53 protein-coding genes and 3 pseudogenes (1 of these 56 cut by a window edge) are annotated in these 55521 nt (G+C 66.2%); 34 read left to right on the forward strand and 22 right to left on the reverse strand.

What is annotated here, in order from left to right; all coding sequences use genetic code 11:
- Window positions 1-344 (forward strand): annotated as a pseudogene (locus tag XcuCFBP2542_RS06840) (hypothetical protein) (it extends 67 nt beyond the left edge of the window).
- A 234-nt stretch (window positions 345-578) separates the two neighbouring features.
- Here the strand turns inward: XcuCFBP2542_RS06840 and XcuCFBP2542_RS06845 are convergent.
- Window positions 579-1058 (reverse strand): Lrp/AsnC ligand binding domain-containing protein, encoded by a 480-nt coding sequence (locus tag XcuCFBP2542_RS06845; protein ID WP_104602851.1) that lies wholly within the window; start codon window positions 1056-1058, stop codon window positions 579-581.
- Between the two features lie 147 nt (window positions 1059-1205).
- Between XcuCFBP2542_RS06845 and XcuCFBP2542_RS06850 the strand changes: the two genes are divergently transcribed.
- On the forward strand, window positions 1206-2495 hold the full coding sequence (locus XcuCFBP2542_RS06850) for a D-amino acid dehydrogenase (protein WP_104602852.1): 1290 nt from the start codon (window positions 1206-1208) through the stop codon (window positions 2493-2495).
- Window positions 2495-3595: an alanine racemase gene (gene alr / locus XcuCFBP2542_RS06855; RefSeq protein WP_104602853.1), complete on the forward strand. Its 1101-nt coding sequence runs from the start codon at window positions 2495-2497 to the stop codon at window positions 3593-3595. The genes XcuCFBP2542_RS06850 and alr overlap by 1 nt, the downstream gene beginning before the upstream one ends.
- 148 nt (window positions 3596-3743) lie before the next feature.
- Here alr and XcuCFBP2542_RS06860 read toward each other — a convergent pair whose 3' ends face one another.
- Entirely contained in the window at window positions 3744-4325 is a 582-nt protein-coding gene (locus XcuCFBP2542_RS06860) for a DUF3016 domain-containing protein (protein WP_104602854.1), read from the reverse strand.
- A gap of 259 nt (window positions 4326-4584) precedes the next feature.
- On the opposite strand from XcuCFBP2542_RS06860, the gene XcuCFBP2542_RS06865 reads away from it, so the two are divergent.
- From XcuCFBP2542_RS06865 to XcuCFBP2542_RS06880, 4 genes are all read left to right on the forward strand, one after another.
- Window positions 4585-5031, forward strand: a complete 447-nt coding sequence (locus tag XcuCFBP2542_RS06865; RefSeq protein WP_167526960.1) for a hypothetical protein — start codon at window positions 4585-4587, stop codon at window positions 5029-5031.
- Window positions 5018-5308, forward strand: a complete 291-nt coding sequence (locus XcuCFBP2542_RS06870) for a hypothetical protein (RefSeq protein ID WP_104602856.1) — start codon at window positions 5018-5020, stop codon at window positions 5306-5308. The genes XcuCFBP2542_RS06865 and XcuCFBP2542_RS06870 overlap by 14 nt, the downstream gene beginning before the upstream one ends.
- Before the next feature lie 146 nt (window positions 5309-5454).
- The gene (locus XcuCFBP2542_RS06875) at window positions 5455-7488 is read left to right on the forward strand and encodes a PAS domain-containing hybrid sensor histidine kinase/response regulator (protein WP_104602857.1); all 2034 of its coding nucleotides are present in this window, start codon (window positions 5455-5457) and stop codon (window positions 7486-7488) included.
- Between the two features lie 206 nt (window positions 7489-7694).
- The gene (locus XcuCFBP2542_RS06880; protein WP_104602858.1) at window positions 7695-9032 is read left to right on the forward strand and encodes a PQQ-dependent sugar dehydrogenase; all 1338 of its coding nucleotides are present in this window, start codon (window positions 7695-7697) and stop codon (window positions 9030-9032) included.
- Between the two features lie 72 nt (window positions 9033-9104).
- On the opposite strand, the gene XcuCFBP2542_RS06885 is transcribed toward XcuCFBP2542_RS06880, so the two are convergent.
- Complete coding sequence (locus tag XcuCFBP2542_RS06885; RefSeq protein ID WP_104602859.1) at window positions 9105-9365, reverse strand: hypothetical protein; 261 nt, start codon at window positions 9363-9365, stop codon at window positions 9105-9107.
- A 145-nt stretch (window positions 9366-9510) separates the two neighbouring features.
- On the opposite strand from XcuCFBP2542_RS06885, the gene XcuCFBP2542_RS06890 reads away from it, so the two are divergent.
- Both XcuCFBP2542_RS06890 and XcuCFBP2542_RS06895 read left to right on the forward strand, forming a co-directional pair.
- Window positions 9511-10578 (forward strand): class I SAM-dependent methyltransferase, encoded by a 1068-nt coding sequence (locus tag XcuCFBP2542_RS06890; protein ID WP_104602860.1) that lies wholly within the window; start codon window positions 9511-9513, stop codon window positions 10576-10578.
- On the forward strand, window positions 10575-11288 hold the full coding sequence (locus tag XcuCFBP2542_RS06895; RefSeq protein ID WP_104602861.1) for a pseudouridine synthase: 714 nt from the start codon (window positions 10575-10577) through the stop codon (window positions 11286-11288). Before XcuCFBP2542_RS06890 ends, XcuCFBP2542_RS06895 begins: the two co-directional genes overlap by 4 nt.
- Before the next feature lie 185 nt (window positions 11289-11473).
- Here the strand turns inward: XcuCFBP2542_RS06895 and XcuCFBP2542_RS06900 are convergent, their stop codons facing one another.
- The 6 genes from XcuCFBP2542_RS06900 to XcuCFBP2542_RS06925 form a co-directional block, all read right to left on the reverse strand.
- The gene (locus XcuCFBP2542_RS06900; protein WP_104602862.1) at window positions 11474-12280 is read right to left on the reverse strand and encodes an SDR family oxidoreductase; all 807 of its coding nucleotides are present in this window, start codon (window positions 12278-12280) and stop codon (window positions 11474-11476) included.
- Window positions 12281-12452: 172 nt separating this feature from the next.
- A complete protein-coding gene (locus XcuCFBP2542_RS06905) occupies window positions 12453-13013 on the reverse strand; it encodes a DUF1415 domain-containing protein (protein WP_104602863.1) in 561 nt (186 codons plus the stop codon).
- 169 nt (window positions 13014-13182) lie between these two features.
- Window positions 13183-13992: an alpha/beta hydrolase gene (locus XcuCFBP2542_RS06910; protein ID WP_104602864.1), complete on the reverse strand. Its 810-nt coding sequence runs from the start codon at window positions 13990-13992 to the stop codon at window positions 13183-13185.
- Window positions 13976-15709: an ATP-binding response regulator gene (locus XcuCFBP2542_RS06915; RefSeq protein WP_104602865.1), complete on the reverse strand. Its 1734-nt coding sequence runs from the start codon at window positions 15707-15709 to the stop codon at window positions 13976-13978. The genes XcuCFBP2542_RS06910 and XcuCFBP2542_RS06915 overlap by 17 nt, the downstream gene beginning before the upstream one ends.
- Entirely contained in the window at window positions 15702-16175 is a 474-nt protein-coding gene (locus XcuCFBP2542_RS06920; RefSeq protein ID WP_104602866.1) for a hypothetical protein, read from the reverse strand. Before XcuCFBP2542_RS06920 ends, XcuCFBP2542_RS06915 begins: the two co-directional genes overlap by 8 nt.
- Window positions 16176-16275: 100 nt before the next feature.
- Window positions 16276-16761 carry a YajQ family cyclic di-GMP-binding protein gene (locus XcuCFBP2542_RS06925; protein ID WP_104602867.1) on the reverse strand — a complete coding sequence of 162 codons (486 nt, stop codon included), beginning with the start codon at window positions 16759-16761 and terminating at the stop codon, window positions 16276-16278.
- A gap of 106 nt (window positions 16762-16867) precedes the next feature.
- Between XcuCFBP2542_RS06925 and XcuCFBP2542_RS06930 the strand changes: the two genes are divergently transcribed.
- The 5 genes from XcuCFBP2542_RS06930 to XcuCFBP2542_RS06950 all read left to right on the forward strand — a co-directional run bounded on the left by XcuCFBP2542_RS06930 (window position 16868) and on the right by XcuCFBP2542_RS06950 (window position 21374).
- The gene (locus tag XcuCFBP2542_RS06930; protein ID WP_104602868.1) at window positions 16868-17764 is read left to right on the forward strand and encodes a DMT family transporter; all 897 of its coding nucleotides are present in this window, start codon (window positions 16868-16870) and stop codon (window positions 17762-17764) included.
- A 125-nt stretch (window positions 17765-17889) separates the two neighbouring features.
- Window positions 17890-18897, forward strand: a complete 1008-nt coding sequence (locus XcuCFBP2542_RS06935) for a methionine ABC transporter ATP-binding protein (protein ID WP_104602869.1) — start codon at window positions 17890-17892, stop codon at window positions 18895-18897.
- Entirely contained in the window at window positions 18894-19589 is a 696-nt protein-coding gene (locus XcuCFBP2542_RS06940) for a methionine ABC transporter permease (protein WP_104602870.1), read from the forward strand. Before XcuCFBP2542_RS06935 ends, XcuCFBP2542_RS06940 begins: the two co-directional genes overlap by 4 nt.
- A 203-nt stretch (window positions 19590-19792) precedes the next feature.
- Window positions 19793-20596, forward strand: a complete 804-nt coding sequence (locus tag XcuCFBP2542_RS06945) for a MetQ/NlpA family ABC transporter substrate-binding protein (RefSeq protein ID WP_104602871.1) — start codon at window positions 19793-19795, stop codon at window positions 20594-20596.
- Window positions 20597-20816: 220 nt separating this feature from the next.
- Window positions 20817-21374 (forward strand): CcdC protein domain-containing protein, encoded by a 558-nt coding sequence (locus tag XcuCFBP2542_RS06950; protein WP_104602872.1) that lies wholly within the window; start codon window positions 20817-20819, stop codon window positions 21372-21374.
- 135 nt (window positions 21375-21509) lie between these two features.
- Here XcuCFBP2542_RS06950 and XcuCFBP2542_RS06955 read toward each other — a convergent pair whose 3' ends face one another.
- Window positions 21510-22181 carry an OmpW/AlkL family protein gene (locus XcuCFBP2542_RS06955; RefSeq protein WP_104602873.1) on the reverse strand — a complete coding sequence of 224 codons (672 nt, stop codon included), beginning with the start codon at window positions 22179-22181 and terminating at the stop codon, window positions 21510-21512.
- Between the two features lie 50 nt (window positions 22182-22231).
- Window positions 22232-22501, reverse strand: coding sequence for a hypothetical protein (locus XcuCFBP2542_RS19980; protein WP_249027622.1), 270 nt, complete (start codon window positions 22499-22501; stop codon window positions 22232-22234).
- On the opposite strand from XcuCFBP2542_RS19980, the gene XcuCFBP2542_RS06960 reads away from it, so the two are divergent.
- The 5 genes and pseudogenes from XcuCFBP2542_RS06960 to lpdA all read left to right on the forward strand — a co-directional run bounded on the left by XcuCFBP2542_RS06960 (window position 22421) and on the right by lpdA (window position 27577).
- Window positions 22421-22885 (forward strand): DNA-deoxyinosine glycosylase, encoded by a 465-nt coding sequence (locus XcuCFBP2542_RS06960; protein WP_249027621.1) that lies wholly within the window; start codon window positions 22421-22423, stop codon window positions 22883-22885. The two genes, XcuCFBP2542_RS19980 and XcuCFBP2542_RS06960, sit on opposite strands and share 81 nt — an antisense overlap.
- Window positions 22881-23192, forward strand: a pseudogene (locus tag XcuCFBP2542_RS06965) (DUF2884 family protein); the annotation flags it as partial. The gene XcuCFBP2542_RS06960 and the pseudogene XcuCFBP2542_RS06965, both read left to right, overlap by 5 nt.
- Window positions 23193-23320: 128 nt before the next feature.
- Complete coding sequence (locus tag XcuCFBP2542_RS06970; RefSeq protein WP_104602876.1) at window positions 23321-25084, forward strand: dihydrolipoyllysine-residue acetyltransferase; 1764 nt, start codon at window positions 23321-23323, stop codon at window positions 25082-25084.
- On the forward strand, window positions 25081-25728 hold the full coding sequence (locus tag XcuCFBP2542_RS06975) for a hypothetical protein (RefSeq protein WP_104602877.1): 648 nt from the start codon (window positions 25081-25083) through the stop codon (window positions 25726-25728). The genes XcuCFBP2542_RS06970 and XcuCFBP2542_RS06975 overlap by 4 nt, the downstream gene beginning before the upstream one ends.
- Window positions 25729-25744: 16 nt before the next feature.
- Window positions 25745-27577: a dihydrolipoyl dehydrogenase gene (gene lpdA, locus XcuCFBP2542_RS06980; RefSeq protein ID WP_104602878.1), complete on the forward strand. Its 1833-nt coding sequence runs from the start codon at window positions 25745-25747 to the stop codon at window positions 27575-27577.
- A gap of 182 nt (window positions 27578-27759) precedes the next feature.
- Here the strand turns inward: lpdA and XcuCFBP2542_RS06985 are convergent, their stop codons facing one another.
- Complete coding sequence (locus XcuCFBP2542_RS06985) at window positions 27760-28572, reverse strand: hypothetical protein (protein WP_167526959.1); 813 nt, start codon at window positions 28570-28572, stop codon at window positions 27760-27762.
- Window positions 28573-29204: 632 nt separating this feature from the next.
- On the opposite strand from XcuCFBP2542_RS06985, the gene XcuCFBP2542_RS06990 reads away from it, so the two are divergent.
- The 10 genes from XcuCFBP2542_RS06990 to XcuCFBP2542_RS07035 all read left to right on the forward strand — a co-directional run bounded on the left by XcuCFBP2542_RS06990 (window position 29205) and on the right by XcuCFBP2542_RS07035 (window position 37417).
- Window positions 29205-29570, forward strand: coding sequence for a hypothetical protein (locus tag XcuCFBP2542_RS06990; RefSeq protein ID WP_104602879.1), 366 nt, complete (start codon window positions 29205-29207; stop codon window positions 29568-29570).
- Between the two features lie 25 nt (window positions 29571-29595).
- The gene (gene atpB / locus XcuCFBP2542_RS06995; RefSeq protein WP_104602880.1) at window positions 29596-30396 is read left to right on the forward strand and encodes a F0F1 ATP synthase subunit A; all 801 of its coding nucleotides are present in this window, start codon (window positions 29596-29598) and stop codon (window positions 30394-30396) included.
- Between the two features lie 72 nt (window positions 30397-30468).
- Window positions 30469-30771 carry a F0F1 ATP synthase subunit C gene (gene atpE, locus XcuCFBP2542_RS07000; RefSeq protein WP_002814105.1) on the forward strand — a complete coding sequence of 101 codons (303 nt, stop codon included), beginning with the start codon at window positions 30469-30471 and terminating at the stop codon, window positions 30769-30771.
- A gap of 113 nt (window positions 30772-30884) precedes the next feature.
- On the forward strand, window positions 30885-31355 hold the full coding sequence (locus XcuCFBP2542_RS07005) for a F0F1 ATP synthase subunit B (RefSeq protein ID WP_003483999.1): 471 nt from the start codon (window positions 30885-30887) through the stop codon (window positions 31353-31355).
- 3 nt (window positions 31356-31358) lie between these two features.
- On the forward strand, window positions 31359-31886 hold the full coding sequence (locus XcuCFBP2542_RS07010; protein ID WP_104602881.1) for a F0F1 ATP synthase subunit delta: 528 nt from the start codon (window positions 31359-31361) through the stop codon (window positions 31884-31886).
- A 47-nt stretch (window positions 31887-31933) separates the two neighbouring features.
- Window positions 31934-33481 (forward strand): F0F1 ATP synthase subunit alpha, encoded by a 1548-nt coding sequence (atpA, locus tag XcuCFBP2542_RS07015; RefSeq protein WP_104602882.1) that lies wholly within the window; start codon window positions 31934-31936, stop codon window positions 33479-33481.
- 112 nt (window positions 33482-33593) lie between these two features.
- Window positions 33594-34457 (forward strand): F0F1 ATP synthase subunit gamma, encoded by an 864-nt coding sequence (atpG, locus tag XcuCFBP2542_RS07020; protein ID WP_104602883.1) that lies wholly within the window; start codon window positions 33594-33596, stop codon window positions 34455-34457.
- A gap of 125 nt (window positions 34458-34582) precedes the next feature.
- Complete coding sequence (gene atpD / locus XcuCFBP2542_RS07025; RefSeq protein ID WP_104602884.1) at window positions 34583-35989, forward strand: F0F1 ATP synthase subunit beta; 1407 nt, start codon at window positions 34583-34585, stop codon at window positions 35987-35989.
- 168 nt (window positions 35990-36157) lie between these two features.
- Entirely contained in the window at window positions 36158-36580 is a 423-nt protein-coding gene (locus XcuCFBP2542_RS07030) for a F0F1 ATP synthase subunit epsilon (RefSeq protein WP_104602885.1), read from the forward strand.
- Between the two features lie 231 nt (window positions 36581-36811).
- On the forward strand, window positions 36812-37417 hold the full coding sequence (locus XcuCFBP2542_RS07035; RefSeq protein WP_104602886.1) for a chorismate mutase: 606 nt from the start codon (window positions 36812-36814) through the stop codon (window positions 37415-37417).
- Window positions 37418-37567: 150 nt separating this feature from the next.
- Here XcuCFBP2542_RS07035 and XcuCFBP2542_RS07040 read toward each other — a convergent pair whose 3' ends face one another.
- Window positions 37568-37951: a GtrA family protein gene (locus tag XcuCFBP2542_RS07040; protein ID WP_167526958.1), complete on the reverse strand. Its 384-nt coding sequence runs from the start codon at window positions 37949-37951 to the stop codon at window positions 37568-37570.
- Between the two features lie 146 nt (window positions 37952-38097).
- On the opposite strand from XcuCFBP2542_RS07040, the gene glmU reads away from it, so the two are divergent.
- The gene (glmU, locus tag XcuCFBP2542_RS07045) at window positions 38098-39462 is read left to right on the forward strand and encodes a bifunctional UDP-N-acetylglucosamine diphosphorylase/glucosamine-1-phosphate N-acetyltransferase GlmU (protein ID WP_104602888.1); all 1365 of its coding nucleotides are present in this window, start codon (window positions 38098-38100) and stop codon (window positions 39460-39462) included.
- Window positions 39463-39553: 91 nt separating this feature from the next.
- On the opposite strand, the pseudogene XcuCFBP2542_RS07050 reads toward glmU, so the two are convergent.
- The 7 genes and pseudogenes from XcuCFBP2542_RS07050 to XcuCFBP2542_RS07080 all read right to left on the reverse strand — a co-directional run bounded on the left by XcuCFBP2542_RS07050 (window position 39554) and on the right by XcuCFBP2542_RS07080 (window position 47464).
- A pseudogene (locus XcuCFBP2542_RS07050) lies at window positions 39554-40915 on the reverse strand (sensor histidine kinase).
- Between the two features lie 8 nt (window positions 40916-40923).
- Window positions 40924-42267 carry a sigma-54-dependent transcriptional regulator gene (locus tag XcuCFBP2542_RS07055; RefSeq protein WP_104602889.1) on the reverse strand — a complete coding sequence of 448 codons (1344 nt, stop codon included), beginning with the start codon at window positions 42265-42267 and terminating at the stop codon, window positions 40924-40926.
- Window positions 42268-42302: 35 nt separating this feature from the next.
- Window positions 42303-42806, reverse strand: a complete 504-nt coding sequence (locus XcuCFBP2542_RS07060; RefSeq protein WP_104602890.1) for a nuclear transport factor 2 family protein — start codon at window positions 42804-42806, stop codon at window positions 42303-42305.
- A gap of 33 nt (window positions 42807-42839) precedes the next feature.
- Window positions 42840-44066: an ABC transporter permease gene (locus XcuCFBP2542_RS07065; RefSeq protein ID WP_104602891.1), complete on the reverse strand. Its 1227-nt coding sequence runs from the start codon at window positions 44064-44066 to the stop codon at window positions 42840-42842.
- Between the two features lie 55 nt (window positions 44067-44121).
- Window positions 44122-45423, reverse strand: a complete 1302-nt coding sequence (locus XcuCFBP2542_RS07070) for an ABC transporter permease (protein WP_104602892.1) — start codon at window positions 45421-45423, stop codon at window positions 44122-44124.
- Between the two features lie 11 nt (window positions 45424-45434).
- Window positions 45435-46154, reverse strand: coding sequence for an ABC transporter ATP-binding protein (locus XcuCFBP2542_RS07075; protein ID WP_104602893.1), 720 nt, complete (start codon window positions 46152-46154; stop codon window positions 45435-45437).
- A 38-nt stretch (window positions 46155-46192) separates the two neighbouring features.
- Window positions 46193-47464 (reverse strand): efflux RND transporter periplasmic adaptor subunit, encoded by a 1272-nt coding sequence (locus tag XcuCFBP2542_RS07080; RefSeq protein WP_104602894.1) that lies wholly within the window; start codon window positions 47462-47464, stop codon window positions 46193-46195.
- Between the two features lie 207 nt (window positions 47465-47671).
- Between XcuCFBP2542_RS07080 and glmS the strand changes: the two genes are divergently transcribed.
- From glmS to XcuCFBP2542_RS07100, 4 genes are all read left to right on the forward strand, one after another.
- Complete coding sequence (gene glmS / locus XcuCFBP2542_RS07085) at window positions 47672-49501, forward strand: glutamine--fructose-6-phosphate transaminase (isomerizing) (protein WP_104602895.1); 1830 nt, start codon at window positions 47672-47674, stop codon at window positions 49499-49501.
- Window positions 49502-49613: 112 nt separating this feature from the next.
- The gene (locus XcuCFBP2542_RS07090) at window positions 49614-50696 is read left to right on the forward strand and encodes a PD-(D/E)XK nuclease domain-containing protein (RefSeq protein WP_104602896.1); all 1083 of its coding nucleotides are present in this window, start codon (window positions 49614-49616) and stop codon (window positions 50694-50696) included.
- A 117-nt stretch (window positions 50697-50813) separates the two neighbouring features.
- Complete coding sequence (locus tag XcuCFBP2542_RS07095; protein ID WP_104602897.1) at window positions 50814-51287, forward strand: hypothetical protein; 474 nt, start codon at window positions 50814-50816, stop codon at window positions 51285-51287.
- A 231-nt stretch (window positions 51288-51518) separates the two neighbouring features.
- On the forward strand, window positions 51519-52661 hold the full coding sequence (locus XcuCFBP2542_RS07100; protein WP_104602898.1) for a hypothetical protein: 1143 nt from the start codon (window positions 51519-51521) through the stop codon (window positions 52659-52661).
- 87 nt (window positions 52662-52748) lie between these two features.
- On the opposite strand, the gene XcuCFBP2542_RS07105 is transcribed toward XcuCFBP2542_RS07100, so the two are convergent.
- Both XcuCFBP2542_RS07105 and XcuCFBP2542_RS07110 read right to left on the reverse strand, forming a co-directional pair.
- A complete protein-coding gene (locus XcuCFBP2542_RS07105) occupies window positions 52749-54635 on the reverse strand; it encodes a peptidoglycan-binding protein (RefSeq protein ID WP_104602913.1) in 1887 nt (628 codons plus the stop codon).
- Between the two features lie 107 nt (window positions 54636-54742).
- Window positions 54743-55501 carry a hypothetical protein gene (locus tag XcuCFBP2542_RS07110; protein WP_104602914.1) on the reverse strand — a complete coding sequence of 253 codons (759 nt, stop codon included), beginning with the start codon at window positions 55499-55501 and terminating at the stop codon, window positions 54743-54745.
- Between the last annotated feature and the right edge of the window lie 20 nt (window positions 55502-55521).

The raw sequence follows: 55521 nt of genomic DNA on the forward strand, positions 1-55521 counted from the left end.
AGGCGCAATCGGCCACCACCACGCGCGCGTCCAATCCCCTGCAACCGGTCACCGCGCCGACGCAGCCTGTGCAGGTGCCATCGTAACTGGGGCAACGCCCGGCCGCACCGACCATTCCGACGCAACTGGGGCAACGCCCGACCACGCCGACCCTTCCGACCCGGGGGGCGGCCTCGCCTGCCACCACCCAGGGGATGCCGGCCATGGCGCCGATGGTCTACGACCGCACTGGCCGCCTGTTGCCCGGCATGCAACCGGCCGGTCCCAACCGGGTGCTGGACACCCGGACCGGGCGGTATTACGACGCAGTGCCTGCCGGCGACGGGCTGCGGATCGTGCGTTGACGGCGGGCGCCCCGCGTCGCCGGCCGCGGCAGGTGGGCAGGGCGCCGCAGGTGGCCGTCCTGGCGGTGGCTACCGGCAGCAGCACAGGCCCGTGTGGGCGCTCCGCTCGGCGCCAGGCCGGCCTGCCCGGCCATCGCGTGCCGGTTGCCGGATGAGGCAATGCCCAGGCGCAGCCGGTCTGGCGCGTCGCCTGGCCGCCGTTTCCGGGCCTGCCCTGGCCGGCCGGACGGCCGCTCAATCGGCGATGGGCAACGTCAGGGTCTCCTTGACCTCTTCCATCACGATGTAGCTCTTGGATTCGCGCACATGCGGCAAGGTCAGCAAGGTGCTGCCGAGCAGCTTGCGGTAGGAGGCCATCTCGCTGATGCGCGCCTTGAGCAGGTAGTCGAAATCGCCGGAGACCAGATGGCATTCCAGCACGTTGGGCAGCTTTAGGGCCGCGCGGCGGAATTCCTCGAAGATGTCGCCGGATTTGTAGGCCAGGCTGATCTCCACGAACACCAGCAGGCTGGCCTTGAGGTAGTGCGGGTCCAGCCGTGCGTAGTAGCCGGTGATGGCGCTGTCGCGCTCCAGCCGGCGCACGCGCTCGGTGCAGGGGGTGGTCGACAGCCCCACCCGCTCGCCGAGTTCGGTGAACGAAATCCGCCCCTCCTGCTGCAGGATGCGCAGGATCTTGCGGTCGATCTTGTCCAGCTCGCGCGTGCGGGTGGCCATGGGCTTTGTCTCCACAAGGTTTGGCAGGAAGTTTCACTGCAATGGCGAGTCGATTCCAGTAATCGCACTGCCTGGATCGCAATATACTGCGTCTAACTGTCTCCCGCAGCGCCTGGTTGTGGGGGAATACCCTTTCAGGAGAGCGACATGCGGGTGCTCATTCTCGGTAGCGGCGTCATCGGCACCACCAGCGCGTGGTATCTGGCCCAGGCCGGCTGCGAGGTCACCGTCATCGACCGCCAACCGGCGGCGGCGCTGGAGACCAGCTACGCCAATGCCGGCCAGCTGTCGTTCGGCTACACCTCGCCGTGGGCCGCCCCCGGCGTGCCCGGCAAGGCAGTGAAGTGGCTATTCGAACAGCACGCGCCGCTGTCGATCCGCCCCACCCGCGACCTGCGCCAGCTGGCGTGGCTGAGCCAGATGCTGCGCAACTGCACCGCCGAGCGTTATGCGGTGAACAAGGCGCGCATGGTGCGCATGTCCGACTACAGCCGCGACTGCCTCAATGCCTTGCGTGCCGACACCGGCATCCAATTCGAAGGCCGCCAGCTCGGCACCACCCAGCTGTTCCGCACCCAGCAGCAGCTGGACGCCGCCGCGCAGGACATCGAGATATTGGCCCAGTACGGCGTGCCGTACGAACTGCTGGGCCCGGCGCAGATCGCCCAGTACGAACCCGGCCTGGCCGGCGGCGGTGCGCAGATGGCCGGTGCCCTGCGCCTGCCCGAAGACCAGACCGGCGACTGCCGGCTGTTCACCCAGCGCCTGGCCGAACTGGCCGCGCAGGCCGGGGTGCAGTTCCGTTACGGGCAGCAGATCGAGCGGCTGCAGCACGCTGGCGGCGAGATCACCGGCGTGCAGATCGATGGCCGCAGCGAGACCGCCGACCGCTACGTGCTGGCGCTGGGCAGCTATTCGGCCGACATGCTGTTGTCGCTGGGCCTGCACTTGCCGGTGTATCCGCTGAAGGGGTACTCGCTGACGATTCCGATCCGCGATGCGCAGCGCGCGCCGACCTCCACGGTGCTGGACGAAAGCTACAAGATCGCGCTGACCCGCTTCGACGACCGCATCCGCGTCGGCGGCATGGCCGAGGTGGCCGGCTTCGACCTGTCGCTGAATCCGCGTCGCCGCGCCACGCTGGAAATGGTGGTCAACGACCTGTATCCCGGCGGCGGTGATCTGGCCCAGGCCGAGTTCTGGACCGGCCTGCGCCCGGCCACGCCGGACGGCACCCCGGTGGTGGGCGCCACCCCGTTCGCCAACCTGTTCCTCAACACCGGCCACGGCACGCTGGGCTGGACCATGGCCTGCGGCTCCGGGCGCTACCTGGCCGATCTGATGCAGGGCCGTACGCACGAGATCGATACCGAAGGGCTGGACGTGTTCCGCTACCTGTCGCCGCGCACTGCGCGCCCGCAGCGGGAGGCCGCGTAGTGCGTCCTGCGCAAGCGTTGATCGACCTGGACGCGTTGCGTCACAACTATCGGCTGGCCAAGCAACTGGGCGGCAGCAAGGCGCTGGCGGTGGTGAAGGCCGATGCCTACGGGCACGGTGCGGTGCGCTGCGCGCAGGCACTGGAGCCGGAAGCCGACGGCTTTGCGGTGGCCTGCATCGAAGAAGCGCTGGAACTGCGCCAGGCCGGCATCCGTGCGCCGATCCTGCTGCTGGAAGGCTTTTTCGAACAGGACGAGCTGCGCCTGATCGCCGAGCACGACCTGTGGACGGTGGTGTCCACCTCGCAGCAGGTGCGCGCGCTGGCCGGGTTCCAGAGCCCGCGGCCGCTGCGCATCTGGTTGAAGCTGGACAGCGGCATGCACCGGCTTGGCCTGTCGCCGGAGGATTTCCGCGCCGCCTGGCTGCGTTTGCGCGGGCTGCCGCAGATCGCCTCGGTGGTGTTGATGACCCACCTGGCGCGCGCCGACGAACTGGAGTGCAGCCGCACCGACGAACAGGCGGTGGCCTTCGCGCTCACCGCTGGCGGCATGCGTGCGGAAACCAGCATTCGCAATTCGCCCGGCCTGCTCGGCTGGCCGGCGTTGCGCAACGACTGGTCGCGCCCGGGCCTGATGCTGTACGGCGCCAATCCATTTCCGCACGACACCGAAAATACCGTGCAACTGCGCCCGGTGATGACGTTGCGCTCGCGGATCATCTCGGTGCGCGAGCTGCCGGCCGGCGAACCGGTGGGCTACGGCGCCCGCTTCGTGGCGCAGCGGCCCACCCGCGTGGGCGTGGTGGCGATGGGCTATGCCGACGGTTACCCGCAGTTCGCGCCCAATGGCACCCCGGTGCTGGTGGACGGCCAGGTCTGCCCGCTGATCGGGCGGGTTTCCATGGACATGCTCACGGTGGATCTGACCGACCATCCGCAGGCGGATATCGGCACGCCGGTGCAGCTGTGGGGCGATGCACCACGGCCCGGCGCGTTGGCGGCGCACTGCAATGTCAGCGCATATCAGCTGCTGTGTGGTCTGAAGCGGGTGCCGAGGGTGTATGTGGGCGAAGCGGCGTCGGGCGAGGTTGCAGCGCGGTAGGTGTATCGCTCTTGTCCCGTACCCTCACCCCAACCCTCGCTCCACACCTCGGCCCGCGCCTGCGGCGCAGGCGCTCCAGGGCACACGCGTCTGTGGCGCGCACGCTGTGCGCTCCCGCCCCGAGGGAAGAGGGGCTTTACGCGGCAGCTCACAACCCGGCAGTCCTGCGATCCCCGCGAAACTGCTTGCGCACCCAGTCGTCGATCATCGCCTTCTCGAACCGCAGCGGATCGCTGTCGGTCAGGCGCGGGCCACTCATCAGGAAGGCGGCGTCCACCAGCTTGCGTTCGCCCTGGTCGATCACCCGTCCATTGGCATCGGTCAAGGTGTAGTGGAAGCTCAGGCGTGGCGGATAAATTTCCCTGACCACGCGCACGTCCTGCATGCGTGGGCCGTGCCAGGGCTCGTACTGGCCCGCACGGCGGATATCGGTGATGGTCACGCTCAGGTGCTGGCCCGCCGGCAGCCGGCGTGCGGCACTTCGCCGGAAATGTGTTGCCAGCTGCGTCACCCAGTCACCGCGTTGCGCTTCCCAGCGGTTGCCGCTGAAGCGCATCTCGGAGAATTGGGCAGGGTCTGCCCAGCGCACGTCCACCCGGCCGTCGCTGCTCAATGCGCGCGGCGCCTGCGGGTCGGTGACGGAGCGGGCGCCGGTCTGCGCGCCGGCACCTGCGGCGGCGAGTAGACCAACCAGCAACAGGACATGGGCGGCGACATGGGACGTTTTCATGCAAGGCCTCCAAGCTGGTACACCGCGTACCGTGACGATTGCAGTGTGGGGATGCAATGCGTTGCTCGCAACGCGTGGCGTGGTTCCGGCCGGCGCGGCGTTGCCGTGCGGTTAATGGCCGGCGCCGTGCGCGAGCGTTCACACCCGTGACGGCGAGTTCACCGCGCCTGCGCTCGCGCTTCACGGTCAGGCCAGGAAGATCGCCAACATGGACACCCACCCCCACCGCACAAAATCCGTCGGCTCGCCGCCTGGCCACATGCCGGCAGATGTCCGTCTACAGTTCATCGATTGGGCAAAACAGCACGGGCACAACCCGGTCACCGGCGCGGCGGCCTTTGTCGCCTTGCAGAGTGAGGTGGATCTGGACCTGGCCACCCGGCCACTGCAACTGGCTCCCGACGCGGACGCGCGCACCGCGCTGCGCGACCACCTGGCGGCACTCGGCCGTCAGGTCGATGTCGCAGTGCAGTTTCCGCCGGTCTATGCGTATTCCAGCGCGACCGGGGTGGACTACCGCTATTCGTTGATGCTGGTGATTGCCGAAGATTGCGTGGAGTGGACCGGGCGGGTCTGGCAGGGCCTGGATTACCAGGGCATGCTGACCGGGCGCGGCCAAGGGCCGCGTGCCAACTACACCCAACTGGCGCGAATGGCGCTGGAAAATGAGCTTGATCAGGAGCGACCGCGCTATGTCCAGGCATGAACTGGAATTGGACCTGCCGTTGGGCGCGCAGGTGACCCCGCCCGACGACGCATTCAGCCAGCGCTGTCGCAGCGAATGCGCCGAGCTGGGTCTGAGCCGGGTACGGGTGCTGCTGCTGGATGCCGACTACGCGCGATCCACCGCCTGGCGCGAGGAAGCCCAGCGCTGGATGGACGAACAGCTGCGCCGCGAGGGTGAGTGGGTATTTCGCGGCGTGGTGGGCGGCATCGTGCTGCTGGCAGCCTGCATCGCGCTGGCGGCGGCAACGTTGTGGTGAAACCGCGCAGGCTTGCAGCGTTGGTGCTGGTCCGGGAATGCCTGCGGCCGGTCAGGGCGCATGTGTGACCTCGGCCGCCAGCGTGTGCACCCGCTGACGACATCGGCCGTGGTTTGATCTTTCCGTCATCCGCTCCGGCAGCACCCGTGGTCCCCGACTTGAGCACCCCTAGCCTTAGCCCCGAGCTGGCCGTCGCGTTGCCGGCCGCCAGTGGTCAATCCTGCCTCGACCCGGGGGTGTATCACGAGATCTTCCACAATATCGATGCCGGCTTTTGCGTCATCGACCTGGTGTTCGAAGGCGATCGCGCGGTTGACTACCTGATCCGCACCACCAACGCGGCGTTCGAGCGCTACACCGGGCTGGAGAACGCGGTCGACGTCTCCATTCGGAACCTGCTCCCCGACCATGAGCAGGAATGGTTCGACAGGTACGGGCAGGTCGCCCGTACCGGCAACCGCATTCATTTCGAGATGCAGGCCAAGGCGCTGCGACGTTGGTATTCGGTGGATGCATTCCGGGTGGGCCGCACGGAGCAGGCACGGGTGGCGGTGTTGTTCATGGACATCACCGAGCGTAAGCGCGTGGAGCGCGAGCTAGCCGAAAGCGAGGCACGCTTCAGCGCGTTGGCCGATGGCCTGCCGATGCCGGTCTGGGTGCTGGATGCGCAGGGCGTGGTGCGCTTCGTCAACAGCGCCTATGGCGAATTCTTCGGCCTGGACATTTCCAGCGGCACGGTGTCGGCGTGGAGCGACCTGTTGCATCCGGACGACCTGCCGATCTTCCAGTTCGAATTGTCGGCCGCGCTGGAAGAACAACGCGGCCTGCGCGCTCTGGTGCGCGCGCGCCGCCACGATGGCCAGTGGCGCTGGATCGAGATGACCGCCACGCCGCGCTATTCGGCCGATGGGCGCTTCATCGGCCTGGCCGGCAGCAGCCCGGACGTGACCGAGCAGCGCGAGATCGAACTGGCCCGCGAGCAATTGCTTGAATCCGAGCGCAGCGCACGCAACGAAGCCGAGAGCATGGCCCGGCTGAAGGACGAATTCCTGGCGACCCTGTCGCACGAGTTGCGCACCCCGCTGACCACCATCCTGGGCTGGAGCGAGTTGCTGCTGCAGCGGGTCGAGGAAGGGCATCCCAACTACAAGGGTTTGTCGGTGATCGCCAGCAGCGCACGCGCGCAGAAGCGGCTGATCTCGGACATGCTCGATCTCAGCAGCATGTTGCTGGGCAAGGTGCAACTGGAAGTCGAGTCGCTGGATCTGGTGGAGCAGGTGCGCGAAGCGCTCACGACCCAGGAACTGGCTGTCCAGGGCAAAGACCAGGTGCTGCAACTGCATGCGCCGTCCACACCGTGCCTGGTGCTGGGCGATGCCACGCGGCTGCAGCAGGTGCTGTGGAACCTGCTCTCCAATGCGATCAAGTTCACCCCGGCGCATGGCCGTATCGATGTCAGCATCGAGCGCGACGACGGCCATCTGCGGGTGGCGGTGCGCGATTCCGGCGACGGCATCGCTGCCGAATTCCTGCCGCATCTGTTCGGCCGCTTCCGGCAGGCCGATGGCACCACCACGCGCCAGCACGGCGGCCTGGGCCTGGGGCTGGCAATCGTGCAACAGCTGGTGGAAATGCATGGCGGCCAGGTCAGTGCCAGCAGCGGCGGCCGCGGCAAGGGCGCCATCTTCACCGTGCGCCTGCCCGAACATGCGCCCGACCAGGGCAAACGCCCGCGACGCGAGCTGCGTCGTCGCCTGATGTCCGAGCAGATCGTCGAAGCGCGCGCGCTCAACGGCCTGCGCCTGCTGGCGGTGGAGGATCAGCCGGACATGCTCGATTACCTGCGCCGCCTGCTCGAAGAGCAGGGTGCCGAGGTGGTCACTGCCGGCAGCGCCACCGATGCGCTGGCGTTGATCGATCATCACGGCCACGCGCGCTTCGATGCGATGCTCACCGACATCGGCATGCCGGGCATGGATGGTTACGGGTTGATCCGTACCGTGCGCGACAACCTGGGGCTGGATGCGCATGCGCTGCCGGCGGTGGCGGTGACCGCGCTGGCGCGCGATGACGACCGCAAGCGCGCGCTGGAATCGGGATTCCAGGAACATCTGGCCAAGCCGTATAGCGTGGCGCAGCTGGTGACCGCGGTGCGCGCGGCGCGCGAACGGCTGGAGTGATGCCGGCACGGCTTGGGCACCGCGTGGACTGATGGCGACGGGCGCACGGATCGCGGGTGGTTGCCGCCCCGTTCACGGTCACTGGTCTGGCGGGGAGCGCCCGATACGTCAAAGCGAGCCGGGCCGGTATTGACGAGGCGTTTACTTCTCTGCGCGCGGTTGTCGGCATGATGGTCCGCTGCCGCAACTGTTCAGGATCCGCCGCAATGACTGCATCACTGTGCTCGTTCGTCCGTTGGCCGTTGCCGCTGCTGGCTGTGGCCGTCCTTGCCGGTTGCGGCGATACCGCCACCTTGGCCATCGAACAGGGCACCGGCCCAAACCCGCAATTGCCCGAGCCGGTAAAGCGGCTGATTCCCACGGTCAAGATTGCGCCGGTCAAGCGCTGGGCCGCCGATGCCAAGCCGACGGCGGCTGCCGATCTGCAGGTCAATGCCTTCGCGCGCGACCTGGACCACCCGCGCTGGCTGTATGTGCTGCCCAATGGCGATGTGCTGGTGGCCGAAACCGCCGGGCCACCCAAGCCCGAGAATGCCGACGAGGGCGGTGGACTGCGCAAGAAGGTGCAGGGCGTGGTGATGAAGAAGGCCGGCGCGGTGGTGCCCAGTGCCAACCGCATCACCTTGCTGCGCGATGCCGATGGCGATGGCGTGGCCGAAGTGCGGACCCAGTTCATCAGCGGCCTGTATTCGCCGTTCGGCATGGCGCTGGTCGGCGACCGCTTCTACGTGGCCAACGCCGATGCGCTGGTGAGCTTCCCCTACAAGCCCGGCGACACGCATATCACCGCCAAGCCGACCTTCGTAGCCAACCTGCCCGGCGGGCTGAACCACCATTGGACCAAGTCGTTGCTGGCCAGTCCCGATGGCAGCAAGCTGTACGTGGGCGTGGGATCCAACAGCAACGTGGCCGAACACGGCATGGAGGCCGAACTCAATCGCGCCGCCATCCTGGAGATCGACCCGGCTACCGGCAGCAGTCGCGTATTTGCCAGCGGCTTGCGCAATCCGGTTGGTACCGCCTGGGAGCCGCAGCGCAAGACGCTGTGGACCGTGGTCAACGAGCGCGACGAGATCGGCAGCGATCTGGTACCCGACTACCTGACCTCGGTGCGCGATGGCGGCTTCTATGGCTGGCCGTACAGTTATTACGGGCAGCATGTGGACGAGCGAGTGGAGCCGCAGAATGCCGAACTGGTGGCCAGGGCGATCAAACCGGACTACGCGCTGGGTCCGCACACCGCCTCACTGGGCCTGGTCTTCGCTGCCGGTACGCTGCTGCCGGAGCGCTTTCGCCAGGGCGCCTTCATCGGCCAGCATGGTTCGTGGAACCGCGACCCGCCGAGTGGCTACAAGGTGCTGTTCGTCCCCTTCATCGACGGCAAGCCCAGCGGGACACCGATCACCGTGCTGGATGGTTTCCTGGATGCCGAAGGCAATGCGCAAGGGCGTCCGGTGGGCGTAGCACTCGACAATGCCGGTGCGCTACTGGTGGCCGACGATGTTGGCAATGTGATCTGGCGGGCGACGCCCAAGCCGCGTTGAGCATGCCGCGCGCGCTGGCAGAACGCATGCCATGCGCGCGGTGCATGGGCGCCAGTTCGTTGGCACATGCGCTCAGCGCGGCAACTCCGGTGACGCACTGAAACGCCGCGCGTAGCCACGTTCCTCGGTGATACGCACGATGTCGTCATCGGCCATTTCCGGGGCGCCGTATACCGCGTAGGCCAGGCTGCCATCGGCACGCTCGCCCACCTGGTGCAGGCGGTAGCGAGGCCGGCCGGCGCCGGTGTTTTCGGGGTAATGCATCGGCGGCGGAGCGTCGTCCAGGTCCATTTCGCTGTTATCGACAACTCCACCTACGAACAATGCACGCATCGTGTCTCTCCACTGTGGGCGTGCCTGCAGCCTAGGTGGGCAGATGTTGCGTGGGCATCAATAGTCCGTATACACATTGGAAGGGCAACTGGGCCGACGGCGCCGGTCCCTTACAATGGCGGCCTGTTCCCGACCCGATGATCCAATGGCTGGCCCGCACGATGCTCCGCTTCAAGCCCTGTTCCTGCCGTTCGCCCAGGGCGCGCTGCCATGGCCGCAAGGTCCGGTGCTGTTCCTGCGTGCCCGCGATGGCGTGGTGCTGCGCGAGCATGCCACCGCCGACACGCTGATCTGCGAACAGAGTTTTCGCCCGTTCGCGCAGGCGCTGGAGCACAGCGGCTGGCAGGTGCGTGAAGAGCGCCAGATCGAGGCCGACAGCACCCGCTATGCGCTGGTGCTGGTATTGCCGCCGCGTCAGCGCGACGAAGCGCGCGCGCTGTTCGCGCGGGCGGTGGCGTTGACCGCACCCGGCGGACGCATGGTGGCCTGCCAGTCCAACAACGAGGGCGCGCGCTCCGGCGAGGCCGATCTGCGCCAGCTCTGCGGCCTGGCCGGCAGCCTGACCAAGTATCACTGCCGCAGCTACTGGACCGCACCGCTGCCGGCCGCCACCGATGTCGCGTTGCAGGCGCGCTGGGCCGCGCTGGATGCTCCGCGCAAGATCGTCGACGGGCGTTTCATCAGCCGCCCGGGCGTGTTCGCCTGGGATCGCATCGATCCGGCATCGGCGCTGCTGGTCGAGCATCTGCCGCCCACGCTGGCCGGGCATGGCGCCGACCTGGGAGCGGGCTTCGGTTACCTGTCGGCCGAAGTGCTGGCGCGTTGCCCCAAGGTCACCGCATTGGACCTGTACGAAGCGGAGGCGCGCGCGCTGGATCTGGCACGGCGCAACCTGCAGGACAGCCCGCACTCGGCGCAGCGGCACTATCACTGGCGCGACGTCACTGCCGGGCTGGCGGCCCAGTACGATTTCATCGTCAGCAACCCGCCGTTCCACACACCGTCGCGCGCCGATCGCCCCGACATCGGGCAGCGCTTCATCGCCGTGGCCGCGCAGGCGCTGCGTCCGGGAGGGCAGTTGTTGCTGGTGGCCAACCGGCATCTGCCCTACGAACAGATCCTCAACGAGAGCTTCGGCCAGGTGCGCGTGGCCGCCGAGCGCGACGGCTTCAAGCTGATCGCCGCCACCTGCGGCCGTGGAGCGCGCGCATGAAGCTGGTCAAGCACATCGCCAACCTGGGCTATGGCAGCCGCAAGCAGGTTACCCAGCTGTTCCGCCAGGGCGCCATCACCGACGCGCAGGGCGAGGTGCTGTATGCCGACGATCAGGTGGAGCATGACGCCATCCGCATCGATGGCGAACCGCTGGATCCGCCGCCGGGTTTCAGTCTGCTGTTGCACAAGCCCGGCGGCTACACCTGTTCGACCAAGGACACCGGCCGGCTGATCTATGAGCTGTTGCCGCCGCGCTTCCGCCTGCGCGCACCGGTGCTGGCGCCGGTTGGCCGGCTGGACCGCGAGACCAGCGGCATGCTGCTGATGACCGACGACGGCGCGCTGCTGCACCGGATCATTTCGCCCAGATCCGCACTCGACAAGGTGTACGAAATCACCCTGGCCGAGGACCTGCGTGGCGACGAAGCGGCGCTGTTTTCCAGTGGCACGTTGCTGCTCGAAGGCGAGACCAAGCCGTTGCTGCCAGCCGAACTGGAGGTGCTTGGACCACGCCAGGCGAGCCTGACCCTGCACGAAGGCCGCTACCACCAGGTGCGGCGCATGTTTGCGGCCGTCGGCAACCATGTGGTGACGTTGCATCGCAGCCGCATCGGCGGCTTGTCGCTGGAGACGCTGCCGTCCGGGCAATGGCGCGCGCTGCAGGCGGCCGACCTGCAGGTGCTGTTCGGCCGCGAAGCCACCGCATGACCGAGCACGCGACCAACAAAGCCCCTCTCCCGGCGGGAGAGGGGTTGGGGTGAGGGTACGACGCAACCGACACCCATCACTCTTCGCATGAACAACACCCGGCGCACATCGAAGGATTGCCTGGCCAACCGCACCCATATCGGTTCCGAACGCGCGCGAAGGCATCCGCACGCGAGCGCATGTCCTCACACGTACTGCATCTTGCGCGACATGCCGCCGTCGACGACGAAATCCTGCCCGGTGACAAACCCGGACAGCCGCGGCGACAGCAGATACACCGCCAGCTGCGCGATATCTTCCGGTGTCCCCACACGCCCGACCGGATGCTGCGCATGGTCGCGTCGCGATAGCTTGGGTGCGCGCCGGCGCTGCGGTGCACGCCAGGCATCGGTACTGATCCATCCCGGGCTGATGCTGTTGACGCGTACCTGCGGGCCTTCGCTCAGCGCCAGCGCATGGGTAAAGGCCACCAGCCCGCCTTTCGCGGCCGCATAGGCTTCGCTATGCGGCTCCGACTGCCAGGCGCGGGTGGAGGCGATGTTGACGATCGCGCCGCCACCATCGGCCTGGGTCAACGCAGGCAAGGCCTGTTTGCTGCACAGAAATGCCGCGTGCAGGCTGGAGAGGCGGGCATTCCACTGGTCCCATTCCAGCTGCGGCAAGGGCGCGATGTGCGGGTCGGCTACACCGGCGTTATTGACCAGGCCATCGAGTCTGCCGAAGCGCTTGAGCGTGGTGGCGATCAAGCGCGCAGCCTGCGCCTGGCGCGCGGCATCGCACCGCACGAAGGCACTGCGTCGCGGCAGTGCCCAGTCCTGCAGACAGGCGTTGCCGGCATCGCTTTCGAGATCGCCGATCACCACGGTGCCGCCCGCACCCAGGACGGCCTGCGCAATGCCGCGCCCGATGCCTTGCGCACCACCGGTGACGACGATCACGCGGTCCTGCAAGGGGGAGGGGTTCCATGCGGAAACGCCGGGAGTCAGGGCCATGGCACGCGCAGGTTTCTAGGGGATGCGGCACTGTAGCGCCCAGGCTGTCAGCGTCGCAGCAACATTGCGTACGTGTGCACGCAGGTGTTGCCTGCGCTCGGCCTGCGCTGCAACTGTCGCCGAACACTCATGCGCGTGGTCGATCGCTGCGGCACGCCAGCGCGTCGAACGCTCAGTGCTCGGCACCGTTCAGGACGCGTTCCCAGCCACTGTGGCCCAGGCGTTCCAGCGTCTGGATATTGCGTTCGACAATGACGTCCGGGTCCGGGAACGCGGCCACTGCACGCTCCACGCTGTCTTCGCGCAGCAGGTGCAGGGTGGGGAAGGGCGAGCGGTTGGTGAAGTTGGCCACATCCCCCGGCGCAGCGCCGGCGAACTGGTAATCGGGGTGGAAGCTGGCCACCTGCAGCACGCCTTGCAGATCCAGCGCGCCCACTGCGGCATCGGCGTTGTCGAGGAAGTCGTTGTAGTCCAGGAAGTCGGTCAGTACGTCCGGATGCACGATCAGCGTGGTGTCGATCCGCTCGGCCGGGGTGTCGCGCAGCAGCACCAGTTCTTCGACCAGTTGCTCCAGCAGCGCTTCGGGCGTGCTGGCATCGCTGAGCACCAGGCGCACCTGTTCCTTGACGTAGACCGCCTTGGCGAACGGGCACAGGTTGAGCCCGATCACCGCGCGCTCGATCCAGCTGCGGGTGGCGGCCAGGGGGTCGGGCAGGGCGGGCGTGGTGGTCATCGTGGCGGCGGCGTGATGGCGCGCCAGTGTATGCGATCGCTGCCGGCAGGGCCGCCGATGCCACTGTTGCGGTGTTGTCGGTGACGCAACGCAGGGCGTCGGCTGCGCGGCAGCGCCGCTGCAGGGCGCACGGTCAGTTGCGGTGGTTGGCCGTGCCCGCTGCGTCGGTTTACAGCTGCGTGCGCAGGAATTGCACCGATGCGTGCGCTACTTGCTCGGCCATCGGGGATTTGTGCGGCGAGCCGATGGCATGCGCGCCGCTGGCGAAGGCGATGGCCTGCTTGCGCGCTGGCGGCGTGCCCAGTGCGTCGAACATGCTCAGCATCGCCGGCACCGAGGAGATCGGGTCTTCGTCGCCGTTGGGCGCGCGGTAATAGCCCAGCATGACCGGGCAGCGCACCTGCGGCCACGGCGGAGAGGCTGCAAACAGGTCGAGCAGGCCACGCAGCGTGCGAAAGCCATCCGGGTGCAGGGTGTCCGACCAGAATGCCTGGACGGCCTCGTTGCGCGGGTAGGGGTCGGTCACCGGCGCCTGCGCCTCGCACAGCCGATCCAGCAAGCCGGCATTGACAGGCCGGATGCCGGGCGACCATGCCACCACCGCCGCCACCTGCGCGCGGCACTGTGCGGCCAGCCACAGCGCCAGCGTGCCACCCAGTGACGACCCGACAATGGCCACGCGTTCCGCCATGCGCTGCGCCTGGGCCAGCGCCTGCAGCGCGGAGGCCTGCATCACGGCCGGGGTGAGTCCGGCCATGGCATCGGCGGCGTGTTGTCCATGACCCGGCCAGCGGTGCACGTAGCCATTGGCGTCCAGCGCATCGGCCATCCGTTCGGGTAGCGCGCCGGCCTCGCCAGGGCTTGCGGAAAACCCATGCAGGTACAGCAACGCCAGGTCGCTGCGTACCGGCGCTGCGGTGCGCCAGTGACAGCGCGCCGCATTGCCTGGTTTCAGCCCTGGGCTAGCGTTTCCCGGCATGCTGGGCAAGCAGCGCGAGCAGTTCGTACGCGTTGATCGGCTTGGACAGATAGCCTGCCGCACCGATTGCCGCGGCCTTGCGCATCGAATCGCTGCGGGTGTCGGCGGTCAGCACGATGATCGGCGGCAACGTGCCGATCGCATCGCCTGCCTGTCCCAGCGCATCCCAGCCGGAGGTGCCGGGCATGTGCAGGTCGAGGAAGATGATGTCTGGCGCGGCGCGGGCGATGCGCTCCACCGCGTCGCTGCCATCGGCATGAAAGCTCACCCGGTGCCCTGCGCGGGTCAGCAGGTTGCCGATCACCAGGCGGTTGGTGTCCATGTCCTCGAACACCAGGCAGTGCAGCGGCGGTACCGTGCGTGCGTGCTCTGCCAGCGCATCGCGCAAATCGCGCGTGCGGCTGCTGTTGGCCGCAGCGGCCGGCAGCTCGAAGATCCAGCGGAAGATGCTGCCGCCGGCCGGGTTGTCGTTCACCGTCAAACTGCCGCCCATCGCATCGGACACCGACAAGGCGATGTACAGGCCAAGCCCGACACCGCCCTCGGCACGGCTGAAGCCGGTGCTGAGCTGGGTGAACGGGGTGAAGATGTAGGCCTTCCTGTCGTCGGGCACGCCGATGCCGGTATCGGTGACGGTCGCCTCGACCAGCCAGCGTTCGTCGGCCAGGGTTGCCTCGATCAACAGCTCCACTGCGCCGCCGGCCGGGGTGAACTTGATCGCATTGACCACCAGGTTGGTGATGACCTGTTCGATGCGGCCTTCGTCGCCCAGCAGGTAGGGCGTCTGCGCCGCCTGCATGCGCACGCTCAGCGATACCCCCTTGGTGGAGGCGGCGCTCGCGCAGACCGCTTTGACGGTGGTCAGCACGTCCAGCATGTTCAATGGCTTGCTCTGCAGTTGCAGGTGCCCGCCGTCGATGCCGGCCACGTCCAGGACTTCGTTGACGCGGTGGCGCAGGGCGGCGGCATTGACCGTCACCGCCTGAATCAGGTCGCGCTGTTCGGCCGACAGGGTATCGGTATCGATCAGCTGGGCGCAGTTGATGACGGCGTTCAACGGCGTGCGCAGCTCGTGGTTCATCGTGCTGATGAAGCGGCTCTGCGCATCGCGAGAAGCGAGCGCCTGCAAGGTCACTTCCTGCATGGCGATGACGATGCGCGACACCAGCAGCGGCAACACCAGGCTCAGCGCCACGGCGTAGACGAAATACGCCGGCCGCGACAGCCAGTAGCCCGCCGGTGCGGTCACCAGCATCAGCACGAAGGTACTGACCAGGACCGGGACGGTGGCGCGTTGCCCGTAGCGCGCCACTGCGGCGATGGTGATGAACGGCAGGAACGCATTCAACGACATCAACAGGATGAAGGCCAGCGAGGTCTGAAGGCCGATGAACAGCAGGCTCATCGCAAAGCCCGCCGCATCCAGCCATTCTCCCTGCGGCACACGCTTGCGCCGCACCAGTACCATCCAGGCCAAGGCGATGATCCACAAGGTCACCGCGGTCGGGAACACCGCGTGCGCATCCTTGACCAGCACCGGCTGCGGCCCGTACAGCCAGCCAAGACACCACAGCATCACCACGGTCTGTACGACCACGCGGCCGACGCAAGCGCGGTACTCCAGGAACGACTCCAGCAGCCGCACCAGCCGGTCGCTGCGCAATTGCCTGGCCGCAGGGATCAACCCAGGCGCTGCGCGGTGGGAAGGACTAGGCATGAGGTTTCGCGTCGTCGAGAGGAAGGCTGAGCCGGTACTGCCTGACCAGTAGACCGGCGGCAGTGGCTACCGCAGTGAAGCGGGGCACAAGCGCGTCACTCAAGGCGTCGTGCTCCACCTCGTCGCGCAGTTGGTCGCAGGCCTTGAGCAATTGCGGTGAGCCGGTCAGCGAGAGGGTGTTCTTCAGCGAGTGGATCTGTTCCAGCGCCTGCGCCTTGCTGGTGGTGGCATCGCCCAGCGTGCACTGTGCGATGGCGCGGTCGATCTCCGCCGCGAAAGCATCGGCGAAGGCGGCCGCCTCGCCCGGGTCCAGGCCGGCCATGCAGTGCAGCGTCGATCCGGTTGCAATCTGCGGCTGCGCGTTCGCCTGCTGCGTTGCTGCCGTGGTGCCCGGCGCACGCGCGCCTGCCTGCCGCACGGCGTGCAGACGTAGACGATGCAACAGGCTGGCGAGCAGGGCGCGCATTGCGGGCCGCTACACCCGCAGCCCGGTGCACGGCATGCACGCAGCTGGCCGTGGCACCACCGGGTCGATCACCGCACACGCTGCCATCGCAGGATTGCACTCAATCGCGGAAGTTGTCGAACTGCAGCGGCAGCTCGAAATCGGCCTTCTTCAACAAGGCGATCGCATCCTGCGGGTCGTCGCGCTTCTTGCCGGTCACGCGCAGCTTGTCGCCGTTGATCTGCGCTTCCACCTTGAGCTTGGCCTCCTTGAGCTTGGCCACCAGCTGCTTGGCCTGCTTCTGCTCGATGCCCTGCTTGACGGTGACCTTCTGCCGCGCGCCGGCCAGGTTGGTTTCCACCTCGCCGAACTCCAGGCAGCGCACGTCGACGCCACGCGCCAGCAGCCGCGCGCGCAGGATGTCGGTCATCTGCTTGAGCTGGAAGTCGCTGGGAGCGGACTGGTTGATCGTCTTGCCGTCTTCCAGCGCGAACCTGGCCTCGACGCCCTTGAAGTCGAAACGCGTGTCCAGTTCACGATTGGCCTGGTCCACCGCATTGGTCAATTCGTGCTTGTCGACTTCGGACACGACGTCGAAGGAAGGCATGCAAGGCTCCTGTTATCTGGGGATGGCGGCCATTCTAGGCCATCGGGCCAGGCTGCTTGCATCCACGCATTGGCGGCGTTCGCTTTGCGGCGGCGATAATGGTCTTATGCCCACCACCCATTCTCCGCTCCCCGCCATCGCCTGGATGGTGGCCGCCGTGGCCTGCTTCTCGCTGATGGACGCGGGCATGAAGCTGCTGTCGGCGCATTATCCACCGCTGCAGGTGACCCTGCTGCGTGGCGCCGCCTCGTTGCCGTTCGTGCTGGTGTGGGTGCTGGCCACCGCCGGGCCGCGCTCCATCGTGCCGGTGCGCTGGGGGTTGCATCTGCTACGCGGGATGCTGGGCATGGTGATGATCGGCTGCTTCGTCTATGGGCTGAAGCGGATGCCGCTGTCCACCGCCTACACGCTGTATTTCGTGGCGCCCTTGCTGGTGGCGGCCTTGTCGGTGCCGCTGCTGGGCGAGCAGGTCGGGCCGCGCCGCTGGACCGCGATTGGCATCGGCCTGGTCGGTGTGATCGTGGTGCTGCGCCCGGGCGTGGACGGGCTGATCTCGCTGCCCGGCCTGATGGTGTTGCTGGCAGCCACGGCCTACGCGATAGCCGCGATCACGGTGAGCCTGTTGACCCGCACCGACACCCCGCAGGCGATGGTGGTGTGGTTTCTGCTGTTCATGGCGATCGGTGCCGGCTTGCTGGCCATTCCCGGATGGGTGCCGCTGCAGGGCAGCCACGGCTGGCTGATCGCCGGCATGGGCCTGGCGGGTGCGCTGGGCCAGATCGCGCTGACCCAGGCCTTCCTGCGCGGCGAGGCCTCGATGATCGCCCCGCTGGAGTACAGCGGCCTGGTCTGGGTGATCGGCTGGGACTGGCTGCTGTGGCAGACCCTGCCCGATGGCTGGACCTGGACCGGCGCCGGCATCATCGTCGCCAGCGGGCTGTATTTGCTGCGCCGGGAGCGCATCCGCAAGGCGGACAGGCCGTTGCCGCTTGAACGGCCGTGATTCGAGATTCGGCATTGGGGATTCGTCAAAGCAGGCTGCCTTTGCGAATCCCCAATCCCCAATCCCGACTCCCGGCAGCGAACATTGACTGGTAGGCTTCACGACCCCCCAACCGGCCACGCGCGGTGATCCAGTTTCAGCGCCTGCACAAGTCCTACTCCGTTGACGGTCGTCAGATCGTGGCGCTGCACCCGCTCGATCTGCGGATCGGTGCCGGGGAGGTGTTCGGCATCATCGGCCATTCCGGTGCCGGCAAGTCCACGCTGATCCGGCTCATCAATCGGCTCGAAGAGCCCAGCGGCGGGCGCCTGCTGATCGGAGAGGACGACGTCACCGCGTTGGACAGCCAGGGCCTGCGCGCGCTGCGCCGGCGCATTGGCATGATCTTCCAGCATTTCAACCTGCTGTCTTCGCGCACCGTGGCCGGCAACGTGGCCTTCCCGTTGGAGCTGGCCGGCACCGCGCGTGCGCAGATCGATGCGCGGGTGGCCGAACTGCTGGCCCGGGTCGGGCTGCAGGATCAGGCCAACAAGTATCCGGCGCAACTGTCCGGTGGGCAGAAGCAGCGCGTGGGCATCGCGCGCGCGCTGGCCACCCGGCCGCAGATCCTGTTGTGCGACGAGGCCACCAGCGCGCTGGACCCGCAGACCACCGCCTCGGTGCTGCAGCTGCTGGCGCAGATCAACCGCGAGCTGGGCCTGACCATCGTGCTGATTACCCACGAAATGGACGTGATCCGCCGCGTCTGCGACCGCGTGGCCGTGCTGGATGCCGGCAAGCTGGTGGAAACCGGCCCGGTCACCGAGGTCTTCCTGCACCCCAAGCACGCCACCACCCGGCGCTTCGTGTCCGAAGCCGAACATGTGGACGAATCCGAACTGCATCGCGATTTCGCCGCCGTCGGCGGGCGTATCGTGCGGCTGACCTTCCTGGGCAATGGCACCTACGAGCCGGTGCTGGGCCGCATCGCCCGCGAGACCGGGGTGGACTACAACATCCTGTCCGGGCGCGTGGACCGCATCAAGGACACCCCGTACGGCCAGCTCATAGTCGCCTTGACCGGTGGCGACCAGAACGCGGCGCTGGCCGGCTTCGTGGCGGCCGGCGTGCAGGTAGAGGATCTGCGCGCATGACGTCGATACTTGCCGCCGCCGGCGGTTTCTTCCGCAACCTCGATGCCGCCAAGTGGGGCGACATCGGCCAGGCCACCCTGGACACCTTGCTGATGCTGGCCGGCGCGCTGCCGCTGACCTTGCTGATCGGCCTGCCGCTGGGCGTGGCGCTGTTCCTGTGCGGCGCTCCGCAGCTGCGCCGGCGCCCGCTGCTGTACGGCGCGCTGGCGCTGGCGATCAATCTGCTGCGCTCGGTGCCCTTCATCATCCTGATGATCGCGATGATTCCACTGACGCTGATGCTGATGGGCACCTCGCTCGGCGTGCGTGGCGCGATCCTGCCGCTGGTGGTGGGCGCCGCACCGTTCTATGCGCGGCTGGTGGAAACCGCGTTGCGCGAGGTCGATCGCGGCATCATCGAAGCCAGCCAGGCGATGGGCGCCACCACTGGCCAGTTGGTGCTGCGGGTGCTGCTGCCCGAAGCGCGGCCGGGCCTGATCGCCGGCGCCACCGTGACCACCATCGCGCTGATCGGCTTCACGGCCATGGGCGGGGCGATCGGCTCCGGCGGGCTGGGCGATGTGGCCTACCGCGAGGGCTATATGCGCTCGCACGCCGATGTCGCCTTGATCACCGTGATCGCGCTACTGGTGCTGGTGCAACTGCTGCAGATGCTGGGCGACCGGCTGGTGGCGCACTACAGCCGGCGCTGAGCCGGTTGTGGCGCAAGGCGCATTCGGCCGCGCAGCCGCGCGCTGGCCGCCGCCGTCGCCTCCAGGAAGTGCCGCGTGCGTGTTCGGGCTGCGCCAGCGGTGCGCGTCATGGCTTGCCCCCGAGCCGCTGGATCGCCGTGGCTGCGGTCTGCTAGCTTTGACGTCAGCGGCTTGCCGCACTCCTTCCCCCCACGGACCCCCACATGAGCACTCTTGCGTTTCGTTCCCTTCTGGCCGCCGCCACGCTGGCGCTGGCATCCTGCGGCGGCAGCGCCGGCGGCGGCAGTGGCGACACCCTGACTGTCGCCGCCACCGCAGTGCCGCATGCCGAGATTCTGGAAGTGGTCGAACCGCTGCTGGCCAAGCAGGGCGTGAAGCTGGACGTGCGCGTGTTCAACGATTACGTGCAGCCCAACGACCAGGTCGTGCAGAAGCAGATCGACGTCAATTACTTCCAGACCGAGCCTTACCTGGATGCGTACAACCGCGACCGCAAGAGCCAGCTGGTGACCGTGGTCGGCGTGCACATCGAGCCGTTCGGTGCGTACTCGCGCCGTTTCAAGGCGCTGGCCGACCTGCCCACGGGTGCCGATGTGGTCATTCCTAACGATCCGAGCAACAACAGCCGCGCGCTGATCCTGCTCGACAAGGCCGGCATCATCAAGCTCAAGGACCCGAGCAACGCGCTGTCGACCCAACGCGATATCGTCGACAACCCCAAGCAGCTGAAATTCCGCGAACTCGATTCGGCAATGCTGCCGCGCGTGCTGGACCAGGTGGACCTGGCGCTGATCAATACCAACTACGCGCTCGATGCCGGGCTCAATCCGACCCGCGATGCGCTGGCGATCGAAAGCAAGGACTCGCCGTACGTGAACTTTCTGGTGGCGCGTGCCGACAACAAGGACGATGTCCGCGTGCAGAAGCTGGCCAAGGCGCTGACCAGCCCGGAGGTCAAGGCATTCATCCAACAGAAGTACAAGGGCGCGGTACTGCCGGCGTTCTGAGCGCGGCAATCGGGCCGTGCGGCGGCAATGGCGTGGGCTTGGGCCACTGCCGGTGCGCCAGGTCCAGCGAAACAGCGTTCGGCAACTCCCCCTGGCCGCTGTCTGCTCCGGGTTGCGCAGCGCTCGCCAGGCGTGCGCGGGCGGTGTGTGCGATAGCGCCAACACCTCACGATGACACCGGCGTAGTAGCGTTGCCTGCCTTCCTTCCGGCGATTGCGTCATGCCCCTGCTGCTCGCCATTCCACTGGCCGTGATCGTTGCCCTGGCCGTGTTCGCGGTGCTGTTCCCGTTGTCGTTGTTGCAGCGTTTCCGGATGGGAACCGCACGCCGTCAGGCGCGCGGTTGGTTGCTGATGGTCAATCTGGTCTCGGCCGGTCTGTCCAGCGTGGTGTTCGGCGTGTTCGCGCTGATCGCCGCCGCGTTCTGGCCCGGTGCACTCAGCCATGCCGCGTTCGGTTGGGCCTGCGGGCTGCTGCTGGGCGTGCTGGCCTTGCGCTTGACCCGCTTCGAGCGCACGCCGCAAGGCCTGTTCTACCGCCCCAACCTGTGGCTGGTGCTGGGCCTGGCGGCGCTGCTGCTGGGACGGCTGCTTGCCGGTCTGGTACAGGGCTGGCGCAGCACCTGGCAGGGGGCGGTGTGGCCGGTCGATGGCTGGATGAGTCATGCCAGCCTGCTGGGCGCCGCGGGCGTGCTGCTTGGCTATGCGCTGGCCTATGCCAGCCTGCTCTGGTGGCGCTGGCGCACTGCACGTCTGCGCGGCAGCGTCTACTGGCGTTGAATCGCGCATGTGCCACCGCACCGATCGCCGATTACCCACCGGCTACGTGCGCCTCTCGCTATTTGCCGACGGCTGTTACAAGCAACGGGCCTTGCGGCCCGTTGCTTGTACTCGGCGATGCGCGTGTGCGCTGGATCAGAAGCGCGCGCCGATACCGAAGCCGACGGTCCACGGATCCAGTTCCAGCTCGCTGCCGGTACCCTGGCCGCCGACGCGCAGTTCCGGGCGCGAACGCATGTAGCGGGCGTCGGCGCGTGCAAACCAGGTGGAGTTGATGTTCATGTCCACGCCCACGGTGCCGATCACGCCCTTGGCGGTGTCGATGCCGACATGCTGGCCGTTGGGCGATGCGGCGTCGATCCGCTCGTTGCTGAAATTCGACTCGTAGTAGCCCACGCCCACGAACGGACGGAACACAGTGTCGGCCTGGCCGAAGTGGTACTGGCCGCTGATGGCGATCGGCTGCTGATCGACGGTGCCGATCTTGCCTGCGGTGGCCGAGTTGACGCGGTGATTGAACTTGTCGGCAGCGCCCCACAGTTCGATCGCCCAGTTGTCGTTGATGTAGTAGCTGGCGCTCAGCGTGGGCGCCGGGCCACCGTCCACGTCCAGGCCCGGAGCCGGATTGTTCTTGGGGTTCAGCAGGGCAACGCCGCCGACCACAGCCCAATGCTTGCCGGAGGCGCTATCGGCAGTGGTGGAAGTCGAGGAGGTGTCGCCGGTATAGGTGGTGTCCTGCGCGAACGCGGACGGTGCAATCGCAAGTGCAGATACAGCAGCCAGGCTCAGGATGGAAATGGAACGCATGAGGGTCTCCTCGTCTTGTTGTTGGGCCCGTGGAGTGGGCCGCGCCAAAACTATTCCTGAAAATCTGAATCCACGCCCACCTGCGGCTCGCTAAAATTCCGTTTGTTCAGAAATTTCTCCGAGAAGGCCGTGGTTGCACGATGCAGGCTGAAAAACATATTCACGCAGATGCGATTGTCGTGACGAAAAACCACGCCCGCGACGGCCTGCCAGCGCACATTCGGCATGATTGCCGTGTACTGGTGCTGGGTTCGATGCCAGGCGTCGCATCGTTGGACGCAGGCCGGTACTACGCGCATCCACGCAATCGGTTCTGGCATTTGATGCATGCCTTATTGGGCATTGATGCGGCAGCAAGCTACCTATCGCGCCTGCAGGCGTTGAACGCACGCGGCGTCGGCCTGTGGGATGTGATTGGCCGCTGCGAACGTCACGGCAGTCTGGATTCGGCCATCGTCGCCGACAGCATCGTGGTCAATCCGTTGCCCGCGTTGCTGCTCACGTTGCCGCAGCTACGCCTGGTGGCCTGCAATGGCGCGGCGGCGGCGCAGGCCTGGCGTCGGCATGTGCAACCGCTGTTGTCGGCCAACGCGCGCGCGGTGCCGATGCTGGCCTTGCCGTCCACCAGCCCGGCCAATGCCGCCTGGTCCTTGCCACGCCTGTGTACGGCGTGGCAGCCGCTGTGCGATGCCGTGCAGGACTGACATCGCGACCGATGACGACATCGGTGAACTGGTTGCCGAGCGAATGCCGCAGCTGATCGGCGATGTGGTTGCCGGCGCAGTGCAATTGTCGCCGACCGCAGACGCCGCGCGGCTGCGCTCGCTCGATGGCCTGGAGCAGCGCAGCGAGCGCCTGGTGGAGCCGCAGGCACGCGCATTGCGGCCGCGCGCGCAGCAGCTGTGCAACCAGGTCGAGGTCCTCGATGCGCTGGACAATGCGCTGGCGTATCGTTTGCCATCGGACGCGTCGTTGCAGCGGTTGCAGGTGGATCCACGCACGCCGAAATGATCCTGCAACGCCGTGCGCAGACACTGCATTCCGCCGGGCAAGCGATCTTTTCATCGGCAATGGTTGGCGCTGTAGGCCGTGGCCGGCCACAATAGGGGTTTCCCCATCTGTTGCCGGAGTTCCCCCGTATGGCCGAAATCAAGGAAGCACGTGTCCCCGATATCGGTGACTACAGCGACGTCCCGGTAATCGAGGTGCTGGTGTCCGTCGGCGATACGGTCAGCAAGGATCAGAGCCTGGTCACGCTGGAATCGGACAAGGCCACCATGGAAGTGCCTTCGTCGGTGGCTGGCGTGGTCAAGGAACTCAAGGTCAAGGTCGGCGATTCGCTGTCGCAGGGTGCCCTGGTGGCACTGATCGAAGTGGCCGATGCCGGCGCCGACACTGCCGCCAAGCCGGCGCCTGCCGCCGCCCCGGCCAAAGCCGCGCCTGCTGCTGCACCGGCGCCGGCTGCCAAGGCCGAACCGGCCGCCGCCAAGCCCGTCGCCGCCGATGGTGGCCTGGTCGAGGCGCGTGTGCCGGATATCGGCGACTACACCGACATCCCGGTGATCGAAGTGCTGGTGGCTGTGGGCGATACCGTCGCCAAGGACCAGAGCCTGGTCACGCTGGAATCGGACAAGGCCACTATGGAAGTGCCGTCCTCGGCTGCCGGCGTGGTCAAGGAACTCAAGGTCAAGGTCGGCGACACCCTCTCGCAGGGCAATGTGGTGGCGATCATCGCCGCCAGCGATGGCGGTGCCGGCGCGGCGCAATCGCCGGCCAAGGCCAGCACCGAGACCGCCGAAACCGCCGACAAGGTGGAGCCGGTCGCCGTGTCGGCCGAGCCGGACAAGCTGGCCCAGCGCGAGATCGCGCAGGTGCAGGGCGGCCGCTCCGGCGCCGCGACGCAGGGCGGCCAGCCGTCGGCCGGCAGCCCGAGCAGCCCGCCGGTGACCTTCGATTCCGACAGCGTGCTGCCGTCCAAGGTGGCTTACGCCAGCCCGGTGGTGCGTGTGTTCGCGCGCGAGCTGGGCGTGGACCTGAATCAGCTCAAGGGCAGCGAAAAGGGTGGCCGCATCACCCGCGAAGACGTGCAGCGCTTTGTGAAGGCCGCACTCAGCGGCGGCGCGCCGGCTGCAGCCGGTGCTGCGCCGGCCGGTGGCGGCAATGGCCTGAACCTGCTGGCCTGGCCGAAGGTGGACTTCAGCAAGTTCGGCGAGACTGAAACCCAGCCGCTGTCGCGCATCAAGAAGATTTCCGGCGCCAACCTGGCGCGCAACTGGGCGATGATTCCGCACGTCACCCAGTTCGAATCGGCCGACATCACCGACCTGGAAGCGCTGCGCGTGGCGCTGAACAAGGAGAATGAGAAGGCCGGCATCAAGCTCACCATGCTCGCCTTCCTGGTCAAGACCAGCGCCGCGGCGTTGAAGCAGTTCCCAGAGTTCAACGCCTCGCTCGATGCGGCCGGCGAAAACCTCACCCTGAAGAAGTACATCAATATTGGCTTCGCCGCCGATACGCCGAATGGCCTGGTGGTGCCGGTGATCCGCGAGGTCGACAAGAAGGGCGTGCTGCAGATCGCCCGGGAAAGCGGCGAACTGGCCAAGAAGGCGCGCGACGGCAAGCTGGGCCCGGCCGACATGAGCGGCGGCTGTTTCTCGATCAGCTCGCTGGGCGGCATCGGCGGCACCGCGTTCACCCCGATCATCAATGCGCCGGAAGTGGCGATCCTGGGCGTGTCCAAGTCGGCGATGCAGCCGGTGTGGAACGGCAAGGAGTTCGCGCCCAAGTTGATGCTGCCGTTGTCGCTGAGCTATGACCACCGCGTCATCGACGGCGCACTGGCGGCCCGCTTCACCACCTACCTCAGCCAAGTGCTGGCCGACATGCGTCGCGTCCTGCTGTGAGGCGCGCGCTGCTGACCATCGCCGTGCTCGGCGTGCTGCCGTGGACCGGCGCGGTCGCCCGCGAGTGCAGCAGCACCCTGGGGCGCGGCTGGCCGCCGGCAGTGGGCAATTACGGCACCGCCGTCACCACGCTGTTCGATGGCGGCAGCAAACCCTCGCTGGCGTTGTTGACGCTGCCCGTGCGCGGCGTGGAGAGCGGTGTCTCGCTGCTGCCGGGCAAGGACGGTGCCGACTGGACCCTGCGGCATAGCCGTAGCGACGAGCGCGTCTACAGCTGGGTCAGCGAGGCGGGTCGCGGCAGCGTGCAGTTCCGCACCGAACAGACCCCGGAAACGGTCGAGATCCCGATCCCGGCCGCCCTGGCCAAGCGCCTGGTCAGCAACTGGACCAACGCCCTGACCCAACTGGCCCCCACTGGCCGCACCGCACCGGTCACCGAAGGCGAGGTGCTGTCGTTCCAGGTCGACGGCGTGCGCTACAGCGGCGCCCGCCCGAGCTGCGGCGCTGGCGAGTTGCTGCTGCAGCAGGCGGCGCTGCTGATCGACGCCAGCGAAGGCAAGGAAAACAAGCGCGACAAGCGCTGGACCCAAATCGAATCGTCGCTGGATGAACTCCAGCAGACGCTTGCCGGCACGGCCGGTTGAGCTACAGGAGAAGCAAATGGCGGTCATTGAAATCAAGGTTCCCGACATCGGCGATTACAGCGATGTCCCTGTCATCGAAGTGCTGGTCGCCGTGGGCGACAGCGTGGCCAAGGACCAGGGCCTGGTGACACTGGAGTCGGACAAGGCCACGCTGGAAGTGCCGTCCTCGGCGGCCGGCGTGGTCAAGGAACTCAAGGTCAAGATGGGTGACACCCTGTCCGAAGGGGCGGTGGTGCTGCTGCTGGAAACCGAAGGCGAGGCCGCCGCGCCTGCGCCTGCGAAGGCCGAGACCAAGGCCGCTGCGCCTGCTGCGGCTCCCGCGGCCGCCGCACCCGGCAGCAAGCCGCCGGTGACACCGTCGCATCGTGCCCCGGCCGAACCGGCTGCGCCCAAGCCGGCGCTGGCCAGCGGCAAGACCGCCGATATCGACTGCAAGGTGGTGGTGCTCGGCGCCGGCCCCGGCGGCTACACCGCCGCCTTCCGCGCCGCCGACCTGGGCCTGGAAACGGTGTTGATCGAGCGCTATGCCAGCCTGGGCGGTGTCTGCCTCAACGTGGGCTGCATCCCGTCCAAGGCGCTGCTGCATGCCGCTGCGGTGATCGATGAAGTGGCCCATGCCGGCGACTTCGGCGTGGACTTCGGCCAGCCCAGGATCACCCTGGACAAGTTGCGCGAGTACAAGGAAAAGGTGGTCGGCAAGCTCACCGGCGGGCTGGCCAGCATGGCCAAGCAGCGCAAGGTGCGCACCGTCACCGGCGTGGCAACGTTCGTTTCGCCCAACGAGCTGGAGATCGTCGGCGACGACGGCAAGACGCAGTTGCTGCGCTTCGAGCACTGCATCATCGCGGCCGGCTCGCAGGCGGTGAAGCTGCCCAACTTCCCGTGGGACGACAAGCGCGTAATGGACTCCACCGACGCGCTGGAATTGCACGACATCCCCAAGACCCTGCTGGTGGTCGGCGGCGGCATCATCGGGCTGGAAATGGCCACGGTGTACAGCGCGCTGGGCAGCAAGGTCACCGTGGTCGAGTTCATGGACCAGCTGATGCCGGGCGCCGACAAGGACCTGGTCAAGCCGCTGGCCGATCGCTTGAAGAAGCAGGGCGTCGAGGTCCATCTCAAGACCAAGGCCACCGACGTCAAGGCCGACAAGAAGGGCATCACCGTTGGCTTCGAAGCGGCCGCCGAGGGCGAGAAGCCGGGGTTGGATGCGACCACCTATGATCGCGTGCTGGTCGCGGTGGGCCGTTCGCCCAATGGTAAGAAGATCGGCGCGGACAAGGCCGGCGTCACGGTCACCGAGCGTGGCTTCATTCCGGTGGACCGGCAGATGCGCACCAACGTGCCGCACATCTTCGCCATCGGCGACATCGTCGGTAACCCGATGCTGGCGCACAAGGCCACCCACGAAGGCAAGCTGGCTGCCGAAGTGGCTGCCGGCGAGAAAAAAGAGTGGGTGGCACGGGTGATTCCGTCGGTGGCGTACACCAACCCGGAAATCGCCTGGGTGGGCGTCACCGAGACCGAGGCCAAGGCCAAGGGCCTGAAGGTCGGCGTGGCCAAGTTCCCGTGGGCCGCCAGCGGCCGCGCGATTGGCATCGGCCGCACCGAAGGCTTCACCAAGCTGATCTTCGACGAAGACACCCACCGCATCATCGGTGGCGCCATCGTCGGCGTGCATGCCGGCGACCTGCTGGCCGAGATTGGCCTGGCCATCGAGATGGGCGCCGAAGCCGAAGACATCGGCCACACCATCCACGCCCATCCGACCCTGAGCGAGTCGGTCGGCATGGCGGCCGAAGTCTACGACGGCACCATCACCGACCTGTACATCCCCAAGAAGAAATAAGCGCCCGCGCTTGGTCTTCCACGACGCCCCGCCATGTGCGGGGCGTCGTGGTATTGGAATGCTGCGAAGTGGTTCACCCGGTGCGCCAGGCAGGGCAGTGCTTGGCATCGTTCCCTATGGCTGCGCCCAGAACGCAAGAGGCCCGCAAAACGCGGGCCTCTCGGGTACGAGGGTGGAGCAGATCAGAACGCGAGCGTCACGCCGGCCACCGGGCCCTTGAATTCCTGCTTCAGGCCGATCAAGCCATCGCGGCCCCTGCGATCGACATCGAGCTTGAACCAGTCATATCCGGCGAACAGGCCGAAGTTCTTGGTGAAGCGGTACTCGGCGATGGCGTTGGCTCGGCTCAGGTCGCCATCGTAGTCGCGAAAGCTTCCCCAGCTGGTGTTGAGGTACTGGCCTTGCACATTGAACAGCCAGTGTTCGCTGGGGCGCGCGGTGAAGCGGATGCCGACCACCGGTGCGGCGCCATCGGCGCTTTCGTTCAGCACCTCGCCTTCGAACACGCTGCCCAGGTCGGCATAGGCATTGGCCTCGACCTTGGCGTATTCCGCACCGAGCTGCAGGCCCAGGCTGAATTCCGGCGAATCGATCACCGAGTAGTCGTACACCAGGCTGGCGACCTGGTACTTCAGCTCACCCTTGATGAAGCTACCGGACGGCACGCTGACGCCAGCGGCGCTGAGGTCCTGCGTCAGCGTCTCGCGGCGATCCTTGTCGTACTTGAAGTAGTCGAAGATCAGGCGCTGGCGGGTGCTGATACGGAACACGCCATCCACGCGCGGCTCCCACTCCTTGCCGCCCAGTTCGAAATCTTCGTTGACCGAGACATTGTTCCCGGCCAGCAGCGTATTGCCGCGCAGGGTGTTGTCGTTGTCGATATTCATCGCACCCAGGCGAAGCTGGAAGCGGTCGTCGGTATCTTCGGCGTGGGCAGGCGCGGCGTAGGCGGCGGCCAGCACGCACGGGATCGCCAGTGCGAGGAGGTGTTTCATGGGAGCTCCGATTGCTTGGATGGTCAGGCCGTTGGGCCAGTGGCGCGCACTATCGGTAGCGCGGCGTCTTTCAAAAGTGAAGGACGCGTCGCATATCCGTGAAGGCGGACATAGCAATCGGACAAAACGGTCCGGATCGGCAAGGGGCGCAGGCGTCGCGCGCAGTAGCCGGTGTCAGCGATCGATTTGGCGGCAGGCGCAAACTGTGCGGTAACGCATGCTCTGTAGTACGGAACGTAGTGCCAATTGCGCAGGGATCCAGCTGCCGCACGCAAGCTTCGCCGCCCGTGGCAGCGCCGGCAGGCAAAGGATCCGGGATTGGACCGTCGATGGGAGAGTGACAGGCGTGGCAGCGGCCTGCAAAAGCAGGAGCCCGGGTCTCCCGGGGCTCCCGGACGCAGCCTGCGGTGCGACCTTTCGACGAGGATGTGCAGGCCTCGCCATCTGTGACCGCCGATGTGTGGCAAAGTTCCATCCGCCGTCGCGGGGTGACGCAGCGCGACATGCCATGTCGTGCTGCGTCGCGCGCGTGACCTCTGCCGGTTGTCTCGCAATTTGTCCCATTGCTATACTCTCGCGGCTCGACGAGGCGCAGCTGCGCTTCCCACCCATTCATACGCAAGGTAACCGTAGTGCTGAACTCCGTTGAGGCGGGTCGGCGGTTGATGCTGCGCGCTGCGGTATATCCGCTTGCTGCTGTAGCTATAACCAGTCTGGGGTTGCTGCTGGTTGGTCCCCGGTACGCTGCCGGGGTGGCATTGACCGGGTTGGCGACGGTGCTGGGCGGTTGGGTGGCGGCACGCACCGCGCTTGGAGGCGGTATCCAGGCGGCCGGCATTGCCATGGTCCGGCTGATCCTGGCCATGGTGGTGAAGTGGGTGTTGGTTTTCGTGGCGCTGGCGCTGGGCTTCGGCTTGTGGCGGCTGCCTCCTCTGGCCCTGTTGGCGGGTATCGCCATCGGGCTGATTTTTCAGGTTCTGGCTCTGGCCAGGCGTTGATCCGAACTAAAAAGGCTACGTACACATGGCGGGCGAGGCAGCGACACCTACCTCCTATATCCAGCACCACCTGCAGAACCTGGTCTACCCGGTTCGCGAGGGTGGCGGTACGTTCTGGACCATCCATCTCGACACCCTGGTCATGGCCGTGTTGATGGGCCTGGTCATGGTGGTCGCGTTCTGGCTGGCCACCCGCAAGGCCACCGCCGGCGTGCCGGGCAAGTGGCAGGCGTTCGTGGAGATCTGCCTGGAGTTCGTGGATCGTCAGGCCAAGGACACCTACCACGGCAGCAGCAAGCTGGTGACGCCGATCGCGATCACGATCTTCTTCTGGATCCTGTTGATGAACCTCATCAAGATGATTCCGGCCGATTTCATTGCCATCCCGTTGGGCTGGGCAGGCATCCACGCCTGGAAGCCGGTGCCCACCGCCGACGTCAATGCCACCTTGGGCATGTCGATCAGCGTGTTCTTCCTGATGATCGCCTTCTCGCTGCGCTCCAAGGGCGTGGGCGGCATGACCAAGGAATTCCTGACGGCGCCGTTCGGCAAGTGGATGATGCCGTTCAACCTGCTCCTGAACATCGTCGAGTGGCTGAGCAAGCCGATTTCGCTGGCGATGCGACTGTTCGGCAACATGTTCGGCGGCGAGATCGTCTTCCTGCTGATCTGGGTGCTGGGCGGTGCGGGCATCGCCGGCATGGTCGCTGGCGGCGTATTCGGCCTCGGCTGGATGCTGTTCCACCTGCTGGTGATTCCGCTGCAGGCCTTCATTTTCATGATGCTGTCGATCGTGTATCTGAGCCTGGCCGAAGACAGTCACTGAGTTTGCGTCACCCTGCATCTGCTTCATTCCGCTTCATCCATCACCCTTAGAAACTTTCGTTCGGAGATCACCATGTACCTCGCCGTCCTGACCAACCTCGCTCAAGTCCAGAGCTCCACCGTCCTCGCCGTCGGCATCATGATCGGCCTGGCCGCGCTGGGTGCCGGCCTCGGTCTGGCCATCATGGCTGGCAAGTTCCTGGAATCGGCCGCGCGCCAGCCGGAACTGATCCCGGTGCTGCAGGTGCGTATGTTCATCACCGCCGGCCTGATCGACGCCGCGTTCATCATCAGCGTCGCCGTCGGCTTGCTGTTCGCCTTCGCCAACCCGCTGGCCCAGGTGTTCATCGAGCGTCTGTCGCAGGCTGCCGGCTGATCCAGCGGTAGCAGGATGTGGAGGCAACCGTTGTGGTTGCCTTCGCGGATGAAGGTCGGAAAGCGTCGCCATTGCGGCGGCGTTTTCACCCCTAAACAGCGATTGAGCGACCCATGGATATCACCCTTACCATCTTTGCCCAGGCGCTGGCCTTCGCCGGTCTGATCTGGATCGTCGCGACCAAGATCTGGCCGCCGCTGCTGCAGGCGATCGAAGAGCGTCAGCAAAAGATCGCCGAAGGTCTGGCGGCTGCCGATCGGAGTCAGAAGGATCTGGCGCAGGCGCAGGAAAAGGTCAACGAAGCATTGAAGGACGCACGCACCAAGGCCAACGAGATCATCGATCAGGCCCACGCGCGCGCCAACCAGATCATCGAAGCGGCCAAGCTGGAGGCCATTGCCGAAGCCAACCGTCAAAAGGATCTGGCCCAGACCGAAATCGACGCATCTGCCACCCGTGCCCGCGAAGAACTGCGCAAGCAGGTCTCGGTGCTGGCGGTCAGCGGCGCCGAGAAGCTGCTCAAGCGCGAAATCGATGCCAACGCCCACAAGGCGCTGCTCGACGAGCTGGCGGCGGAGATTTAAGCGATGAGTCAGGCCCTCACACTTGCCCGTCCCTACGGCCGTGCCGCGTTTGCGATCGCGCGTGAGGGCGGCAGTTTCGCGCCCTGGTCCGCTGCGCTGGCGTTCTCGGCGCAGGTGGCCGGCGATGCGCGCGTGGCCGCGCTGCTGCTCAACCCGGCCTTGGGCCAGGAACAGGCAGTGACGTTGCTGGCACCGCCGCAGGCGGGCGATGACTATCTGCGTTTCCTCGGCGTGCTGGCCGAAGCGCAGCGGCTGGCGCTGCTGCCGGAAGTGGCAGGCTTGTACGAACAACTGCGTGCCGATGCCGAACATGTTGTCAAAGCCACCGTGACCTCGGCCGCTGCAATGAGCCAGGCCGAGCTGGATACGATCGCCGCTGCGCTGAAGAAGCGCTTCGGCCGCGAAGTGGACATCACCACGGGGGTGGATGCTTCGCTGATCGGCGGCGCGGTGATCGACACCGGCGAGGTGGTCATCGACGGCTCGCTGAAGGGCAAGCTTGCACGTCTGCAAAGCTCGCTCGCCCACTGAATTCACATAAACGCATGGCCCCTGCGGCCGGCACCTAGGACTGAACGATGGCAACCACGCTCAACCCCTCCGAAATCAGCGACCTGATCAAGACCCGCATCGAGGCGGTCAAGCTGTCCGCAGAGTCGCGCAACGAAGGCTCCGTGACCAGCGTGTCCGACGGCATCGTGCGCATCTTCGGCCTGGCCGACGTGATGCAGGGCGAAATGATCGAACTGCCGAACAACACCTTCGCGCTCGCACTGAACCTGGAGCGCGATTCGGTCGGCGCCGTGGTGCTGGGCGATTACGAAAACCTGCGCGAAGGCGACGTGGCCAAGACCACCGGCCGCATCCTGGAAGTGCCGGTGGGTCCGGAGTTGCTCGGCCGCGTGGTCAACGCGCTGGGCGAGCCGATCGACGGCAAGGGCCCGCTGGGCGCCACCCAGACCGCACCGGTGGAGCGTGTTGCCCCGGGCGTGATCTGGCGCAAGTCGGTCGACCAGCCGGTGCAGACCGGTTACAAGTCGGTCGATGCGATGATCCCGATCGGCCGTGGCCAGCGCGAGCTGGTCATCGGTGACCGTCAGACCGGCAAGACCGCGCTGGCGATCGATGCGGTGATCAACCAGAAGGGCACCGGCATCAAGTGCGTGTACGTGGCGATCGGCCAGAAGGCCTCGACCGTTGCCAACATCGTGCGCAAGCTCGAAGAGAACGGCGCGCTGGCGCACACCGTGGTGGTGGCGGCAACCGCGTCCGAGTCGGCCGCGATGCAGTACATCAGCCCGTACGCCGGCTGCACCATGGGCGAATACTTCATGGACCGCGGCGAAGACGCGCTGATCGTTTATGACGATCTGTCCAAGCAGGCCGTGGCCTACCGCCAGATCTCGCTGCTGCTCAAGCGTCCGCCGGGCCGCGAAGCCTATCCGGGCGACGTGTTCTACCTGCACTCCCGTCTGCTGGAGCGCGCCGCGCGCGTGTCCGAGGAATATGTGGAGAAGTTCACCAACGGTGCGGTGACCGGCAAGACCGGCTCGCTGACCGCGCTGCCGATCATCGAAACGCAGGCCGGCGACGTGTCCGCGTTCGTGCCGACCAACGTGATCTCGATCACCGACGGCCAGATCTTCCTGGAAACCGACCTGTTCAACGCCGGTATCCGTCCGGCCGTCAACGCCGGTATCTCGGTGTCGCGCGTCGGTGGTGCGGCCCAGACCAAGATCATCAAGAAGCTGTCCGGCGGCATCCGTATCTCGCTGGCGCAGTACCGCGAGCTGGCGGCATTCGCGCAGTTCGCCTCGGACCTGGACGAAGCCACCCGCAAGCAGCTCGAGCGCGGTCAGCGCGTCACCGAGCTGATGAAGCAGAAGCAGTACGCGCCGATGTCCATCGCCAACCAGGCGCTGTCGATCTACGCCGTCAACGAGGGTTACCTCGACGAGGTGCCGGTGAACAAGCTGCTGGCATTCGAAGAAGGCCTGCACGCGCACTTCGCCAACACCCAGGGCGAGTTGGTCTCCAAGATCAACAGCACCGGCGGTTGGGACAACGACATCGAAGCCGCGTTCAAGAAGGGCATCGCAGAGTTCAAGACCACGGGCAGCTGGTAAGACCAGCTGCGGGAATCGGAAATAGAGAATCGGGAATCGTCAGAGCGGGTTGGCTGTGCCAATTCCCGACTCACGATTCCCCATTCCCACTAAGCGAGCGAAGCGAGCGAGTATGGCAGGCGGACGCGAAATCAAAACCAAGATCAAGAGCGTGCAGAACACCCGCAAGGTGACGCGCGCGCTCGAAATGGTCTCGGCCTCCAAGATCCGCAAGGCGCAGGACCGCATGAAGACCTCGCGTCCGTATGCGCAGGCGATGAAGCAGGTGATCGGGCATCTGGCGCAGGCCAGCACCGATTTCCAGCATCCGTTCCTGGTCGAGCGCGAGCAGGTCAAGCGGGTCGGTTACATCGTGATCTCTTCCGATCGCGGCTTGGCCGGCGGTCTGAACAACAACCTGTTCCGCAAGATGCTGGGCGAGGTGCGCCCGTGGCAGGACACCGGTGCCGAGATCGACGTGGTGACCATCGGCCAGAAGGCCTCGGCCTTCTTCCGTCGCGTCAAGGTCAACATGGTCGGCAGCGTGACCCACCTGGGTGACAGCCCGCAGGTCGAGCAGCTGATCGGCGTCATCAAGGTGATGATCGATGCCTTCATCGAAGGCAAGGTGGACCGCGTCTATCTGGTCTACAACCGCTTCGTGAACACCATGACGCAGAAGGCCAGCTTCGACCAGCTGCTGCCGCTGCCGGCCGCCGAGCACAAGGTGGCGCACCACGATTGGGACTACCTGTACGAACCCGATGCCGCGACCGTGCTGGAGCATGTGATGACGCGTTACATCGAGTCGCTGGTGTACCAGGCGGTGCTGGAAAACGTGGCCTCCGAACATGCGGCGCGCATGGTGGCGATGAAGGCCGCCAGCGACAATGCCAACAAGATGATCGGCACCTTGCAACTGGTCTACAACAAGGCGCGCCAGGCGGCGATCACCCAAGAAATTTCGGAAATCGTCAGCGGCGCGGCCGCTGTGTAGCCGGGAATGGAGAATCGGGAAACGGGAATAGGCAAGGCCGTCGGTGCTCTTGATCTTCCCATTCCCCATTCTCGATTCCCCATTCCCGACACCAGAATCGAACAGACATGAGTGGAGTTATCCAAATGAGTCAGGGCAAGATCGTTCAGATCATCGGCGCGGTCGTCGACGTCGAATTCCCGCGCAATGAAGTGCCGAAGGTGTATCACGCGCTCAAGGTCGATGGCACCGAAATCACCCTGGAAGTGCAGCAGCAGCTGGGCGACGGCGTCGTGCGCACGATCGCGCTGGGCTCCACCGACGGCTTGAAGCGCAACCTGGTCGCCACCAACACCGAACGCGCCATCTCGGTGCCGGTCGGTGCCGGCACGCTGGGCCGCATCATGGACGTGCTGGGTCGCCCGATCGACGAGGCCGGCGAGGTGCAGGCCTCGGACCATTGGGAAATCCACCGCGGCGCGCCGTCGTATGAAGACCAGTCCTCCAGCACCGAGCTGCTGGAAACCGGCATCAAGGTCATCGACCTGATGTGCCCGTTCGCCAAGGGCGGCAAGGTGGGCCTGTTCGGCGGCGCCGGCGTCGGCAAGACCGTCAACATGATGGAACTCATCAACAACATCGCCAAGGCGCACTCGGGTCTGTCCGTGTTCGCCGGCGTGGGCGAGCGTACCCGCGAGGGCAACGACTTCTACCACGAGATGAAGGATTCCAACGTCCTGGACAAGGTCGCGATGGTGTACGGCCAGATGAACGAGCCGCCGGGCAACCGTCTGCGCGTAGCGCTGACCGGCCTGACCATGGCCGAGTACTTCCGCGACGAGAAGGACGAGAACGGCAAGGGCAAGGACGTGCTGTTGTTCGTGGACAACATCTACCGCTACACGCTGGCCGGTACCGAAGTGTCCGCGTTGCTCGGCCGTATGCCGTCGGCAGTGGGTTACCAGCCGACCCTGGCCGAAGAAATGGGCGTGCTGCAGGAACGCATCACCTCGACCAAGAGCGGTTCGATCACCTCGATCCAGGCCGTGTACGTGCCAGCGGACGACCTGACCGACCCGTCGCCGGCGACCACCTTCGCCCACCTGGACTCCACCGTCACGCTGAGCCGTAACATCGCCTCGCTGGGTATCTACCCGGCGGTGGATCCGCTGGACTCCACCAGCCGCCAGATGGATCCGCTGGTGATCGGCCACGAGCATTACGACACCGCCCAGCGCGTGCAGCAGACCTTGCAGAAGTACAAGGAACTGAAGGACATCATCGCGATTCTGGGCATGGACGAGCTGAGCGAAGAAGACAAGCAGTCGGTGTCGCGTGCACGCAAGATCGAGCGCTTCTTCAGCCAGCCCTTCCACGTGGCCGAAGTGTTCACTGGCTCGCCGGGCAAGTACGTCTCGCTGAAGGACACCATCCGCGGCTTCAAGGCGATCTGCGATGGCGAGTACGACCACCTGCCGGAGCAGGCGTTCTACATGGTCGGCAGCATCGAAGAAGCCGTCGAGAAAGCCAACAAGATGAGCGCCAAGGCCTGATGCGATCCCAGCCGCTGTGCGGCTGGAATTGGGAATCGGGAATCGGGAATCGTAAAGGCGGGTCGTAGGTGAGTTGGAAGTACGGGAAGTAGGAATAGCGAGCAACCAGCCGCTCTTCCCATTCCCGATTCCCGATTCCCAATTCCCCGCCTCACAAAGTGAGGCACCATGAGCACTATCCGTTGCGACATCGTCAGCGCCGAGAAGGAAATCTTCCACGGTGAGGCGACGCTGGTCGTGGCCACCGGCGAGTTGGGCGAGCTGGGCATCGCGCCCAAGCACGCGCCGCTGATTACCCGCCTGAAGCCGGGCAAGGTGGTGGTGACCACCGCCAGTGGCGAACAGCTGGACTTCGCCATTTCCGGCGGCATCCTGGAAGTGCAGCCGCAGGTGGTGACCATTCTGGTGGACACCGCGGTGCGTGCGCAGGACATCGACGAAGCGGCCGTGCGCAAGGTCAAGGAAGAGGCCGAGCGGCTGCTGGCCAACCGCGGCAACACGGTGGATGTGGCGCAGGCACAGCGTCAGCTGGCCGAGGCAACGGTGCAGCTGCAGGCGCTGGAACGCCTGCGCCGCAACCTCAAGCACTGATCGACTGATCGACTGATCGACCCTTGATGGGCGCGTGATGCGATCCAGCAGTGTTGCCACACGCAGGTGTGGAGTGGAAACGCCGACCGTTGGGTCGGCGTTTTCGTTTATGAAGCCGCGCTTGCGCGGCAAAAAACCTGGTTCTGCGACCAACAGGCACACTGCACGCTCGCACCGTGGTCGATGCCCAGGCGTCACTGCCATGGCCGACCTGTCACTGAGGATGACCGCATGACCCGCTTGGTAGATCGCTTTCGTGGTTACGTACTGACTGGCGCGCTGGCCGCCGCATTGCTGGGCTGTGCCTTGCCGGCACGTAGCCAGCCGTCGCTGGATCCGCTGCTGGACCGCATCGTGCAGCGCAATGCCATCGGCGATGCGGTGGCGTTGAGCAAATGGGACAGCGGCAAGCCAGTGCTGGATCAGACGCGCGAGGCGGCGGTGGTGTCGAGCGTGCGCGATCAGGCCGCGGCGCACGGACTGGAGCCGGACGACGCCGTGCGTTTCTTTACCGCACAGATCGAGGCCAACAAGGCCGTGCAGTACGCGCTGTTGAACCGCTGGCACGAGCGTGGCCGCGCGCCGGATACCGCGCGGCCGGATCTGGCCGCGTTGCGCGCGCGCCTGGATCAGCTGCAAGGCGAGCTGCTGGATGCACTTGCGCAGGCGGCCCCGCAACGGCAGGCGCTCGATTGTCCGTCTGCCACCGCGCGTGCTGCCGCGCGCTATGTGGCGAAATGGCAGCTGGACGCGGTGCACCACTCGGCCCTGGTTCGCAGCCTGGGCGATTTCTGTCAGCCGCCCGCCCAGCGCGCCACGCCGGCAGCGGACAGGTAGGCCGCGAAGGGAGCTTCTCCGGCGATCACCGCCAGCGCCCAGGCAAGCGGCGCTGGCGGTGGCTAGCGGGATTCGTGCCGCGTGGGGTCGCATCGACGGTCGAGCGCACTGCCTGCGTCGTCGCCGCAGGCCGACAGGCACAGGCTAGGCTCAGCGATACACCACCTGCCGGCCCAGGAAGAACGACACCACCGCCAGCCCGCCTTCGACCAGCGGTTTGGCGAGCCAGGCCTGACGCAGGCCGACCAGCTCGACGGTGGCCGAGACCAGCCAGGTGCTGATGAGGGTCAATATCAGCCACATCACCGCAAAGCGGCGGAAGCGCTGCCAGCCCAGGCGTGCGCCATCCTGCCGGGCAAAGGTGAAGCGGCCGTTGAGCCAGAAGCCCAGGGCCGCCCCGCCGATGCGGCCGAGCAGGTTGGCGGGCACGGCGGGCAGGCCGGCGGCGGTGCCGGCGATGAAGATGCCGCAATCCACCGCCAGCTGCAGCGCGCCGATCAGGGTGAACTGGCTGCCTTGGCGGAACAGGCTCATGCGTGCGCGGGGAAGCGAAAGGGCGCCCATCCTAACGGTCGCGGCGCTCACGTACCGTTACTGCAATAGGTCGCTTCTGCCCAGGCGGGACGCCTGGTTGCGCAGCGATTAGAATTCGGGCACTTCATGGTTGCCGGAAAGCGTTGATGACTTTGCCTTTGCACGTTGTGATCCTGGCTGCCGGAGAGGGCAAGCGCATGCGCTCGGCGCTGCCCAAGGTGCTGCAGCCGCTGGCGGGCCAGCCGATGCTGGCGCATGTGATCGCCACCGCGCGGCAACTGCAGCCAGCGGCGATCCATGTGGTCTACGGTCATCGCGGCGACCAGGTGCGGGCGGCATTCGCGGCGCAAGGCGATCTGCACTGGGCCGAGCAGCGTCAGCAGCTGGGCACCGGGCATGCGGTGCAGCAGGCGATGGATGCCATCCCCGACGCGGCGACCGTGCTGGTGCTGTATGGCGATGTGCCGCTGATCCGCAGCCAGAGCCTGCAGGAGCTGCTGCAGGCGCCCGGCCGCATGGCGGTGCTGGTGGCCGAGCTGGCCGATCCCACCGGCTACGGCCGCATCGTGCGCGACCCGGAAGGCAAGGTCGCGGCAATCGTCGAGCAGAAGGATGCCAGCGAGGAGCAGCGCCGCCTGCGCACCGTCAATACCGGCATCCTCACCGCCGAATCCACCGCACTGCGTCGCTGGCTGTCCGGCCTGTCCAATCACAATGCGCAGGGCGAGTTCTATCTGACCGACGTCTTCGCCAGCGCCGCCGCCGACTACACTCCGGCCGACATGGTGCAGGTGGCCGACCCGCAGGACGTGGAGGGCGCCAACGATCCGTGGCAGCTCGCGCAGCTCGAACGCGCGTGGCAGCATCGCGCCGCCCGCACGCTGTGCCTGGAAGGCGTACGCATGGCCGACCCCGCGCGCGTGGAGCAGCGCGGCACGGTCCAGGTGGGGCGCGACGTACAACTGGACATCGACGTGATCCTGGAGGGCGAGGTCGTCCTGGGCGATGGCGTGGTGATCGGTCCGTTCGTCCGGCTGCGCGACGTCAATCTCGGTCCCGGCACGCAGGTGCGTGCGCACTGCGACCTGGAAGGCGTGGTGACCGAGGGCGCGGTGCAGATTGGTCCGTTCGCGCGGCTGCGGCCGGGGACGGTGCTCGCCGATGGCGTGCATATCGGCAATTTCGTGGAGACCAAGAAGGTCGCGATGGGCGTGGGCAGCAAGGCCAACCACCTGACCTACCTGGGCGATGCGACGATCGGTAGCAAGGTCAATATCGGTGCCGGCACCATCACCTGCAACTACGATGGCGTGAACAAGTCGCAGACCATCATCGGCGATGGTGCCTTCGTCGGATCCAACAGCGCGCTGGTGGCGCCGGTCGAGATCGGCGCGATGGCCACCATCGGCGCCGGCTCGGTCATCACCCGCGATGCGCCGGTGGGCCAGCTCAGCGTGACGCGTGCGCGGCAGACCGTGGTCGAAGGGTGGAAGCGGCCCAGCAAGAAGTAGGCGGCGCTGCTGGTATTCGCACCGAACGCGTAGGAGCGCACCCGGGCGCGACCGGCGTTACCGGTAATGCCCGTCGCGCCCGGGTGCGCTCCTACGACGTGCGCGGAGCTGCGCCCAACGGCAATAGCAAGGTCACGCACAGCCCGCCGTGTTCGCGGTTATGCAGCGAAAGACGCCCGCCATGCGCTTCGGCGATCTCGCGGGTGAGCGCCAGGCCCAGCCCGGTGCCATTGCGCTTGGTGGAGTAGAACGGCATCAGCGCGTTGTGCAGCACCGCCTCGTTCATGCCGTTGCCGCGATCGAGTACCTCGATACGTAGCCATTGCGGTACCCGCGTGACGCGCAGCGCCACGTCGCTGTTGGGAGGCTGCGCTTCGTCTCAGGCTTCGTGCGCGTTCTTCAGCAGGTTAAGCAGTGCCTGCTCGATCTGCGCGGCGTCGATGCGGCTGCACACCTCGCTCAGGTCGCCTTGCAGGTCGAACGGGATCTGTTGCTGCAGGCGGCCAAGGAAGGGCGCCCACTCGATGGTCTGCAATTGCGGCTGCGGCAGTTTGGCAAAGCGCGCATAGCCGCGGATGAATCCTTCCAGATGCCGGGCGCGTTCTTCGATGGTTTCAAACGCCGTACTCAGCCGGTCGGTGCGCTCGCGCCGCAGCAGTTCGGCGCCCGAATGCGCCAATGAGGCGATCGGTGCGAGCGAGTTGTTCAGTTCATGACTGATGACCCGGATCACCTTCTTCCAGGTCTGCACTTCCTGGCGGCGCAATTCGGTGGTCAGGGTGCGGATCAGCAGCAACTCGTGACCACGACCATTGAGATGGAAGCTACGCCGCGACAGGTGGTAGATCTGTTCGTCGTCCTCGTCATCGCCGTCTTCGCGCACCGCAAACAGGCAGTCGCCGCCGCGCGCCAGCGCGTCGCGCAGTTCGCCGGGCATGCGTTCAAGCACGTCGTCCAGGTGCTGGCCTTCTAGCTTGCGTCCGCCGTGCAGCAGTTTGCGCGCCGCATTGTTGGAAAAGCCGATCCGGCGCACGCCGTCGCCGCCGGCGACGACGAGCAACATCGCCACCGGGGTGTTCTGCAGCATGGTGTCCAGCATCAATTCGCGTTGCACTAGGTCGCGCCGCTGCGCGCGCAGCACATCGCCAAGTTCCGCATGCGCCTGCACCAATTGCGCCAGCTCGTCGTTGCCGCGCCAGTGCACGCCGAAGTTGTATTCGCCGTCGCGGTAGCTGCTGGTGGTGCCGGCCAGCGCGCGGAACAGCGAGCGCATCGGGGCGGTCGCATGGCTCAGGCTCCACCACATCGCCGTCAGCAGGACCAGCGCCGACAACACCGTCACCTCCCAGCCGCGGTCCAGCCAGTACGCCAGCAGCCAGGGCAGGGCGGCGGCCAGCGCCAGTACCGGCAGCAACCGCAGAAACAGCGAAAACGTGAAGGAGCGCTGGCGCATGCCGATGCTCACTCGCTACCGATGCCGTAGCGGTCCATGCGCCGGTACAGCGCTTGTCGGCTCAGCCCCAGCTCGGCGGCTGCCTGGGCGATCACGCCCTGCGCGCGTGCCAGTGCCTGCTCGATGCGCGCACGGTCCGGCTCGCCGCCAGCCGGCGCGACGGGGCGTGGCGCGGCGGCGCGCGGCAGGTTGAGATCGCCGATCTCGATGCGCGCGCCTTGCGCCAGCAATCCGGCCCGCTGCAGCACGTTGCGCAGTTCGCGCACATTGCCTGGCCAGGCGTGCCGCTGCAGCGCCTCATGGGCCTGGGTGGACAGTGGCTTGGCGCCAGCAAGAAAGTGCTCGGCCAGCGGCCCGATGTCGCCGGGCCGTTCACCCAGTGCGGGCAAGGCGATCTCCACGGTGTTGAGCCGGTAATACAGATCCTCGCGAAAGCTGCCATCGCGGATCATTGCCGGCAGGTCGGCATTGGTGGCGCTGATGACGCGCACCTTGGCGTGGCGTTCGCGGTTGGAGCCCAGCCGCTCGTAGCGCCCGGTTTCCAGCACGCGCAGCAGCTTCATTTGCCCGGCCAGCGGCAGGTTGCCGATCTCGTCGAGAAACAGCGTGCCGCCGTCGGCGGCTTCGAACTTGCCTTCGCGCGCCTTGTTGGCACCGGTATAGGCACCGGCCTCGGCGCCGAACAACTCCGCTTCGATCAATTCACCCGGCAACGCGCCGCAATTGACCGCGATGAACGGCCCGTGCCTGACTGCGGAGTTGGCCTGAATGATCTCGGCGAGTTTTTCCTTGCCGCTGCCGTTGGGGCCGGTAATCAGCACCGGCAGCTCCGAGCGTGCCACCTGGCAGGCCAGTGCGATGGCACGTTCGCTGGCGGGGTCGGCGAATACCGCGCCGCGCAGGTCGTAGCGCTGGTGCAACTGATCGCGGCCGCGTCGCTCGCGCTCGCGCCGGAGTTCCAGTTCACGCCGCGCCTCGGACAGTTCCAGCAGGTTGTTGACGGTGGTCAGCAGCTTGGTGTCGTCCCAGGGCTTGGCGATGTAGTCCGCCGCACCGGCCTTGACCAGTCCCACCGCGCTGCCCAGATGGGTCCAGGCGGTGAGCAGGATCACCGGAAGATCCGGGTGGCGCTGGCGGATCTGCGCGAACAAGGCCTCGCCCTCTTCGCCGGAGGTGGTGTCGGCGGTGAAGTTCATGTCCTGGATCACCAGATCGAACGCCCGCTCGTCCAGCAGCGCCAGTCCGGCCTGCGGCGACGACGCGTGCTGCGCTTCGATGTCGTGCAGCGAGAACAGCACCTCCAGCGCGGTGGCCACGGCGGTGTTGTCGTCGATGATGAGGATCTGGGACATGATGGATTGGATCCGGTGGGACGCCATCGTAACGGCTAGTCGTTTGACGCGGAGCGGTGGGCGTAGCTCAGCACGCGGGTGATCGTCCATTGCCCGTCGTGGACGTGCCAGACCATCACGAAGTCGGCAAGCCCTTCGCACTTGCCGGTCGCTGTATCGCAGAAACGGTGCTGGCCCTGGGAAATCGCGCCGAAGTCACGCACCGGATAGACCTTCAGGGTTTCAGGAATCAGTTCGCGGGTGTAGTGCCCGCAGGCGTGCTCGCGGGTATTGGCGAGCATGGCGTTACGGTTCCAGGTCACTCCGCCGGTGTCGTGGTAGAACTCGACGGCGGGATCAAAGTAGCCGGCGTGCTTCTGCAGCTGCGCAGGATCGGCGCAGCGGTTGAAACTGTCAAAGACCTTGCGGTCCAGTGCGGCGATGGTGGAGCGCAGGTCGGCTCCGGTATTGCCGGCCAGTTCTTCTGCAGATGCCTGGAGACAGAACAGCGACAGGGCAGCGAGCAGGAGACTTCGGATTTTTTGCGGTTTCGAGTTCATGGAAGGCTGGTCTCGTGTAGGGCAAGGGTCTGCCTATGCACTGCGGGTGGCGACTGCGGGCGGCACGGCGGCGGCGCGGCGGGCCGGCCAGAACACCGCCACCTGGCCAAGCAGCCAGAGCAGCAGCGCACCGACCGGCAGGTAGATCGCGGGCAGCCGCGGCAGTTCATACCGGGCCATCAGCCAGACGTTGATCGAATAGGCCATGAGCATGCCGAGCACGATCCCGATCGTCGCCAGCAGGAAATTCTCCATCTGGAAATAGCGCAGGATCTGGCTGCGTGTGGCGCCCAGCGCGCGGCGGATGCCGATCTGCTTGGTGCGCTGCTGCACCCAGAAACTGGCCAGGCCGACGATGCCCAGCGCGGTGACGATCAGCAGTGCAATGCAGACCGCCCCAAGCAGCCAGATCATCGCGCGGTCGTCGCGGAAATAGCTGTCGCGGATCTCGGTGTAGGTCTGCTGCTTCAGGACCAGACGGCTGTTGTCCAGCCGCATCAAGGCCGCCACCGCAGCTTGTTGCACCTCTTGCCGGCGTGACGGATCGGAGACACGCAGGATGTACTGGCCCTCGGTGTAGGGGACGCGGATCGGTAGCAGCATCGAGTAGTGCCGCTGTTCCGGCCCATTGACGTTGTTCGGGCGCGCCAGGGTATGCACGATCCCGATCACCCGCATCGGCACGTCGCCGGAGTAGACGGTCTTGCCCAGTGCGCTGTTGCCGGGAAACATCTTGTCTGCGGCGGCCTGCGTCAGCAGGATCGGAAGGCCTTTCTTGAGAACGCTGTCGTCGTTGTCTGCTTTTTCCAGACTGATGTATTCCTCCGGGGTGAAGTCGCGCCCGCCTGTCAGTTGCAGGCCAAGCACCTTCAAGCTGCCTTCGCTGACCAGGTATTGCGCGGCATTGAGCGTGGAGCGCTCCTGCTCCGGGGTCAGGGACAATCCGGTGTTGGACGAATAATTGACGAACGGCATCTGATTGGTGATGGCCGCGTTGCGCACGCCAGGGATGGCGCGCAGCGCCGCCAGGTCTTCCTGGGTACGCACGTCGGCGTTGGTCTGCGTGCCGATGCCGCCCAAGGAGATGCTGAGCAGTTCCTGTTCGGCAACGCCGCTGGCGCGCCCGAGCGTTTCCACGCGGTTGCCGATCAGGAACAGCGAATTGCAGATGATGGCGCAGGCCAGCGCGATCTCCAGCACGATGAGCGCGGCGGCGGTCTTGTGGCGGCGGAGGGTGGAAACGATAGGGCGGATGTCCATGGGACTGACCTTGGAGGGGTGGGCTTGGCCCGCTGCAGCGCCGCGGGCGTGAGGATCAGGACGATTTGAGCTGCAATGCCGGGGCGACCTGGATGGCCCGCCAGGACGGCAACAGGCCGGCGATCAGGCTGGCGGAGACCGCGATCGCGAACGTCAGCACCAGCATGGTGAGATCCAGATGCGCCAATGAGGCGTACTCCACCGGTTGCTGGCGCACCGCCCACAGGCCCAGCCACGCCAGCGCCAACCCGCCGATGCCGCCGGCCAGGCCGATCGTGCCCGCCTCCACCAGGCATTGCGCGAAGATGGCGCGGCGCGATGCACCCAGCGCGCGGCGCACGCCGATCTCCCCACTGCGCCGCAGGAACTTGGCCAGCAGCAGGCCCACCGTGTTGAGCAGGCAGACCAGCAGAAAGCCCATCGCCAGCCACAATTGCAGACGGACATCACCCGGTACGACCTTGTTGTGGTCCAACCACTCCATCACGTTGCGCAGGCGCACATTGTTGGGACGCGTGAAACGCCCGGCACTGCGTTGCTGATCGGAATAGTTCTCCAGATACGCTTTGTAATCGCTGGCCTGCCTTGCGTTCTCCAGCTCCACCCAATACTGCACCCAACTGCAGGGGGCATTGAGGGCGGTGGTATCGCCGCCTTCGGCCTTGCCATTGCAGTTGGTTCCGCCCTCATGGCTCATTTTCAGCTCGATCGCCGTACTGAAGGGCACGTATAGCTGTTCGTCCGAGCCGTAGGTGCTGGTGATGTCGTAGAAACGCGGAGCGGCCTCCCAAGTATCGAGCACGCCGACAATGCGGAAGGTGTGCTTATCCACGCGCAGCTCGCGCCCGACGCTGTTGCCACCATCGAACAGTTTGTCATTCAGCGCCTTGCCGATCACCGCAACGCGCTCGTGCCGCTCGTCGCTGGCGCTCGACCATCCCTGTCCATGCAGGAACGGCGTGTCGAACATCGGGAAGAAATCGGCCGAGGTGAAGCGCGTCTTCATCTTGAAGGGAGTGATTGCGCTGTTCTGCGGTTCGATCGCCACATTACCGCCGGTCATCATGGCCTGGCGCCTGGCACGCTTCTCGCGCAGCAGCGCTTCGGCGTCGAAGCGGGTGGACTGGTAATCCGGCTCCTCCCCAGGCTGATAACCGGCCTTCGGTTGTGCATCCACCTGCACATAGAACAGACGATCGCTCTTCTGCGGGATCGGATCGCCCGACAACACATGGAACACCGTCAAGGTGGTCATGCTGGCGCCGATGCCCAGCGCGATGGCCAGCACCATCAGGGCGGTGAGGACCTTGTTGCGGCGGAAGCTGCGCAGCGCCAGGGTGAAGTAGTAACCGAACATGGGCGTTCTCCTCAGTCGGCCTGGGGGGGGGCAAGATCGCGCGCACGCATCAGGCTGGGATTACGCTCCAGATCGGTGGCCTGGCCATCGACGATATGCACGTTGCGCTGCGCGCGCGCGGCCAGTTCCGGGTCGTGGGTGACCATGACGATGGTGGTGCCCTGGCTGTTGATCTCTTCCAGCAGTTCCATCACCCCGCGCGCCATCTGCGAGTCGAGGTTGCCGGTGGGTTCGTCGGCCAGCAGCAGGCGCGGACTACCGGCCAGTGCGCGGGCGATGGCGGCGCGCTGCTGCTGGCCGCCGGACAGTTCGGTGGGGTAGTGCTTCAGGCGCGACCCCAGTCCGACCTTGGTCAGGGCCTCTTCGATGCGCTGCTTGCGCTCGGCGGCGGGCATGCCACGGTAGCGCAACGGCACATCGACGTTGTCGAACAGGTTGAGGTCCGGGATCAGGTTGAAGCCCTGGAAGATGAAGCCGATCTTGCGGTTGCGCAGCCGCGAGCGCGCGTCGTCGGACAGGTGGCTGACGTCTTCGCCATCGAGCAGGTATTGCCCGCTGGTGAAGGTTTCCAGCAGGCCGGCCAGGTTGAGGAAGGTCGTCTTGCCCGAGCCGGAGGGCCCGGTCACCGCCACGAACTCGCCTTCGCGCACATGCAGGTCTAGCGACCGCAGCGCGTGGGTTTCCACCTGTTCGGTGCGGAAGACCTTGGAGACCGCTTGCATCTTGAGCATTGCCGATTCCTTTGCGAAAGGTGAGGTGTGAAAGAGGATCAGTGGACGGTGACGCGCGGCGCGTCGCCAAAGTTGTCTGCGCCGGAGACCACCACGCGGTCGCCTGCCTGCAGGCCGGACAGCACCTGCACTTCGCCAAGGCTGCTGACGCCGAGCTTGATCGGGCGGCGCGCGGCGGTGGTGCCATCCATCACGTAGGCGTAGCGGCCTCCGGACTGTTCGACGAAGGGGCCGCGTTCGACCTTGAGCACGTTGCGGCGGGTATCCATCAGCACACGCGCGCTCATGCGCTGGCTCTGGCGCAGGCCGGGCGGTTGTTTGTCGGTGAAGCGGATGCGTGCGGTGACTTCGCCGTTGACCACCTCCGGCGACACCGCCGAGATGGCGCCGGGGAACGGCTCGCCGTTGCCGCTGGTGAGCTGGGCCGGCATGCCGATCGCCAGATCACGCGCGAAGCTTTCCGGCACCTTGATCTCGACCTCGAACTTGGACAGGTCCACCACGCCCAGGATCGGCGCGTTCGCTGCCACCTGGGTGTGCTGCACGGCCTGCACCTGGCCCACCTGTCCATCGAACGGCGACAGCAGGGTGAGCGCGTCCACCTGGCGCTGCACCTCGGCCACCACCGCGCGCTGGCGGTCTGCCAGCAGGCGCTTGTTGCGCAAGTCCAGGTCCGCGCCCTGGCTCTTCAAGGCCGCATCGCGCTGGGCGTGCTGCAGATCGATATCGGTCTTCTTCAAGGTGTCCTGGGCCTTGGCCAGGTCCACCTGCGGCACCGCGCCACCGTCAAAGCCGCGCTGGTAGCGTTCCAGGTCGCGCACGGCGGCCTGCTTGTCGATCCTGGCCTGGTCGGTGAGCTTGCTGGCGTTGGCACGGGCCAGCGTGGCATCCAGCGCGGCGCGGCTGGATTCGGCCTCCAGCCCGGCCAGGGTGGCTTGCTCCTGTGCCAGCTTGCTGCGCAGCTCGGGGCTGTCGATGCGCGCCAGCTCCTGGCCCTGCCTGACCACGTCGCCGGCCACCACGCTCAGCGTCACCGTGCCGGCGGAGATGGCGTACAGCACCGGGCTATTGGCGGCGATCACCCGGCCATCGGCGGCGATGTCGCGGACCAGCTCGCCCTGGGTGACAATGGCAATGCGCACCCGGTTGGCATCGAAGGAGCGGCTGCCCGCGCTCCAGGCGCTGACTGCCCAGCCGACGCCGGCCAGCACCGCGATCGCAGCCACCCCGGGCCACAGCCAGCGACGCCACGGCGCAGCTTGGGCGGGTGTGCGGATGACCTGGTCCTGGGCGGAAGTGTCACGAATCATGGCGGGCGTGCTCGATGGCGTCACAGAGGGCGAAGCAGGCGTCGTGCCAACTCCCAAGTATTTGAAATACATAGAGTTAATGGCGGGTTTGCAAGTGTCCGCAGTGTCCGCGGACACTCGGGCGGACACGCTGTCCGGCTGCGGTCATGCAGTGGACAACAGCGGACACGCTAAAATGCCGATCTTCTTTCCTCATGAGCTGTCCCTATGTGTGGCATTGTCGGAGCGATCGCCGGGCGCGATGTGGTACCGGTCCTGATCGAAGGACTCAAGCGACTGGAGTACCGCGGCTATGACTCCTCCGGTATCGCGGTGCTCGATGGCGACCAGCTTCGCCGGGTGCGCCGCACCGGGCGGGTGGCCGAAATGGCCCAGGCCGCACACGCCGAGCAGTTCGAGGCAATGCTCGGCATCGGCCATACCCGCTGGGCCACGCATGGCGGCGTGACCGAAGCCAATGCGCACCCGCACATCAGCGACGGCATCGCGCTGGTGCACAACGGCATCATCGAAAACCACGAAGAACAGCGTGAAAAGCTGCGTGCGCTCGGCTACACCTTCGAGTCGCAGACCGATACCGAAGTCATCGCCCACCTCATCCACCACCACCTGGGCGATGCCGGCAACCTGCTGGCCGCCTTGCAGCGTACCGTCAAGGAACTCACCGGCGCCTATGCGCTGGCGGTGATGAGCCAGGCCGAGCCGGAACGCTTCGTCTGCGCGCGCATGGGCTGCCCGTTGCTGATCGGCGTGGGCGAGGGCGAGACCTTCGTCGCCTCCGACGTCTCGGCGATCGTGCAGGCCACCCGCCAGGTGATCTTCCTGGAAGAGGGCGACACCGCCGAGCTGCGCCGCGATGGCGTGCGTATCTTCGATGGCGACAACGCACCGGTCGAGCGCCCGCTGCATCTGTCGGATGTGTCACTGGCCTCGCTGGAGCTCGGCCCGTTCCGCCATTTCATGCAGAAGGAAATCCACGAACAGCCGCGTGCGCTGGCCGATACCATCGAGGCGGCGATCGATGCGAAGGGATTCCCGGCATCGCTGTTCGGTCCCAACGCAGAAGCGGTATTGCGCGACATCGACGGCGTGCAGATCCTGGCCTGCGGCACCAGCTACTACGCCAGCATGACGGCACGCTACTGGATCGAAGCCATCGCCGGGTTGCCGTGCAGCGTGGAGATTGCCAGCGAATACCGCTACCGCGCCGCGCATGCCAACCCCAGGCACCTGATCGTCACCATCTCCCAGTCCGGCGAAACGCTGGACACGATGGAAGCGCTGAAATACGCCAAATCGCTGGGGCACCTGCACACGCTATCGATCTGCAACGTGCCCGAGAGCGCGATCCCGCGCGCCAGCGAGCTGGTGTGCTACACGCGTGCCGGCGCCGAGATCGGCGTGGCATCGACCAAGGCCTTCACCACGCAGTTGGCGGTGCTGTTCCAGCTCACCATGGTGCTGGGCAAGCTGCAGGGCCGCATCAATGAAGCCGAAGAAGCCGAGTACCTGGAGCAGCTGCGCTTCTTGCCCGGCAGCGTACAGCACGCCTTGAACCTGGAGCCGCAGATCGTGGCCTGGGCCGAGCGATTCTCTGCGAAGGAAAACGCCTTGTTCCTGGGGCGTGGTCTGCATTATCCGATCGCGCTGGAAGGTGCGCTCAAGCTCAAGGAAATCTCCTATATCCATGCCGAAGCCTATCCAGCCGGCGAGTTGAAGCACGGCCCGCTGGCGCTGGTGGACGCGGCCATGCCGGTGGTGGTGATCGCGCCCAACGACCGCTTGCTGGAGAAGGTCAAATCCAACATGCAGGAAGTGCGCGCGCGCGGCGGCGAACTATTCGTGTTCGCCGACCAGGACAGCCACTTCAGCGAGTCCGAAGGCGTGCATGTGATCCGCACGCCACGCCATGCCGGCGTGCTGTCGCCGGTGATCCACACCATCCCGGTACAGCTGCTGGCCTACCACACCGCGCTGGCGCGAGGCACCGACGTGGACAAGCCGCGCAACCTGGCCAAGTCCGTCACGGTGGAATGACGCGGCCATCCATGCCAGCCGCGGGCGACCAGGGCGGCGGCATGGCAGGCCGTGCTGTCTGCGGTGGCGGCGAAGTGCCGGCATCGACGTCTGAACGATCAAGGAGTGCGTCATGCAGGAATCGAAGACCGGCCATGGCCAGGACACCCCCTCGCTGGCGACCCTGGTCCTGCGGTTGCAGCGCTATCGACGCCTTTGCGCCTACGCGCTCATCGCATCCGCGCTGCTGCTCACGCTGGCCTACATGGTGTGTATCTGGTCGTTTTTCCTGCCGCACGACCTGCGCAATCCGAGAGCCATCCAGTTCCTGACATCGGAGAGTTTCCAGGCCACGACCGCACCGATGTTCGAGCGGCTCAAGCGCTACAACGCGGCGTCGGCGTCGGCGTCGGCGTCGGCGGCTGGCGCGGCGGATCTGCCGTCGGACCTGCACGACCTGTATGCCAGCAGCGGATCGAGCGACGGGCTGATCGTTGTCGTCTATTATCGATTGATGCGTGCACCGGAGATGACGGGCGCAGGCCACGCCGCACCGGCACGGTATCGCTACGTACCGCATGTCGCGATCAGGCTCGATCCGCTGTATCTGGTCGGTTATCTGGTGCTGATGATCGGCCTGTGCCTGTGTCTGCACGCGGTGATCCGGAAGCCACCCGATGCGCAGCGACGCTTCGAGGAGCAGGTGCTCGAACACACCTATTCTCTCGTGGTGCTGCCTCCCTGCGCCGGCGCGGAGACTGGCGTGGCGGCGCTGTTGCCATTGCTTCGGCGCTTCCATGTCTTCGTCCAGCAACTCGGGATCAGGCACGCATCGCGGCCTGCGATGGCCTTCGCCGATGAGTACGACGTGCAGGACGCCCTGCACGCGCTGTTGAAGGTGCATTACCCGTACCTGCATCCGGAGGAATACACGCCGAGCTATGCCGGCAACCACTCGCGTATCGACTTCCTGCTGGCCGAGGAGCAGATCGCCATCGAAGTGAAGATGACCCGCGCTGGCCTACGCGATCGCGAGATCACCAACGAGCTGAGCATCGACATCGTGCGCTATTCCAATGACCCCCGGTGCCGGCACCTTGTATGCCTGATCTACGATCCGTCGCGGCTGCTCGTCAACGCGGACCTGCTCAAGAGGGATCTGGAGGACAGCCAGGCCGGCATCGGCGTCAGCGTCGTGATCATCCCCACGGCTTGAGCACGGCGGGGCGCGATCGGTGCCGGCCGCCTGGCACTCGTCCATGCGCAGTGCCAGTCCGCTGGCCCGGTTCCTGCATAAGCTCCTGGCGAGGGTCCACACCACGCAGGGGGACATATGCACGAGTCTTTCAAGCAGGGCGCGCCGGCCGAGTTGTGGCAGGCGTTGGTGCGCGAGGCGGGGCAGCGGACCGCGCGTCCGCTGGACGAATCGCGCGAGCAGTATCTGGTGTTCGTGCTGTTGCGCTTCCAGCGCGATGCGCATCTGCTCTCGCGCACCCAGGCCCTGGCCTGGCTGCATGCGCAGGAGCAGGTGGGCAGCGTGCGCGCCGACCTGTTGCGCGATGTCGGCGATGGCTGCCTGCTGATTGCCGGGCTGTTCCCCGGCGTGGCGCAGCGCCGCCGTCTCAGCGTGGACTACTTCATCGACCTGGGGCGCGGCGCCTATGCCGGGGTGGCCGACACGCGCTGCAGCGATGCCGGCCTGTTCGCACAACTGGCCGATGGCTATCGCGAGTTGGTGCATACCCTGGCCGCACTGCGCACGCCGCGTCAGTGGCAGTGCGCGAGCAGCGGGATCCTGCATGCCTGATCCATAAGCCCGGCACGGGGGACGTCCCGACAGCGCGGTGGGGACCGTCCCGACTGCCAAAACACCAGCAGCGGCCCACACTATCCCGGCAGACTTGATCCGCCGGGCGACGCTGCAGTGTTCCGGATGGATCGATCCTGTGCCAGCGACCGCCGCACAGCCTGTGCGGTGATGTCTTGCCGCACTGCGTGGGGGCGCGCAGTGCGGCACTTATTCCATGGGAAGGACACGATGCGGATCTGTATTTTGGCCGGGCTGCTCGCCGCAGCCGGCGTGGCGACGGCGCAGGGCATTCCGCCCGGTTACGCCGGTCAGGGCGGGATGACGCTGCAGGAGATCGATCCTGCGATCTATGCCTACCATTACGACCACGGTTTCATCGGCGAAGACGCCATGGGCCAGGACCCGGCGTTGCAATTCGCCTGGTCGCGCATCGCCGCGACCAACGTGTGCGCGCAGCAGCCGGTGTCCGAGGTGGTGATCGCCAAATTGGTCGAACAGTACGGCCAGTCGGCCGCCGTGCACCAGGTCAACGGCATCGGGTTTCATGAGACGCAGATGCGTGCGGCCAGCAGCTTCTGTACGCCAACGCGCAGCGCCGAGGCGAGCGCCGTGCTACCGGCGTTCGTCGGTGGTGATTTTTCGGCCGCAACGGCGTATGCGGCAGCGGCTGCAGCCGGGACCCTGGTCGTGGCAGAGCAGGCGCCAGCGCCTGCGTCCGCCACCGACGGCACCGATGCGGCGATCGCTTCCTCGGCGGATTGGGCGTTGCAGCTGCCGTTGAGCGCACAGCTGAACCTGGGCGCGGACGGCCTGCCCAATGGCGACGACATGTTGCGCGTGGTGCGGCGCGGCCATACCGGCGCCTCTGTCGGATTGCAGGTTGCAGCCAGTCTGTTCGCGCGTGGCCTGGTGGCGTCGAGCTTCAGCAAGGACCAACTGAGGGGCGAGAAGATCAAGGACATCGGCAATCCCGGTTATGTCCTGCAGCGCGATGCGGTCAACGGACAGCTGAAGCGCTATTTCGCCGGGCATCCGGGCGCGATTCCAGTCGATCCCTTCCCGTTGCAGGTGGTCATGTCCGACTGGGCGCTGATCTATCAGAGCCTGTCCGACGCCAACTCGCCCTATGAGCTGCGCTACAGCGTGACCATCGGTGGAGAACGCACCGGTTTGCTCAGGCGCAAGGCGAGCCGGGTGCACATGGCGTGCGTGCCAACCCCGCGCACCGCGTCGTTGCAGGAGTGGGAGGCCGACAACTACGCCCTGGTCAAGCAGGCGGCGCAGGCCTATACGGACGAGTGCGCGGCCAGGTTCGCAGACGGCCTGCCGCAATGGTTTCCCGATACCGCGGCGGTGGCGGCGTCCAACTGAAGCAGTGGCGGCGTGCCGCCACCGTCAGCAGGACCGGGCCGGACGTCGGTAACGTCTGGCCCGGTCCTGCATCGCCGGAGCGTCCGGTCAGATCACCGGCTGTGACGGATTGCGTTGCGGATCGTGCTGGTGTTGCGGCTGTTGCGAAGGCTGCTGCGCCTGGGCTTCCTGTCGCAGCGCAGTGCTGCTGTGTTCCAGTGAGCGCTCCGACGCGGCTGCCTTGTCGGCATAGATGCGTTGATGCGCGGGATCGTTGGGTTGCCCCTGCACGGCAAACAGCCCGCTGCCGTCCTTGTTCTGCACCACCATGTCGATGCGCTGCATGCCGCCCACCTTGGCTTCGAACGCCAGTGCGCCCGCTGCATTTTCCAGTGCGCGCCGGTTGGGAAACGCCTGCGGACCCAGTTGCTCCAGCTTGCCGACCGCCTGGGTGTACAGCGGATGGTCGGGATTGGTCTTTTCCGACAGCAAGGGCGCCTTGTCGGCCTGCTTGAGCGCATTGAAGGTATCGCGGCCGACGATGCCGTCGTCCTGCAGGCCGTGCGCGCGCTGGAACGCCTTGACCGCTTCGCCGGTGCGTGGGCCATACACGCTGTCGGCCTGCAAGGCATTGCCGTTCGCATCGCGGTAGCCGAGCTGCTGCAAGGTGTGCTGTAGCTTCTGGACCTCGGGGCCGTGCGCGTCCTCGCGCAGCACACCGGGGGTACCCGCGCCAGCCTGTGCGGGTGCGGGCCTGTGCGTGTCGCTGCCCTGCGACTGCTGCTTGTCGTGGCTGCGGTCCTGCAGCAGTTCGCGTGCCTCGGCGAGCGGGTCGCTAGCGAAGAGCTTGACGCCCCGGGCGTGCTTGCGTTCCAGGTAGGTCTCCAGCGAGCTGAGTTCGACACCCTCGCCGCCGCGCGACTGGCTGATCTTCAGCTCACCATCCTTGGGGTCGCGCACCACCATGGTGATGTGGTCGATGCCCTTGTAGCGGCCGGCATCCCAACTCTTGGCACCGTTGTCCTCGCCGATAATCATGCCTTCCTTGAGCTTGTCGGCGGTGACCTCGTTGCCCTGTATCAGCACGCCGGAGCGCTGCTCGGCCTTGCGCAGCAATTCGGAGGCGCTATCGAAGCCCGGGCTGAACTTGTCGGCCTTGCTGAAAATCGCCCTGCCCGCGCCACGGTTGATCTCGTCCATGGTGGCGTTCTGCATCTCGACCACCCAGCCCGAGCAATCGACCCTGCCCTGGTCCGGATCCTTGGCGCCAAGGCCGTATTTCACATGGTCGTATTTGTTCGTCAGCGCGTAGGCCGCACCCAGGGCGATGGGCTGCGTGCCCGCCGGCGTGGGCGCTGCCGGTTGTGCTGCCGATTGCGCAGGCGTTGCCTGGCTAGGCGACGGGGCCTGCGGTTGCCCGGTCAGCGGCTGGATGCCTTTTTCTGGAAGATGGATGCGGTCCATCTTCGTATCCCAGTACTGGATGAAGGTCTGCGCCATGTCCTTGTCGGACATGGCCCTGAACGTGGCCGCATCCACGCCGGTCAAGGACTGCAGCTCTTTTCCACCGATGTTGTTGAGGATGTTGGCGCGCGTGCCGTCGAGACTGAAGGACCCGGTGGCGATCGCGGCCTGGATGGAGCGGTAGCCACCGGCTCCCTGTTGATGGGCCATGTACATGTCCAGGCCATCGGGTTCGGGCTTGCCCGACAGGTAGGGCCGGCCATCGCGTTCGTGCCGGTCCACCAGGGAGTTACGATTATTCAGGTAGAGGCGGGCGGCCGCATCGGTATTGGCCACCGCATCCAGTTCGCGTCCTGAAATACCGTACTCGGCAGCGGTTGGCGGCGTGAACTGGAACAAGCCCTTGGCGCCGTTCGGGCCACGGCTTGCCAGCTCGTTGAAACTGCCGCCGGTTTCCGCGTAGGCGAATCGAAAGAAGTCGTCGCGCGGAATATTCCGCTCCTGCGCTTCACGTTCGATAATGTCGAGCACTTCGGCTCGTGAGTAATTGGTCGGCATCGCTCATCATCCTTTCATTGAGTGCTGCAGCCACGCGGCTGCAGCGGTACGCCGCCCGAACCAATTCCTTTGGTCCTGTGTCAAGGGGCCGGCACATACGATTTGTGGGCCGTATCGTAGCGGTATTGCACCGCCGCGTCACTCCCGTTCGCCGAGGGATTGCCGGACACCGTGACGCGTATTCCAGGCAGGCCCGGCTGCTGGACGAATGCCAGCGTGCTGGTGTTCTTCACGCAGGCGATCTTGCCGGGCGCATCTTCGCCGCAGTTGGCGCTGTTGTCCTGGCCGCCCGGCAGGTTGCCCACATAGGTCCAATGCGTGTCGTTGACCTCGGCGGTGTCCTTGGGATTGAACGCCAGCAGGTCGTAGGACAGGATGCGCACCCCGGACTGCAGGCTCCATGTCGGCAGCGCCAGGACCAGGCGACCATCGTCGGTGACCTGGATCTGCGGCTTGCGCGCGGTGTCGATGGTATTGGCCTGTTCCATGCCTCCGAATTCGCCGATATACGGTTCGGCGCCCAGCAGCTTCCACGGCGACTTGCTGCCCGGTGCGCTGGTGACGAAAGTGGCATGGGCCAGGGTGACCTTGGTCTCTGGGGCGGGGGAGTGATTCTCGCGATCGGCACCGTAAAGCTCGGGGGTTTCCCAGGCAAATCCGGTGTAATAGCGCGTGCCGCCGAGGGTGAATTCGAAGCCGTACCAGTAATTGATCCAGCTGCCGTTTGCGACCTCGTACGACAGTGCGCCGTCACCATCGACGTTGCTGATGAAGTACAGCACGCTGTCCGGGCGCGGCGGCTGCAATTGCTGGGTGGTAGCCTGGGTCGCATCCTGCATGGCAGTGGCATCCTTGTCTG

Source organism: Xanthomonas cucurbitae (assembly GCF_002939885.1).
GTDB classification, from domain to species: Bacteria; Pseudomonadota; Gammaproteobacteria; order Xanthomonadales; family Xanthomonadaceae; genus Xanthomonas; species Xanthomonas cucurbitae.

Coding starts and splice junctions, on each gene's coding strand:
- glmS (WP_104602895.1), top strand. CDS start 47,672: ATGTGTGGCATTGTCGGAGCGATCGCCGGGCGCGATGTGGTACCGGTC.
- XcuCFBP2542_RS06880 (WP_104602858.1), top strand. CDS start 7,695: ATGACTGCATCACTGTGCTCGTTCGTCCGTTGGCCGTTGCCGCTGCTG.
- XcuCFBP2542_RS07040 (WP_167526958.1), bottom strand. CDS start 37,951: ATGAGCCTGTTCCGCCAAGGCAGCCAGTTCACCCTGATCGGCGCGCTG.
- XcuCFBP2542_RS06860 (WP_104602854.1), bottom strand. CDS start 4,325: ATGAAAACGTCCCATGTCGCCGCCCATGTCCTGTTGCTGGTTGGTCTA.
- XcuCFBP2542_RS06850 (WP_104602852.1), top strand. CDS start 1,206: ATGCGGGTGCTCATTCTCGGTAGCGGCGTCATCGGCACCACCAGCGCG.
- XcuCFBP2542_RS06845 (WP_104602851.1), bottom strand. CDS start 1,058: ATGGCCACCCGCACGCGCGAGCTGGACAAGATCGACCGCAAGATCCTG.
- XcuCFBP2542_RS06870 (WP_104602856.1), top strand. CDS start 5,018: ATGTCCAGGCATGAACTGGAATTGGACCTGCCGTTGGGCGCGCAGGTG.
- XcuCFBP2542_RS07100 (WP_104602898.1), top strand. CDS start 51,519: ATGCGGATCTGTATTTTGGCCGGGCTGCTCGCCGCAGCCGGCGTGGCG.
- XcuCFBP2542_RS07030 (WP_104602885.1), top strand. CDS start 36,158: ATGAGCACTATCCGTTGCGACATCGTCAGCGCCGAGAAGGAAATCTTC.
- XcuCFBP2542_RS06900 (WP_104602862.1), bottom strand. CDS start 12,280: ATGGCCCTGACTCCCGGCGTTTCCGCATGGAACCCCTCCCCCTTGCAG.
- atpA (WP_104602882.1), top strand. CDS start 31,934: ATGGCAACCACGCTCAACCCCTCCGAAATCAGCGACCTGATCAAGACC.
- XcuCFBP2542_RS06915 (WP_104602865.1), bottom strand. CDS start 15,709: ATGCCTAGTCCTTCCCACCGCGCAGCGCCTGGGTTGATCCCTGCGGCC.
- XcuCFBP2542_RS06945 (WP_104602871.1), top strand. CDS start 19,793: ATGAGCACTCTTGCGTTTCGTTCCCTTCTGGCCGCCGCCACGCTGGCG.
- XcuCFBP2542_RS06920 (WP_104602866.1), bottom strand. CDS start 16,175: ATGCGCGCCCTGCTCGCCAGCCTGTTGCATCGTCTACGTCTGCACGCC.
- atpB (WP_104602880.1), top strand. CDS start 29,596: ATGGCGGGCGAGGCAGCGACACCTACCTCCTATATCCAGCACCACCTG.
- XcuCFBP2542_RS06950 (WP_104602872.1), top strand. CDS start 20,817: ATGCCCCTGCTGCTCGCCATTCCACTGGCCGTGATCGTTGCCCTGGCC.
- XcuCFBP2542_RS07005 (WP_003483999.1), top strand. CDS start 30,885: ATGGATATCACCCTTACCATCTTTGCCCAGGCGCTGGCCTTCGCCGGT.
- atpG (WP_104602883.1), top strand. CDS start 33,594: ATGGCAGGCGGACGCGAAATCAAAACCAAGATCAAGAGCGTGCAGAAC.
- XcuCFBP2542_RS19980 (WP_249027622.1), bottom strand. CDS start 22,501: ATGCCAGAACCGATTGCGTGGATGCGCGTAGTACCGGCCTGCGTCCAA.
- XcuCFBP2542_RS07090 (WP_104602896.1), top strand. CDS start 49,614: ATGCAGGAATCGAAGACCGGCCATGGCCAGGACACCCCCTCGCTGGCG.
- glmU (WP_104602888.1), top strand. CDS start 38,098: ATGACTTTGCCTTTGCACGTTGTGATCCTGGCTGCCGGAGAGGGCAAG.
- XcuCFBP2542_RS06925 (WP_104602867.1), bottom strand. CDS start 16,761: ATGCCTTCCTTCGACGTCGTGTCCGAAGTCGACAAGCACGAATTGACC.
- XcuCFBP2542_RS06885 (WP_104602859.1), bottom strand. CDS start 9,365: ATGCGTGCATTGTTCGTAGGTGGAGTTGTCGATAACAGCGAAATGGAC.
- XcuCFBP2542_RS06910 (WP_104602864.1), bottom strand. CDS start 13,992: ATGCCGGGAAACGCTAGCCCAGGGCTGAAACCAGGCAATGCGGCGCGC.
- XcuCFBP2542_RS06955 (WP_104602873.1), bottom strand. CDS start 22,181: ATGCGTTCCATTTCCATCCTGAGCCTGGCTGCTGTATCTGCACTTGCG.
- XcuCFBP2542_RS07110 (WP_104602914.1), bottom strand. CDS start 55,501: ATGCAGGATGCGACCCAGGCTACCACCCAGCAATTGCAGCCGCCGCGC.
- atpD (WP_104602884.1), top strand. CDS start 34,583: ATGAGTCAGGGCAAGATCGTTCAGATCATCGGCGCGGTCGTCGACGTC.
- XcuCFBP2542_RS06985 (WP_167526959.1), bottom strand. CDS start 28,572: ATGAAACACCTCCTCGCACTGGCGATCCCGTGCGTGCTGGCCGCCGCC.
- XcuCFBP2542_RS07010 (WP_104602881.1), top strand. CDS start 31,359: ATGAGTCAGGCCCTCACACTTGCCCGTCCCTACGGCCGTGCCGCGTTT.
- XcuCFBP2542_RS06970 (WP_104602876.1), top strand. CDS start 23,321: ATGGCCGAAATCAAGGAAGCACGTGTCCCCGATATCGGTGACTACAGC.
- XcuCFBP2542_RS07065 (WP_104602891.1), bottom strand. CDS start 44,066: ATGGACATCCGCCCTATCGTTTCCACCCTCCGCCGCCACAAGACCGCC.
- XcuCFBP2542_RS07060 (WP_104602890.1), bottom strand. CDS start 42,806: ATGAACTCGAAACCGCAAAAAATCCGAAGTCTCCTGCTCGCTGCCCTG.
- XcuCFBP2542_RS07070 (WP_104602892.1), bottom strand. CDS start 45,423: ATGTTCGGTTACTACTTCACCCTGGCGCTGCGCAGCTTCCGCCGCAAC.
- XcuCFBP2542_RS06865 (WP_167526960.1), top strand. CDS start 4,585: ATGCCGGCAGATGTCCGTCTACAGTTCATCGATTGGGCAAAACAGCAC.
- XcuCFBP2542_RS06940 (WP_104602870.1), top strand. CDS start 18,894: ATGACGTCGATACTTGCCGCCGCCGGCGGTTTCTTCCGCAACCTCGAT.
- XcuCFBP2542_RS07035 (WP_104602886.1), top strand. CDS start 36,812: ATGACCCGCTTGGTAGATCGCTTTCGTGGTTACGTACTGACTGGCGCG.
- XcuCFBP2542_RS06895 (WP_104602861.1), top strand. CDS start 10,575: ATGAAGCTGGTCAAGCACATCGCCAACCTGGGCTATGGCAGCCGCAAG.
- XcuCFBP2542_RS06930 (WP_104602868.1), top strand. CDS start 16,868: ATGCCCACCACCCATTCTCCGCTCCCCGCCATCGCCTGGATGGTGGCC.
- atpE (WP_002814105.1), top strand. CDS start 30,469: ATGTACCTCGCCGTCCTGACCAACCTCGCTCAAGTCCAGAGCTCCACC.
- XcuCFBP2542_RS07075 (WP_104602893.1), bottom strand. CDS start 46,154: ATGCTCAAGATGCAAGCGGTCTCCAAGGTCTTCCGCACCGAACAGGTG.
- XcuCFBP2542_RS07095 (WP_104602897.1), top strand. CDS start 50,814: ATGCACGAGTCTTTCAAGCAGGGCGCGCCGGCCGAGTTGTGGCAGGCG.
- XcuCFBP2542_RS07080 (WP_104602894.1), bottom strand. CDS start 47,464: ATGATTCGTGACACTTCCGCCCAGGACCAGGTCATCCGCACACCCGCC.
- lpdA (WP_104602878.1), top strand. CDS start 25,745: ATGGCGGTCATTGAAATCAAGGTTCCCGACATCGGCGATTACAGCGAT.
- XcuCFBP2542_RS06905 (WP_104602863.1), bottom strand. CDS start 13,013: ATGACCACCACGCCCGCCCTGCCCGACCCCCTGGCCGCCACCCGCAGC.
- XcuCFBP2542_RS06890 (WP_104602860.1), top strand. CDS start 9,511: ATGGCTGGCCCGCACGATGCTCCGCTTCAAGCCCTGTTCCTGCCGTTC.
- XcuCFBP2542_RS07055 (WP_104602889.1), bottom strand. CDS start 42,267: ATGTCCCAGATCCTCATCATCGACGACAACACCGCCGTGGCCACCGCG.